Here is a 56,918-nt window from a genome sequence, read left to right as displayed (position 1 = left end):
CCTTCTCCTCAGCAAAAATTGCGTCACCGGCAGTCGTCTTAATCCGCACACGCTTCGTTAACTTCTGCATCAGATCAGACCGGACTTTTTCCTCGGTATCAGCTTTTGAGTTCACCGGATTCATCACATCAGCATCAGCCGGAACGACTCCAGCGATTGGCACCACATCGCCGAAGTCAGACTCAATACCATTGATCGCATTGACCCATCCTGACCCTTCGGCATCAAAACTCACCATCTTACCCTTGTAGCTTGCTTCACCCGAACTCACATACTGATAGTACCAATACGGGATCATGCGAAGCACCGTTGGTCCTTCCTGATGAGCAATACGAACTGCGTCGCGGTCCGTGATCCGGATCGGCAGCAGCTGATCACCGCTTGCACCAGGGATCGAACCGATCGGCGAACGACCGAATGTGCTGGGTGCAGACACCGCTGACGCAACCTGATCCAGATCAAAATGCTCTGAATAAATGCGTGCCATAGCAGACGCAGCAATATACTGTTCCAGCTGCTCACGGGACCACATCTCCGCCTCTTTCGGACGGAAGTAGGCATTGCCGGTAAAAATCAGTTTATCGCACCGAACCTTGGTCTCACTGAGCATAATCGTGTACGGTGTCATATCGAACCGCTGAAGGAGATTGAGATCATCGGAACACAGGACAATCAGGCAGTCCCTGCCTCTCACTGCCGAGAGATTGAACGCTCCGGTCTCCTCTTCGGTATCATATCCTGCGGTTTCGAGAATGCGACGGATCTCAATAACTGCATTTGCGTGTACAAGTTCAACCATACTATAGTAGTACTATGGCTTTGGATACCAAAAATACTTTGCAAAACACTGGATTGATCTCCAAGCAAGTATTTATGCACTTATACTCATAAATTAGTTAGAATAACCAATTTAGGTGTTTTCTTTGAAACTTCGGAATTCAGCCCTGATAATTGCAGCATGTCTCATGCTCGTGCTCATTGCAGCACCGGTGTCCGCGGCTCAGGTTTCCTACTCAACTGCGGGAATTGAATTTTTCGCATCCGCAGATGGTGGAAATGAACTGGTCCCAGGAACCGAAACAGACTTTACGATCAAACTCACGAATAATGCCCAGTACCAGGTAGTCGCACTTGAAGGCGGCATGCAGCGCCAGTACGATGTTGCTACGCCCTATCAGCTCCGTGTCTATCTTGAGGACTCTGATGGAGTTACCGTAAAGACCGGCATGCAGACCGTTTCCCAGATCAGCCCGGGACAGAGTGCAACTCTGACCTACCGCGTGTCTGTTGATCAGTATGCAACCCCCGGACCGCGTACCATGACGGTGCATGTCATCTATAATGAACTGTACTCTGTCGAAAACTACGGCGATGCCCTTGGCTACTACTGGGTCAATGACCGGGTAAAAGATGTCCCGCTCGGAGTCTCGGTCAGATCCCAGGTGTCTCCAGAAGTTCTGTCGATTTCAGGCGATGATATCAGCGTCGGAACGTCAGGATTTTTGACCCTTGAGATCATGAATGCCGGCGGTATGGATGCAAAGAATGCCTATGGACGGCTGATCACCTCCACCGGATCAACGACCTCGGTCATTGTTCCGGTTGAGAACAGTGTGTTCATCGGCGATTTCCCGGCAGGGTCAACCCAGTCGGTTACGTTCAAGATCTCTGTTGCAAGCAATGCAGAAGTGAAGGAGTACCCGATCGGTCTGCAGATTGTGTATCAGGACAACTATGGTGTTGATCAGACTTCTTCCCCGGTTATCGTGGGAGTGCCGGTCGGCGGAAAGGTTGAGTTCAAAGTAACGAGTGTGGAGGCAGCTCTCGCACCCGGAGATAAGGGACAGGTCAAGGTCACTTACAAAAACACCGGAAACACCAAAGTTTACAGTGCAACAGCACGTCTGAGTGCAGTTGATCCGTTCTCCTCCAATGATGACTCGGCATATCTCGGTGATATGGCACCAGGAGATTCAGTCGTCGGCGTTTACGAAGTGAGTGTGGATGGTGCGGCAACTGAGAAGAGTTACGGTCTTGATACTGAGATTCGCTACCGCGATGCAAACGATAACAGTATTCTTTCCAAGTCGATGAAGGCTGTTGTTGATATTAAAGATCAGTCCGGACCGCTGTCCTTCTTCACGAGTCCGCTCTTCATTATCATTGTGCTGGCAGTCATTTTAATCGGCGGCTACTATGTGTTCATGAAGCGTAAGGGTAAGGTTTAATCCTCCCTTTTTCTTTGCTTTTTTTTATTTTCTTTCTGTTAGGAATTACGCGGTGCGATGCTGCGACATGTGGTTATTTCAAGTGAAACCAAAAACAAAAAAAAAGTTACAGCAGGCATTCAGCCTGAGTTCGTTTATGGGAACTTTTTCTGACAAGGGCAAGCACGGTCTCTTCGAGCGGAGTTTCCGGGACAAAGTCATGAGCCTCAAGGCTGATGAGAGCTGCATCAAGTTCGTTGTAGGTTATGCCAAGCTCATGCTCATCGCTCTGCCCAGGCCAGAATCCGGCGCTCGGTACTTTTTTTATGATTGATGCGGGAATTTCAAGCTCTTCAGCGACCGCGTAGACATCCTTCTTCCATAAATGCAGGAGCGGCTGGACGTCTGCTGCTGAGTCACCCCATTTGGTGGTGTAGCCGATCATGTACTCGGTTTTGTTGGAGGTTCCGCAGACGAGGGCACAACGCGATGCGGCGATGTTGTAGAGGGTTGCCATACGCAGTCGTGCGGCAAAGTTTCCGCGGAGAAGGGGGGTGTCTGTCATTCCGGGATTTTCAAATGCTGCGTCAACGAGGTCTCCAAGCGGGACGATGATCATTTCAATGCCGAATTTTTCGCAGAGCTCGGCAGTGTCGGCCTGATCCTCAAGAGAGCTTGAGGACACCGGCATGTGGACAGCGAATACATGTTCGGGCCCAAGCGCTTTTGCGGCAACCGCTGCTGCGACCGCTGAGTCGATGCCGCCTGAGACGCCGACGACGATGCCTTTTGCGCCCGACGCCCAGAGGGTCTGACGAATAAGGTCTTTCATTCGGGTAACGGCACACCCGATATCTTTACACTGCATGATTGTGTCTCTCCAAATAAAGTTCCGGCAGCTGATCAGCGATCCGTTTGAGGGCATAGGCGGCTGAAGGATGGCCAACAGAAAATGTTTTGAGAAATGCGGCGATGTCTGAAGAAAACGTGCTGGTTTTTCCAGCAGAAGAGCCGCCCACCCATCCGTGATGGCTGGCATAGAAGTAAACCTCGGTTCGCGGGATTGTTGAGAGCGGGCGGATAGTTTTTTTCTCCGGAGTCTCCAGAAGGTCAGTGGTGTTTCCAAGACACACTAAACTAAGAAGGTGTTCAGCAATATCGTCAAGGGTGTCTGCGGTCACGACTGCGGTTGCGAACGCGGTGTCTGTGACAAACGTAACGTCGCGTCGTCCTGCAAGGATTACGGATAGGAGATTTGAGAGGGCATGCGACTCGGCGCTGCCTCCCTCACCAACAAACAGTTTTTCGCCTGAGGAAATTCCGCCGCATTTTCGCACTTCGCGTTTTGCTTTTGCTTCAATGTCGGCTGCGGCGTGGCGGGGACAGAGGGCAACGCCTGCATACTCCTGCACAATGACCGCATCATTTCCGCACCGCGAGCATTTCATAGTACATCAATAGTTGGCGTTCGTCTGATATGTAGGTTGCACTGGTTTGTGTTGAGTAGGTAGGATGAGATTTTGAAACGCGAATCACATGCCTTCGGCCTGCTCACCACTGATCATCATGATACTTTTATCCCTGCAAAGTCAATCAATATCTAATGCCTTTGTCAGCCGATGACATCAAAAATCTTCACAAATACGAAATCCGCATTCTCAACGCCTTAGAGCGAATGATGCGCCGCTACCGCTGGGTCCCTGAGGACGACCTCAGAACAGCCGTTCACCTCTCCGCAAACGAAACAAAATACCGTGTCGGCAACCTCATTCACCTTGACATGGTCAGATCAGACTCAGTCCCCTACAAAGGATACTCACTCGTCTTCAAAGGCTACGACGCGCTCGCCCTCTCAGGCCTCACCGCAAAAAAATCCATATCAGCACTCGGCTCCATGATCGGCGTCGGCAAGGAATCGGAAATATACGAAGCGCTCGGCTTTGGCGTCGTCGTACTCAAACTCCACAAAATCGGCCAGCGCTCATTTCAGACCGTTCGCACCAACCGCGACTACATGCCTGAAGAAGGACACTGTCCCTGGATATTTGCCTCCGCAAAATCCGCAGCCCGCGAGTACGAAGCGCTCACCGCACTCAACGGAAAAGTCAACGTCCCGGTCCCGATCGACATCAACCGTCACGTCATCGTCATGTCCTTCATCCAAGGAGTGAACCTCAACCGCTGCCAGCTCGAAAACCCGGACGCCGTCTGGCAGGAAATACTCGAACAGGTAAAAATCGCATACAGCGAAGGCTACATCCACGGCGACCTCTCCGAGTACAACATCATGTACGACGGAGCGGTTGTCTGGATCATCGACTGGCCGCAGTGGATTACTCCGGCTCACCAGAATGCGGACGCAGCACTTCGCCATGACCTCGAAACCGTCGGCGCATTCTTCACCAAAAAGTACCAGAAAACCTACGACATCGATGAAGCACTCAGATTCGTAACCGCAGTCAGGAAGGAGGAATGAACAGACTCATCTTCGGTATCGACATCATTCGGGGTTCGGTCAGATCAGGAACCATGCGTCCCCATTATGCACTCGTTCGCGTAGCGGACGGAGTGGTCGTTTCCGAAGAAAAAAATGTCACCCAGTATCGGCTGATCCGCTATCTCAGAGCCGAACGGCCGGAGATACTCGCAGTCGACAGCATTCAGGAGATTGCGAGTGACAATGCCGCACTCTATGCGTTTCTTGCAGAAATTCCAAACGACACAAAACTTGTACAGGTAACCGGCGACTGCGTTCACATGGAAAGTCTCCCGCGGGTTGCCGCACGATACAATCTCACGTTCGATAAACAGAATCCGATTGAGGAGGCAAAAGCCTCGGCACTCCTTGCATCCTTCGGCGCAGGATACGAGGTTCTCGCCTACGAAGGCGTCACTGACATCATTGTCTCGCGATGCCGGTCGCCCGGACGCGGCGGATGGAGTCAGAATCGCTATGTCCGCAAAATGCATGGAGCAGTTCGCAGCCATGCCCGCGAGATCGAGATGAAGCTGGTTGCAGCCAACCTTGAGTACACGGTTTTGGTTCGCCGTGCGTTCGGAGGCGAAAGCCGCGTGATGTTCACGGTGTATGCACCCCGTCCCGAGATTCAGGTCTCGCCTTCCAAAGGCGGCGACACTCAGATACGCGTGAACGGTCGGCGGCGGGAGAAGCTTGAGTTCCGGCAGCTGACCCGCAAGTCAAAACATCTGATTGTGGGAATCGACCCCGGCACGACGATCGGGGTTGCAGCGCTTGATCTCGATGGAAATCTCGTCTACCTCGCAAGTACCCGTTTGTTTTCTGCTGCCGACCTCGTTGCCGAAATTGCGGGCCTTGGAAAGCCGCTGGTGATTGCGTCCGACAAGGCGGAAATGCCGTTCGGCGTGGAAAAAATCCGACGTGCATTCTCTGCGGTGGCGTGGAGTCCGAAGAAGGATATTCTGGTGAAGGAGAAGTATGCGCTTGCGAGCGGTTATGATTTCAAAAATGATCATGAACGTGACGCGCTGTCTGCGGCGATGTACGCCTACCGGACCTACAAAAATAAGTTCGACAGTATTCTCAGGCGTGCTCCGTCAGGGTTTGATATCGATGAACTGCGGGCGCAGGTAGTCCGCGGTTACTCACTCGAACAGACGCTTGCAAAGCTGTCAGGCGAAGAACCTGCTTCGCAGACGTTGCCTCAACTCTCAGAGGCTGAGGTTGAAGCTGAAGCTGTCATCTTTGATGAGCGTGATGAAAAGATCACGCGACAGGAAGAGACAATTCGCCGGATGCGGACTCTTGTTGCGACGCTGTCGCGCGAGTCAGAGGGAAAGGACAAAACGATCTCTGCTCTTCACAAGCGGCTGAATGCTGAACGGGAGGGACAGCATCAAAGAATGCTTGCATCGGTTGAAATAGCTGACCGTGACAGTGAGATTGTCTCAGTAAAAAAGCAGCTGCGAAAGGAGGAGAGACGATGTAAGAATCTTCGAACACGGCTCGACCGAATGAAGCTGTATATTTCCCTGCAGGCAGGGGAAGGCTGTTCGGCGCTGAAGATTCTGCCGCTGCTTGCCCGCGAGGCGGTTCGCGATCTTGATGAGGAGATGGGGTTGTTTGCCGAGGATCTTTTGTATGTTCTGCAGATTGACGGATGGGGGAAGTCGGTAATCCGCGATATTGCGGATGCGAAGGTGAAGGCGGTGATTCTGCCGAGGCATGTGTTTACACGTGCCCGCGAACAGCATCTGATCGAGGAGTTTCGGGAGATTGATCTGCCGATTCTCTCAGGAGCCGATCTGTCGCCGCGGGTGAAGGGAAAGATCGGTGTTGTGGATACCGCAGCTCTTGATGCGGCACTCGAGGCATGGACGGCGACGCAGACGGTCTACCGAACGCAGAAACAGAGCGAGGCGCTGGACTCGATGATGAAGGAGTATCAGGTGGAGCGAGTACGTGAGGTACGGGAGCAGGGAATTGATCCTGCGACAATTTTGCCGGAGAAGTATCTGCGAGCCGCACCTGGACAGAAGCCAAAGCCAGTGGTGAAAAAATCTGTGCCGGTCCCGCCGGTTGCGCCGACACCAGCGCCGCAGAGCGAGCCGCAAGTTTTGGCGTCTGAGCCAAAACCTGCGGAGGTACCGGAGGCGGAACCCAAAGGGGACGTTCTTTCCTCGGTGTTGACGGCGTATCGTGAGCAGAGAAAGAAGGAGATTACAGGTGATGAGTGATGGATGACCGGGAGCTTTTGGAAACGATCCGTGATCTAATCGGGCGCGATGAGACGGCAGACGACTGTGCGGCGAGTGAGTTTGAGGAAGGTAAACTCATTCAGGTTGCGACAACTGATATGCTGCATGAGACGACCGATTTTCCGAAAGGGATGACTAAGTGGGAGATGGGCTGGATGAGTGTCGCGGTGAGTCTTTCAGATGTTGCGAGCTGCGGAGCACAGCCGACGCAGGTGCTGGTGGCGGTCGGGCTTGACCGGCCTGAACGGCTGAGGCCGATCATGGAGGGAGCGGTTGCCTGTGCAAAACGGTATGGGGCAAAAATTGTCGGCGGAGATATTGACAGCCATACGGAGCTGACGATTGTAACAACCGCGCTCGGTCTTGTTCCGCGGGAGTTTTACCGCAGGCGCTCCGGAGCAAAAGTGGGGGACAGAGTCTGCTGCACCGGAGCACCGGGCGCTGCACAGGCAGGACTTGACGGGTTTACCGAGTACCGGAAAAATCTGGTGACGCCGGAGCCGCAGGTTTTCGAGGGACAAAAAATTGCGAGAGCCGGGGCAACGGCGATGATGGATGTCTCAGACGGCATTGCGGTCTCGCTGTATGACATGGGAGAAGCGTCAGGGGTCGGGTTTGTGCTGTATGATGAGCTGCCGACGCTGGCGATCTCTGATGCGGAGAAATATTTCCTCTATGGCGGGGGAGATTTCGGTCTGCTGTTTACGATTTCCCGGGAGAATTTGGCGCGACTTGATGTGCCAGCGTCGGTCATCGGCGAGGTTGTTGAAGGAAGCGGTGTTGTGCGTGGTGGGAGGACGGTTGAAAACCGCGGCTATGCACATGTTTGGGAGTGAAACACGAATCGTATGCCTTCGGCCAAACGCGAATGGCGCGAATAAAAAATCGCCAATGGCGATTTTTCAAAAAAAGAAATTATCTGCATTTTTCTGAACGAGCAAATCTATTTTAAAAATAAATAAAATCTTAAAAATCGCCATTGACGATTTTTTATTCGCGTCATTCGCGTTTCAAAATAATAATTCAAAAAAAATTATTTCCGATGCAGAAACAGTTTCGGAAACTTCATCGCAATCCAGGGATTATTCTTCAACATCGCCGCAAGCACCGACGGCACCGTCACCTCATTCAGCTGAAGATCCGGAACCGACTCGATGACCTCGGCAAGCATCGCATCATCCATCCGGAAAAACACATCACGGATCAGATACGACCGCGACAAAAATTTTCCCATCCGGCTCGACCGCCATGCCGCATCATACACCATCAGCGCCTTCTTCGAACAATCGTTCCGAACAACAGCATCAGCCGCCGTCCTGCCCGCAAGCTGTCCGGAAAAAAGCGCCTGATAAATTCCGCCGCCCGTGAACGGATCCGACATACGTGCCGCATCGCCGCAGATGATCAAAGAGTCCGCAGCCGTACAGGAAAGTGGTCTGCATGTTGAAACACCGCCGACAATCAGCTCCGTAACCTTGCCGTTCGGAAAATTTTTCTCCATATATCGGTCAAGATAATCCTTCGCCCGATGACCGTCGCCTGACTTTGTCCCGGGAATCCCGATACCAATGTTCGCCGTCCTCGGGCCTTTCGGAAAAATCCAGATATAGCCATGCGGGCACTCAGCATTGCTCCAGAAAAAGACATTCATCTCAGGATCAATATCGATATCAGTCACCAGATACTGCACACAGGAATCCAGATCAGCAAGCGGCACCGTTGTATCAATCCCTGCAACTTTTGCAAACTTCGACTCAACACCGTCAGCTGCGATCACCACTTTCGCACGGACCGTGTGAGAAACTCCATGCTGATGAATCACGGCCCCTGCAATGCGGTTGTCTTCAACAAACGGCACCGCACGTGCATGAACCGCAACTTCGACTCCAGCATCTGCAGCACGCATCACCAGCTCGCGGTCAAATATCTTCCGATCCAGCGTGTAGCCAAGCACCTCATCATCGGATTTGCCGGAAATAAGAAAATTTGCGCCGCCCGGACCCATAAATCTCGCCCGTCTGATAACTGCCGAAATCCATTTTGGATCAGGAGTCGTAAACTCCAAAAGATCCCTTGTCACAATCCCTTCCGCACACCGGACCGGAGCACCGACCGCCGGACGTTTCTCCACAAGAAGAACAGACGCGCCGCATACCGCCGCCTCTCTCGCAGCCATCGCACCCGCAGGCCCTGCGCCGACTACCACAACATCATACGCGTCTTTCATCGTACCTGAAAAAAATAATTTTGGTTAGAGTGCTTTCAGCAGATGCGGCAACTCAAGAGCCAGCCACGGATTTGCCTTGAAGATAGCAAGCACCAGCTTTCTCACGCTCAGATCATCGATCTGCATATCGCTCATCGAGTGAACAATCGAGTTCAGCTTTTTGTCATCCATCTTAATAAACGACTCCTTCACCGCATAATTGCGGGCAAGCGTCGTGCCGACCGGACCGTCACGCCAGGTCTTATCATAGATCATCAGCGCCTTCTTGGAGCTGTCGCCGTTCTTAATTGCCGTTGCCGCAATGTTTCCGGCGAGATTTCCGGTGTACATCGCATTGTAGATACCGCCGCCCGTGATCGGATCAGACAGACGTGCAGCGTCCCCGACAACAATCAAATTGTCAGCAACCGTGCACTCAAGCGGCTTGCAGACCGACACACCGCCAACGATCAGCTCGGTGACTTTACCGTTCGGGAACTCTTTTGCAAGATACTTGTCAAGGTAGTCCTTTGCACGGTGGCCTTCGCCGGACTTTGTACCGGCAATACCGATACCGATGTTCGCACATCTGGGGCCTTTCGGGAAAATCCAGATGTATCCCCAGGGACATGCTTCGTTGGAGACATGGAACACATTTGCCTTGTTATCGAAGTCAATATCATTGACAATATACTGGGCACAGGTTTCCAGCTCCCAGAGTGGCACGGTCGTATCAATACCGGCCCACTTCGCAAACTTCGACTCAACACCGTCAGCTGCGATCACGACTTTTGCACGAACCTCATAGGTTTTGCCGTGCTGGTGAATGACTGCACCGGCAAGTTTACCTTCGATAATAATCGGGGCTGATGCACGTGCATGCACCTGAATTTCTGCACCTGCCTCTGCCGCACGCCAGATAAGCTCGCGGTCGAAGATTTTGCGGTCCAGCACATATCCGACTTTACCGCCGGCAGCCTCGCCGCCGATCGTGAACTTCGTTCCGTCCGGACCAACAAGCACTGCACGTTCAATGTCTGCTGAGATCCATTTCGGATCAGCAGCGATAAACTCAGCGAGAGCTTCTTTACCAATGCCTTCCGCACAGCGGACCGGTGCACCAATAGCAGGACGCTTCTCCACAAGGAGAACCGACAGACCTGACTCTGCCGCAGCCTTTGCGGCAAGAGCTCCTCCCGGACCTCCGCCAACAACTAAAACGTCGTATGTTTCCTTCATTTCTCCACCCATTCAATAGCACCAAGAGGACAGACGGTCGAGCAGATCTTGCATTTGTCTTTACAGGTATCGGCATCAACAGTCAGGTACGCGTCAATGAGTTCAAGCGAACCCTGCGGACACACGGACACACATGCTCCGCAGTAGCCGCAAACGTCTCTACGAATATTGATCATTGCTTTATTATTTGGGAGGCGCAACGCATAAACTCTCTGGATGAGAAAAAGGTAAGGAGTATGGAAGAGGATACGCCAAAACCCGGACTTATGTACATCGTGCTGATGATTGTTGCAGTTGCCTGCGTCATCTATGGTATATCACTGATGCTTTAAAATCCGAAGATTGCCTGAGCCACAACATAACATATTCCAGAAACCGCTGCCGCCGCAGGAATGGTCAGAACCCATGCCGTTATCATCTGACGGACCGCTCCCCATTTTACCGCGCCGGTTCCGCGGGTCACGCCGGTTCCCATGATGGTTCCTGTCGCAACATGCGTGGTTGAGACCGGAACACCGAACATGGTCATAAATGACAGCACAAGACCGCCGGACATTGATGCCGAAAATCCCTGATAGGGCTGAATTTTGGTGATACCGGTACCCATTTTTTTGATAACCTTCCATCCGCCGGAGAGAATACCAAGAGAGATTGCAACAGCCGAGAGTATAATAACCCATAACGGCAGCTCGCCGTCCGCGGCAATGATGCCTGCCGCGATCAGAATTGCCATGATGATACCCATGGCATTCTGGGCATCGTTGCCCCCAAGACTCATTGCCTGAAATCCTGCACCGACAATCTGAGCACGTTGGAACCATTTGTTCATCTTGGAAGGATGACGGGTGTTTGCCATGACTTTGGTGACGAGGGTCGTGAAAAAGTAGGACACGATCAGACCGAGCGCCGGAGAGACACAGATGAAGAGAAGGATTGCAAGCAGACCTTTGATCACGAACAAGTCAAGGATCATAAGCAGCGGTATTGCAATAATCGCGCCAGCGCATGCACCGAGGATGACAAAAGTTTTGATCTTATCATGGGCGAGGAAGGCGACGAGCGCCATGATAAGTCCGCCGACCAGAGCGCCTGCGGCAATGTAGATGATCGTCCATGTGGTCATGGTCGGGTCAGGCCAGAACACTGCAGACACTCCGCCTGCGGCGAGACCTACACCGATCAGTCCGCCGACGAGCGCATGGGATGAAGAGACAGGAATGCCGTACTGCGAGCAGGAGTTAACCCAGAGCACTGCTCCGATAAGTCCGATGAAAAGTAAAACAGGTGTGAAAATTCCCGGGTCAATAATTCCCTTGCCGATAGTTTTTGCAACAGCGGTTGAGAAAATAAAAGGACCCGCAAGACAACAAATTGACGCGATAATAATCGCGGTTCGTGGAACAAGTGCACGGGTTGCGATGACGGTGGCTATCGTGTTTGACGCGTCGTTTCTTCCATTGGAAAAGTTGAACGCGAGTGCAATTATGATGCCGAGAATGATGATGATGGTGTTTGCATCCATTGAACTCACGTGTGACGGATTAGGATCGAGGCAAAGACATCGGCGACATCCTCACATTTGTCGGTTGCAATCTCAAAGTGTTCGTAGATGTCCTTGAGTTTGATGATGATGACCGGGTCTTTGGTCTTGAACAGATTCTGCAAGGCTTTTGACAGAATTTCGTCGGCCTGGTTTTCCAGTCGGTTGATCTCAATGCAGCAGCCTTTGATGGTTTCCGGATCGTTTAAGGTGCGAAGCCCGGCAACACCGGTCCGGATTTCTTCAGCTGCCTGACGGATGACCGAGGCAAATCCGATCATGAACTCATCAGGCTGTTCGATCTCATAGATCAACAGCATGTTGGTTCCTGAGTCGATGAAGTCGATCACGTCATCGAGGGCAGTGGTAAGGCGGGAGATCTCTTCTGGTTCTATTGGGGTGATGAAGGTGCGGTTCAGTTCCTCATACGCCCGGTGCGCCATTGCGTCGCCGCGGTGTTCGAGGTCCTTCATCTGTCGGTATTTTTCTGGAATGTCGGTGTAGTCGGTGAAAATATTCTGTAAAAGATCGGCTGCTTCACAGACGATCTCCGCCTGTTCTTCGAAGAGCTCAAAAAAGATTTTATCCTGCGGGACAACCCAGCTTTTCAACCCCATGAACACGTAACCTCTATACAAGATACATGGTAGGGTATCTGACATGAACCTTTGCCTTTGCCGACTACGTCGTTTTCTTCGTTAATCAACAATAATAGCTCGTCATTTGTCGTATATTTCTTTCGCGAAAAATGCCTGAGAAAGTGATGCAGGGAGAAAAATTTCGTCAGATTTTGAAAAAAATCATGATGAAATATTTTTCAAATAAAAGTCGAGTTGTGTAATTTTGATACAGGGACTTTACTTGGAACAACCCCTGCCGAATACTACTTATCAGAGGTGAACATATGTGGATGAAGAGATAGCCATGCAGTATTTTTCGTACGGAGAAAAAGAGATTGCCAGACTTGCAGCAGAGGATCCGGTTCTCGGAGCTGCAATGGACCGACTTGGGCGCCCTGACCGCGTAATATTCCCTGATCTCTTCTCTGCACTGATCAGAAGTGTGGTTGGCCAGCAGATATCAACCAAAGCCGCAGATACCGTGTGGAACAGAATGCAGGACGCTTTGGGAAACGACATCACGCCTGATGTGATAGCTTTGGCAGGAGCTGACGAGATACAGCAGTGTGGGATGTCAAAGAGAAAGGCAGGCTACATATGCGGCATTGCTGACGCCGTTGCCGCAAAAAAAGTTGACATCTCCACATTCAGGAAAAAAAGCGATGAAGAGATCATCAAAGAGCTGACGGTGCTGCCCGGTGTCGGTGTGTGGACAGCAGAGATGATGCTCCTTCTCTCGATGGAGCGGCCTGATGTGCTGAGCTGGAATGATCTCGGCATTCGGCGAGGCATCATGCGGCTGTATGATATGCCGTCGCTGTCGAAATCAGAGTTTGAAATTCTGCGAAACCGCTACTCGCCGCACGGAAGTGTTGCTTCGATCTATTTGTGGGAAATAGCCCATACTGATTGTTGGTAATTTTATCAAACAATGATTTTTTTACAATATCTATTCTCTTTAATAGTATTCTGCCGTAATTAGTATGTATGAGACCCATGCGGCGTAAAGCCTCACAGCTTTCAGACTCTGATGCAAGAGATATTCTGCAGAACGGAGTCTGGGGAACGCTTGCCACCGTGGACGCCGACGGCCAGCCGTATGCAATTCCGCTGAACTATGTTCTGGTAAACAATGTCATCTACATCCACTCGGCTCACGAAGGACATAAAATCGATAATCTGAAAGAAAATCCGAAGGTGTCGTTCGCGGTTGTCGGATTTGAAGAGATGATGGCTGATAAATTTGATACACGATACCGCTCAGCAGTTCTCTTCGGCACCGCACGAGTGGTAGAAAATCCTCAGGAGAAACAGGCAGCCCTTGAGGCACTGATGAATAAGTACTCCGCTGCCTTTCATGACGAAGCGATTGAGTACATCCGCAAGAACAGCGACAAAACAACGGTTGCGGCTATTGAAATAGTTCACGTCACCGGCAAGGAAGGAAAGTAAGATTGTATGATGTGATCATCTCCGGAGCAGGGGCGGCAGGCTGCGTTGCGGCAAAATTACTTGCTGATGCCGGCTACTCGGTGTTGGTCGCCGAAAAAATGTCTCTGCTGCGGGAAAAGTCCTGCAACGGAATACTGATCAGAAAGTCAATAGCTATTACTGAACATGTGTTCGGCCAGATTCCGCAGGCCGTGCGCTGCAATCCTCAGATCAATAAGGGTTTTACCCTGTTGAACGAACAGCGGGTGAAGTCCACGGTTGAGGGACATGGGATGAATGTCTGGCGCAATCTGTTTAATTACTGGATGGCTGTAGAGACCGAAGACGCGGGAGCCAGGGTTTTGGAGAAGACGGAGGTGATCGATTTTCGAATCGAAGAAGATCATGTCGCGGTAAGTCTGCTTGGTAAGAAAACCAGGACGGAAAAGGGACGGGTTCTTCTTGGATGCGACGGAGTGACGGGTGCTGTTCGAAAGACGCTGCGAAACCGTCCGGGGGATAGTATTGCAACATACCAGACTTTTTCTCCGGGATCAGTTGATCTTGACCCGGACTACTTTCATGCCTATCTTCAGCCTGAGTACTCCGGGCATGCGGCATGGTGCTGCATCAAGGATGAGTTCGTGGTGATCACAGTGAGTGGGCGCGACCCCTCAATGCTGCCGGAATATTATCAGAAGTTCACCGAGTATCTCGTCAAAGAGTTTGATGCAGAGCTTGGTGATGTGCAGTGGGAGGAGTATGGTCTGCTTCCTGATGTTGCGCCAACGAATCCGGTTGATATTGGGGAAGGCAGGATTTTTTTTGCAGGGGACGCAGCAAATTTTTTAACTCCGGTGTGTGAAGGAATTTCTCCAGCGTTTATGAGCGCTTATGCGTTCGCAGAGGCATACAAGAGAATCTGCAAACCGGGCGAGGATCCCAATCCAGAGAAGCTGCGGGATGAGTATGAGAGAAATCTTGCGTCAAGCAGGGAACACATGTACCAGCAGTGGAAGATGCTCGGGTATGCGTCACCGAGGTTTGCGTATCTCACGAATGTCTGAATTCTGCCTTGTGTAGAATAAACGCGAATGGTGCGAATGAAAAATCGCCAATGGCGATTTTTACGATGAAAATAATGTGGTTCGATTTTTTTAGCGGACCAAGCCCAAAGCCACAAAGGGATGAGAGCGACCCTGTTTGCAGGGGAGCGGCCGCATGCCTTCGGCCTGCTTCATTCCCCACTGCATGGGTCATCAGTTTAATCCTGTGGGGTGCGGGCTAAAGGCCCGCACCCTCACATTAAAATTGAAGCGGGGCGGCTGTCTTTATAGGGTTACAAAACCAAAGCTATTGCAGAGATTTTTCTATGTTTTTGATTGGCGAAGCACTCGTTGGCGATGGAGCGGAACTCGCTCACATCGACCTCATGATCGGCGACAAAATGGGCCCGGTCGGAACCGCATTTGCAAACGGCCTGACCCAGCTTTCCGCAGGTCACACCCCGCTTCTCGGCGTTATCCGCCCGAACCTCCTCCCAAAACCGGCAGTCCTGATTGTGCCGAAAGTTACCCTCAAGCACACTGAGCAGGTTACCCAGATCTTTGGCCCCGCACAGGCAGCTGTTTCCAAAGCAGTCGCCGACGCACTTGAAGACGGCGTCTTCACCGGCATGGATGTGGATGAGGTTGTTATTGTTGCAAGTGTTTTCATCTCTCCTGATGCAAAAGACTTCAACAAACTCTACCGCTTCAACTATGGTGCAACCCGCCTCGCACTTTCCCGCGCACTCGACAAGTTCCCGGACACCGCAACTGTCCTGAAGGAAAAAGACCGTGCAGCCCACGGTGTTATGGGATTCAAAGTTCAGCGGCTCTGGAACCCGCCCTACCTCCAGGTCGCTATGGACCTTGTCGATATGAGACAGGTGGAGCGTGTACTGCGTGAGGTTCCGCAGAACGATCACGTCATTTTTGAAGCAGGAACTCCGCTCATCAAACAGTTCGGCTTAAACGTCATCGGTGAAATCCGCAAAATCCGCCCGAACTGTTTCATCGTTGCAGACTTAAAGACCCTTGACACTGGCAACCTTGAAGCACGCATGGTGTCCAACGCAGGCGGCGACGCAGCAGTGGTATCAGGTCTTGCTCCGGTTGAGACGATTGCCGCATTCATTAAGGAAGCAAAGAAGTGCGGTATCTATGCAATCATCGACATGCTGAATGTTGACGAGCCGGCAAAGCTGATCGAAAGCCTTGCAAAGATGGGCGGCGCAGCACTTCTCCCGCAGTATGTTGAGATGCACCGTGCAATCGACAAGGAAGCAAGCGGCGACTACAGCTGGGGCGACATCAAAAAGATCAAGGCAGTCGCAGCAAAGTATAATGCGAAAATTCTTGTCGCAACCGCAGGCGGTATCCGCGTGCCGGTCGTGAAGAAGGCACTCGCAGCAGGCGCAGACGTTGTTGTCGTCGGCCGTGCAATCACCGCAAGCAAAGACATTAAGAACGCGGCCGAGTCCTTCCTTGCAGAGCTTGACTCTGAAGAGATCGATCAGTTCCGTGTGATGACCGATTTCTAAATCGAAATTCATTTTACTTTTTCTTTTTTTATCTGAAACGCGAATAGCGCAAATAGCATAAATAAAAAATCGCCAATGACGATTTTTCAAAAAAAAATGTCTGCAGCAAAACCGTAGCCAAAAACATATACTTTAAACACTGTCCAACCCAATATAATCACAGTGTGAACGCCCCGAGAATAAAAAAATGAATTCAAAAATTACCAATACACCACATATCGGAGGAGGGCCGTGACAGGCGGATCAGTGGGTGATGTCGTAACCCGGTACCATACCCTGCAGACGCCGCTCCATCTGGAATCAGGAGCGGTACTCAATGACATCGTCATCGCCTACGAACAGTACGGCTGTTCGCCAGCACACGGAAACACCATCCTTGTCTGTCATGCACTCTCCGGCGATGCGCACGCAGCTGGCATGCACAAAGGAGACAAACATCCGGGTTGGTGGGACGGCGTCATTGGGCCAGGAAAAGCGCTTGACACCGACCGGTACTGCATCATTGCAACCAATGTGATTGGCGGCTGCAAAGGATCAACAGGCCCTGCCGCAATCAATCCTGATACAAAACTTCCTTACGGCCCGGACTTTCCGGTGATCACCATCCGCGACATGGTTGCAGCCCAGCACACATTTCTCATCGAACAGGAGATCCACGACCTTTATGCAGTTGTCGGCGGGTCAATGGGCGGCATGCAGTCCTTGCAGTGGAGTGTTGAGTACCCGGGATTTGCCCGTCGCATCGTTGTGATTGCTGCTGCCGGCTACTCAACACCGATGCATATAGCCTTCGGTGCTGTGGGGAGAGCTGCCATCATGACCGATCCCGCATGGAAGGGCGGCCGCTATTCCGCGGACGAAAAACCTGACCGCGGTCTCTCCCTCGCCCGTATGATGGCACACATTACTTATCTCTCGGATCAGTCGATGCACAAAAAATTCGGACGAAGGCTTCAGGAAAAAACCGAGTACGGTTACGGCTTTGAGACCGAGTTCAGTGTCGAGAGTTATCTGAAGCATCAGGGCAGAAGTTTTGTGCAGCGGTTTGATCCAAACTCCTACCTCTACATCACCAAAGCCATCGACTACTATGATCTGACAAAGAACGGATCCCTTTCAGAAGGGTTGAAGGAAACGGATGCCAAATTCTTAATTCTCTCGGTCTCGACCGACTGGCTGTATCCGCCGTATTTGTCTGAAGAGATCGTGATGGCTTTGAACAGCATTGGAAAGGATGTGCAGTACACCGAAGTGATGTCAGGGTTCGGCCACGACGGATTCCTGCTCGAAGACGATCAGATGAACTATCTGATTGGCAGGTTCCTTACTCCGTTAACGGTCGCAGACATCATGATCCGTGATCCCCCAACCATCCGCGGATGTGCAACTATTCGTGCCGCTGCCGCGACAATGATAGAGCGTGAGGTCAACCATCTGCCCGTGTTGCACGCAGACGGAACGCTGTGCGGCATTGTGACGTCATGGGATATTGCAAAGGCGGTTGCCGGTGAACACACGATGCTTGATGAGATCATGACAAAAAATGTTCTGAGTGTGTCTGCAGACGCAACGCTCCGCGACGCGGCAAAGATTCTGGACAAGTATCACATATCAGCCCTGCCGGTGGTAGGGCAGGGAAAAGTTGTTGGTATGCTGACCAGTGAACAGCTATCACATATTGCAGAGAGGAGATAATATGAAAATACTTGGTATTCATGCGGACCGTGTCTGGTATAAGGTGACGAAGAAAACGAAAATTGCAGAGCCGGAACCGATCCCTGAAGACGAGATGCTGGACTGCGTTCTGCTGTTCTGCTGTGTGGAAAAGTCTGATGAGGTGAATCCTGAGGTGACGGTGTCTGCAACAGTTGAGAGTATTTGTGTGCGGCTCGGGCGGCTGAAGGCAAAGCGGGTGATGCTGTTTCCCTATGCACATCTCGCGTCTGATCTCGGATGCCCGGGAATTTCGCAGTGGATTTTAAAGACGATTCAGGCGAGGCTGAGTGAGGAAGGGGTGGAGACCAAACGTGCGGCGTTCGGTTGGTACAAGGAGTTTGAGATCAAGAGTAAGGGCCACCCGATGGCTGATTTTTCGATGTCGGTCTGTCCTTTCATCGGTGGGGCATGCGAGGGAGAGTGCTGCCCGAAAAAGCAGGAGCATCTGGAGATCATTGGTCAGTCATAATTTTTTTTCTGTTGTGGACGTACGCATCAGCCCACGGAAAAACGGAACGCATGCCTTCGGCCTGCTTACTGCTTCGCAGGAATACACGGAATTTCACAGAAAAAAAAACATCACGGAGCAGACGTGAATACCACGGAAATATTTTTCTAAATTGAAATTTCATTAGCGTGCTCTTGGAAAATTTTCAAAAAAATAATTGCAGAAAATATTTTTCGGGGCCTCACATGAAAATATTTCATCACGAGATTTCAGAAAAAAAAATCGTTGGCATGCTCTTGGAAAATTTTCAAAAAAATAATTACAGAAAATATTTTTCGGGGTCCCACATGAAAATATTTCATCACAAGATTTCAGAAAAAAAATCGTTGGTTTGCTCTTGGAGAATTTTCAAAAAAATAATTACAGAAAATATTTTTCGAACCCTCACATGAAAATGTATCATCACAAGATTTCAGAAAAAAAAACGTTGGCGTGCTCTTGGAAAATTTTCAAAAAAATAATTGCAGAAAATATTTTTCGGGGCCTCACATGAAAATATTTCATCACGAGATTTCAGAAAAAAAAGACATCACGAAAATATTGTTCAAATTTATACTTCCGTGGTGTTCACGTCTGCTCCGTGATGTTTTTCGGTGATATTTCAGTGTTTTCCGTTTTTCCGTGGGCGGTAAAAAAATCACACAACAACCTTCGCCGTGCTGCCGTCAGGATTTTTCGCAACAATGATCTTCTTCTCAATCCGCTGACGCAGATCCTCGACATGCGAAATGATTCCTATCAGCCTGCTGCCGGTCCGCGGCGCCGCAAGCGTTGCCAGAGTCTCAATCGCCTGATCCAGCGACACCGAATCAAGAGACCCGAATCCTTCATCGATGAAGAGAGCGTCCAGCTCAATCCCGCCCGAGGTCTCCATAATCACATCAGACAGCCCGAGGGCGAGGGAAAGCGCTGCCTTAAACGACTCGCCGCCGGAGAGGGTCGAGGTCGGCCGCTGCTTTCCGGTGTAGAAGTCGATCACATCCATCTCAAGCCCCTCCTTTCTTCGCTGATCCGTTGCCGCACTCCGCTGCACAACACGGAACCGGCCGTCGGTCATCGCATGCAGACGAATATTCGCCTTCTCAAGAATGCGTCCGAGATATGCGGACTGCACATACTCTTCAAACTTCATCCGAACCCCTAACCCTGCCGCATCACCGTTCGCCGCACGGGAGAGATCAGAAAGTTCAGTGTGTCTCGCAGAAACTGCTGCATACTTTTCCAGAAAACCTGATATCTCAGACAGAGCGGCAGAGTTTTGCATAATCCGGTACCCGAGATCTTTTTCCTCCTCCTGAAGAGCTGCGTAGCGGCGTTCCTCATCAGCGAGACCTGCGGCAAGAGCAGGGATGTCGATTGTGGTATACCCTTCGGTCTTTTTCTTCAAAAGCACAATCTGTCCATCGGTCGAGGAGCGGAGCTCGCGGTACTGCTTCAGCTTCTCCTGCGCAGCAAGAACCTCTGCATCACTCATCAGCGCGTTGTGATATCCGTCGCGGGTGAAGCCACGCATCAGAAGTGCATTGTTGAACGCCTCCCCGCTCTCGCGGGAGGCGCGCTCAGCATCAGAAAATATTTCCTCAGCAGCCGTGCATGCCGAAGCTGCATCATATCTCGCAGACTTTGCCAGATCAGATCTTTCCAGCAGCTTGGCCTCACGCGTCCGGCGGTCTGATATCGCAGACTCCCGTTTTTTGATCTCCTCAGTCAGTTCAGCAACCGAGGAGTACTCAGGCGGGAGCTGACCTTTCAATGCCTCGGCCCGTGCCTTCGCATACCCGGCACGCTGCCTGATGTCGGCAGCATTTTCTGAAAGCTCGGCAAGCTCTTCCTCGCGTTGCGGGGAGGAGTCATGCATCTGTTTGAGCTCAGCTTCAAGAGCAGACTTTTCCGTGAGCAAAGTTTGAAGCTCTGCAATCTCAGCACGAATTGTTTTCAGCTGGCCTTCGGAAGAATTCGTCTCCTCACGAATCAGTCCGTCAAGAATTCTTGCCCAGTCAGAACGCTTCGGAAGCGTGAACAACAACTCAGCCGCAGAAAGAAGATGCTGCTCTCCGGCACGAAGCGTGCTTCGCGCTCCTGAACATTCGGATGCAGCACGGCTTCGGGCATTTTCTTTTGTGGAAAGTTCAGCCTTGGAAGCATTCAGTTCCGCCTCGGTCGGGATACCGGCAGGCAGGGATGCCGGACGCGGATGAAGGGATGAGCCGCAGACCGGACATGGAGAGCCTGCACGCAGATCCTTTGCCATGATGCCTGCCTGTCCGTCGAAGAAGGCACGTTCCTTGCGGGTGAAGACATCCCTGGTCTCTTCATACGCGTCAGCGGCCTTGGTGTAGGCGATCTCTTTGAGGGAACACTCCTTTACTGTTTTCTGATACACCAGAAGCTCTTTGGTAAGAGCGTCAAGGGATGTGAGCCGCACGGCAATCTGATCCTCGCGATGTTTTGCGACTGAAAGTTTTTCGGGAACAGGAGCCAGCTCAGAAAGTCTGAGCATCAGTCGGTCGCGCTGGACATTCATCCGCTTTTGATCAGCCTTTCGTCCCTCAAGCTCTTTTTCGATCCTCTCAAGCTCACTGCCGCCCCGCACATGCTGGCCCCTCACCGTCTCGTACTCGGCAAACTGGGGAACAAAACCTTTGAGTTTGCCGATCTCCTCCTGCATCAGCGGAAGGGAAAGATTCTCCCGCTGGGCTTTCGAAAGTTCCGCAGCCGCGGCTTCCGCTTTTTCCTGTGCAGCAGTAAGTCTGGCTTTTGCTGCGCCGCATCCGTTTCGTGCAGCAGTCAGCCGCTCGCAGGCTGCGTCCGCCCGTTCTCCGTACGGCACTACCTCACGAACCTTCTGCGACATCTCCAGCCGCTCGCCAAGTTTTGCCATTTCGCTTTCCTGTTCACGAAGTTTTTGCGCGACTGCTGTTGTCTCCAAAAGTCGGTCGAGGTCAGCATTAATCTGTTTTGCAGCTTCAATTGATGCATTGATTTCTGCGGTGCGGTTTCTCGCTGACTGGCACTCGCCTTTGAGAACAGCTGCATGCGTTTTGTCATCCCTGAACTGGGTTCCCGCCGCCGCGGAGAGATCGTTCAGACGGAAAAATCCGTCCGGAGAGCCTCGCACCTCATCCAAAAGAGCGGCGAACGCGGTCTCTGGGGCCGCGATAAATCTGCCGGCACGCTCCACACATGACTGCTGGATTTTTTCAGTCTCCTGCTTTGCGGCACGCGCTTGTGCAGCAATTCTGTTCTGGAACTCCTCGAACCGTTCGGTTGCGAACAGTTTTCTGAGAATGTCGGCACGCTCTTTACTGGTGCTGAACAGAAATTTCTGAAAATCATTCTGAGCCAGCATCGCAACCTGACGAAACTGCTGACTGTCCAGACCAAGAAGGAGGAGGACTTCCTCTCCAACATGTTTCGCGCCGGAGATCTCGGTGCCGGTCGGCATCACAAGACTCGCGGTTGCTTTCTTCTCAGTGCCGGCAATGATGTAGGCAGGAGTGCGCCGGATTGTGTAGGTTTCATTGCGGTGAAGAAACACCAGCTCGACAAAAGGGACCGCGTCCGGTCCGGCAAAGTCACTTGCGAGAGTTTTCGCCTCGCGAATGCTGCCGCTTGCAACACCGTAGAGGGCGTAAGTTATCGCGTCAAAAATGGTGGTCTTTCCTGAACCGGTGTCGCCGGTTATGAGAAAAATTCCTGACCCGTCAAATACCGAGAAGTCGATCACCGTTTCTTTGGCATACGGGCCGAACGATGACATCGTCAGACGAATTGGTTTCATCGCTCCCCTCCCATCTCCTGCAAAATTTCCAGAACAACCGCTTCCTGAAGAGTGGTCAACGGCCGCCCTGAGACTTCAGCAAAAAAACCTGCAAAAAGATCGCGGTCCGATTTTTGCAGATCCTCCATTCGTGCGCCGGCAGCTGTTGCTGCAGGAGTGGCGTCACACACCCGCTCAACACCAATGACCGCAGGATACTTTGCACGCAGCCGAGCCATTGTGTCTGCGGGGGGCATCGGGTCAGTCAGCTGCACGAAAAAGAAGTCATCGTGGGGCGTTGGAACCGCGCCCGCAGCAGTGAGGTCATCAACCGTTCCGCAGATGATACGCAAATCGCGTAACGGTTTGAGTGGAATCTGGCGGATCGTTACATTACCTTTCTCAAAAAATTCCACGACCGTGACCGACTTTGCCGGCCCGCACTCAGACGGCGAGTACTTTAAGGGAGAGCCTGCGTAGCGGATGGTGGCGAGGCCCACCTTCTGCGGTTTGTGGAGATGACCGAGCGCCGCGTACTCAAACTCGGCAAAATGTTTTGCATCCACCTGTTCAATGCCGCCGACCGTGATCCGTTCAGACTCGGATGATGCAGGCATCGTGCCAAATCCTGCAACGAACTGGTGCGCGATCACAGCGTACCGCTCGCCTGACTTGATCGGAATTGAGGCGAGAACGGCAGCAACCGCCTCATCAAATGTTGTAACCGTGATGTCGCCGAACTTTCCCGAGCTTCTCACTATCGCAGGATCGATGTAAGGCAGCAGGCAGAGATGCAGAGGACCGAACTCGTCAGAGAGATCGATGACTCGGACGTCACGCTCGCTGTCATAGACGCCGTTGATGTAGATGCTGCAGGAGTCCATGATGCCACTGCCGTAATGAATTCGTTCCGGCGAGTCATGATTGCCGCTGATCATAAAGACAGCGATGTCTGATTTCTGAAGGTACGTGAGAAATGTGTTCAAAAGATCAACCGCAGCACGACCGGCAACCGGCGTATCAAAAATATCTCCGGCAAGTATGATGCCGTCAGCGTTTTCCGAGACGGCAAGCTGGGCTATCCGGCGGAGAATGAATGCCTGATCCGCGAGAATATTGTATCCGTAAAACTGTTTTCCGAGATGAAGGTCGGCGGTGTGGATGAATTTCATGGAGTTGTATGCCGGATTTTCGTAATTATACTTCGGTGTGTGAGTGATTAAAGATTTACCAGAGAGACGTTCGTGCTAATGTGCCACATGATAACATACCGCACTAATTTATATCTCAGAAACGGCAACATGGTAGTAGATTCAGATGAACGAAAGCCACACCCATTCTTACAGCGGTTACAAGGCTTTGTTCCTCGTCTTTTTCTTCTTTAGCTTTAACTAAAGAACCGTCACGTTTTCGTATGACGTTTTTTGTAATGCTGTTCTACGAACTTGAGTGACGTCCAAAAGACGCGAATCTTTCGACAAAGGTGGATGCTACAACATGTTTGGAATTAGTGACCCAGGGATATGGATAACCTACGTAATCTGTATCGCCTCCTTGATTGGCTGCTTTATTTACGGATACCTTTACTGGAACAAGGATAGTGACGACGATGGCAGTAAGTACTGAGTTGACAATTCTCATCGTGCTCTTCTATCTGGTAATGATCCTTGGTCTTGGATACTACGGATACAAGAAGACAAAGAAAGTTGAAGACTACATGGTCGCGGGTCGCAACACGCATCCGATAATTATTGCCCTCTCCTATGGTGCGACGTTCATCAGTACGTCAGCAATCGTAGGGTTCGGCGGAATTTCCGCACAGTATGGTATGAGTCTGATGTGGCTGACCGTGCTCTGCGTTATTGTCGGTGTGATCATTGCCTTCCTGTTCATGGGAAAACGCATCAGACGTGTGGGAAAAGAGCTTGGTGCCCTGACATATCCTGAACTATTTGGAAAAATGTTCGGGTCCAAGTTTTTGATCTATGCATCAGGTCTGATCTTTGTCGCTGCGATGCCGCTCTATACGGCAGCGGTTCTCATTGGCGGAGCACGGTTTATTGAGACGACGCTTGGGATTCCGTACATGACGGCACTGTTCGGGTTTGCCGTGATTGTTGCGCTTTACGTTGTTATCGGCGGACTGATTGCTGTCATGTACACCGATGCGGTGCAGGGAGCGATCATGCTTCTCGGTATGGGACTGCTGCTCGTGCTGACCTACATCTATCTCGGTGGCGTTGTTGTTGCCAACAGTGCGCTGGAAGCAATGACACCGCTGGTTCCGGAAAATCTTGTGGAAGCTGGAATGACCGGCTGGACCTCAATGCCTGAGTTCGGCTCGCCCGTATGGATGACAGTGATTACAACGCTGGTGCTTGGTGTGGGTATCGGTGTTCTTGCCCAGCCACAGCTTGCTGTTCGGTTCATGACGGCAAAGGACGGCAAGTCACTGAACCGTGCGGTTCCGATGGGGGCACTCTTCATCGTGATGATGACCGGAGTTGCGTTCACGGTCGGCCCATTGACCAACGTCTACTTCATGGAAACAACCGGCCAGCTTGCTCTTGCAGCAGCCGGAGGAAATGTTGACTCGGTGATTCCGCTCTACATCAACTCGGCAATGCCTGAGTTGTTCGTGATAATTTTCATGCTGACTCTGCTTTCTGCGGCGATGTCGACACTTTCGTCACTCCTGCATACGATGGGAACAACGCTTGGCGGCGATATGTTTGCACGGTTGAAAGGAAAGCGATACTCGGTCCGGGCAAATCAGATCGGTATTGTGGTCATGCTGATTGTAAGTCTTGCGATCGCAGTTGTCATGCCTGACAGCATCATTGCCCGTGCCACGGCAATGTTTATGGGTCTGTGTACAGCAGCACTTCTACCGGCGTTCATTCACGGTCTTGTGTCCAAACGTCCTTCGTTTCTTGCGGCAAAGTGGAGTATGATCGCGGGAGCCGCAGGCTGGCTTGTCTGGACGGTGTTTGCCCATACGGCAGAGTCCAAGGCGCTCGGCATCTGTAATGCAATCTTTGGGGTTGACTCGCTGGTTGCAAGTCCCTGGAACTATCTTGATCCATTAGTTGTCGGAACGATTCTTTCGATCGTGGTGCTGATAGTTCTGATCCCTCTGGACAAAAAACGTGTCACCCGCGAACAGCAGCATAGTTTTGTGTGAAAATATTTCATATCTTTTTTTGAACAGATTTTTCCTGACACATTTCGAGAGGTTTTCGGAAATGGATTCCCGTTGTGTCCTATTCAACACAGAAAATCGACGTCTGAAAAATATTATTAAAAAATGAAGATATATTTGGGACAAAGGGAAATTATTAAAAATCAAAATCCAGAAAAATATCAGAACATTACACCGGTTTATGATGATAAAGATGCAAATATGCAGTATTTCAGGAGTACTTTCAAACAAATCTGCCCATAGACACTCAGAAATATTTATTAACAAACGTACCCAATTACATTATACAGATAGGATGTAAACCCTGTTTGCACAATTACGATTGTCCCGAACAGATCATTCGTCCCGGCGACATTCGGACTCCATGCGGCATTCTGAATCTACGGAAAACCACCGCGTAGTTTCAGATTACGGGAGTCATCGCATAACTACACTCTCATAAATATATCTGCATGGACCCGGTCGATACCGTAAATTTTTTTAAGATAACGTTATGAAAATATTTCTTTGGTTTTTTTCAGATAGAGGTTACGCGATACGTTTTTTGAAAATATTTGCTGCCCGTAAATTTTTTTCCCAAAAAAAAAATAAAAAAATAAAAAAAATATTTTTGAAAAAAAATGTCACGCGGATTTGGTATCCGCGGTCCAGGAAAGGATCATGCCGACAATCAGAACAATGATCGCCGCAAGAACCGTTGCATGCATCATGACAAGGAACACATCCAGATAATCCACACTCATCTTTGTGCCGGCACCAAGAACAAGATTTGTCAGAACCGTCATCATGCCGATTGATATAGCCATGCCAAGCATCCGTGTTGTCGAAAGCGTTCCTGACGCCATGCCGTACTCCTGCTCGGTAACCGAGTTCATGATAGCCGTGCTGTTCGGCGTTACAAAAATTGCAATGCCCACACCGAAGAGTGCCTGAACCGCAATCATCGTCCAAATCGCCTGCTCGGATCCGCAGGTCAGCAGCAAAACCATGCCGAGTGCAATGATCACAAGGCCCGTCGTTGTCGCATACTTTGGCGGAGCGTTTGCAACAAATCTGTCGATGATCGCAAGAACAATCGAACCGCATCCAAATGCCGCAACACTTGCCGCAATCACTGCCATCGCAAGCCAGGAGGGATCAGCTGACGGAGCACCAAGCAGGAATGCCGCAGCACCGCCAACCACGGCAAGGACAATGCCTGGGAACAACAGCCACTTCGGCAGAAGATGATCGTAGAATTTTCCTGCAACAATCGTAAACAGCACAAGAACCAGCCCCTGCGTGGTGACCACAAGCGCACGATCGAGTGCGGAAAATCCCCATGCATGAGTCATGTACATCGACACAAGCGAACCCATCGCATAAATTGCCACATAATACAACAGGTTCGCCGAGTTGTTGAAGGTGAATCCCTTATTCTCCAGAAGCAGCCGCACCGGAATGAGAGGGTTCGCCGCACTTTTCTCGTACCGGAAGAACAGAACAAGAAGGATGAGTCCGAGAACCAAAAGCCCGAGAGCAAGCGGGTCTGGCATTTTGGAAAAACCGTAGAGGCCAAGCGTCATGCCGACTATGAAGAGAACAGCTCCCGTCCAGTCATAGGGTTTGGTGTCTGTGGGCTTGTCCCGCGGGATGAACGGCACGGCAAGGATGAATGAAAGGAGAGAGATCGGCACGAGAATCAGATACACCATCTGCCATCCCCAGACATCAGTTAAGGCACCCGCGAGCAGCGGGCCTGCAAGCTGACCGAGGAACACACCGGTCATGGCAATTCCGATCGCAGTTCCGCGAAGCTCAACCTTTACGGCTGAGGTCACCAGAGCGATCGCGGTTCCAAACATCAGCGCATTGCCGACCCCTTCAATCGCCCGCATCACGAGAACCATCTCACCAGTCGTGGAAAGACCGATGCCAAGCGAACCGATGCCAAGCAGCAGAACACCAATCGTGAAAAATAATTTTTTGCTGATTTTATCCGCATACCGTGCGGCGGGAATCAGAAATATCGTTGACGTCAACAGATAGATCGTCAGTATCCAGCCGAACATGCCCATCGGCAGCTGGAGATCGGCGATCAATGACGGTAGTGCAATGTTTGTTGCCTCACCAATAAACGGCGGCAGAAAGCATGCGATTGCAACAGTTATCGCCACCAGATACTGCTGACGGCTCATGCGCAGGGATTCCATACTATTCCATTGGCAGGAGCTATGGTATTAAGATAGCGAAATGATTAGCAACTCAATTGTGAGTAAAAAAAGATTAGGAGTTTCTTCTGCCATCCTCGATCACGTTATCGGCACGATCCGAGTCAAGGTGCGGGCAGAGTGTGAACCACTCGGTTTTGATCTCGCGCTCGTCGGCTGGGTCGCGGAACTTTACCAGAGTGGTGACAGCACGGTAACAGGTGCGGCAGAGTGGAACTGGATGTTCACTGCCGAACGTAGGAAGATCAGTTGGGGACGAGGCACCGCAGAGGTAACAGGTGTGAAGTGATGATATCTGCTGACGCCTAGCGGCGGGAGCCGTGGACGTCGGTGGCGGCGGCGGGGCAACGGTTTTTACCGGAACCGGCTCTGCCACTGAAACGGACACTGGTCGCGACACTGGCTTTCGCACTGATTGCCTTGGAACATCTTCTTCTTCAAAGAGATCCTCCTCTTCTTCTCTCTCCGGTGCGGCGGGGCTGCGGCGCGGCTCATCATACTCGATGTACTGCTCGGCATCCTCGCACTCATAGGCATCGGATCCAAACTCAGGGTCAACCATCCGATCAACGATGCCGGTCTCCATAACTCCGTCGCGGATGCTGAGTTCAGGATCGCGGACATGCTTGGGCACATAGGACTGGGGAATTTCCTCGGTCTCGGGCGAAACGGTTTTCTTTGCCGGCTGTTTTTTGCTTCCGCCAAAGAGGGAGGAGAAAAATCCCTTCTTTTTTGGTTTGGATTTTGAGGAGGAGGAGCCTGTTTCCATCAGAAAATCAGTTGAATCGCCAAACGATGCGTCGGAGTAGGTATCAAACGACTCCTTTTCCACCGCATGTTCTCCGCCGAATCCTCCGCCAAGGACGTCAAAGGATTTTCCTTTGGACTTTTTCTTTCTCGACCCGCTGCCGCCTATCGACCCTCCAAGCGGGTCAAACTCCTCTTTTTTCCGTGCCATACTTCATCCTTCGCCGTATTTCTACTTTCATATGCAACGCCCACCTATTAATACCTCTGGAGTGATCTCTTTAGTATAGATGAGTGGCAGTGCTGAGATGAATGATGACGCCTACTGGTTTTCCCGCGGCGAAATGGAGCGGGACACGGGAAATCTCCGGCAGGCACGCCTCTGCTTTGAGCGGGCGGCTGAACTGAACAAAACCGTTCCAAAGTACTGGGCCGAACTCGGTCTCGTGCTGAGCGATGACGGCGAGGATGAGGAGGCAGTCAGATGTCTGCGGCGGGCAACGGATCTCGATCCGAAGTGTGCGGAGAGCTGGTGTGCCCGCGGCGTTGTCTGCTGCCGGGCAGGCGATGTGGATGCAGCTTTGTTTGCATTTGATCGTGCGGTTCGGCTGAACCCTGAGGTCTCGGATTACTGGTTGAACCTCGGCCTGATGTTTGCCGAGCAAAGTGAGTACATCAAAGCAGTGACCGCGTTTGAGTGCGGCCTTGAGATCAATCTCTATGACGAAGAGTTGTGGAAACAGAAGGCAAAATGTCTGATGAAACTTGGTGAGGATGTTCGGGCCCGCCACTGCTTTGAGCGGGCAGGAGAAATTGAGATGGAGAGGGCGACCCGGCCCTATTGAATTATGAAGAAAATCATTTACGTCTACCTCCCGGACACCATGGCTGAATGGGAGCTTGGAAATGTTCTGCAGGCATTTGCTATGGAACCCATGCTTTGTTCAGGAAAAAAACACTTCACGGTAAAAACCGTCGGCCTCACCCGCGAAGCAGTGAAGACGCTGGGCGGTCTTACGGTTATTCCTGACTGCGTGATTGCAGAGATGAACGACAGCGATGCAGCAGCCCTGCTGTTTCCGGGTGCGGAAACCTGGAAGGATGAAATTCACCAACCAATTCTCGAAAAAGCTGTCGCATATTTTGAAAAAGGAGTACTGGTCGCTGCTGCCTGCGGGGCAACGGTTGCACTCGCTGACCTCGGACTGCTGAACGAGAGACGTCACACCAGCAACGCACTTGAGTATCTCAAAGCCTGTTCACCAAACTATCAGGGAGAGGCACTCTACCAAAACGCACCGGCAGCGGCTGACGGAAATATCATAACCGCGAGCGTGGCAGGAGCTCTCTTGTGGGCAAAAAAGATCATCGAACATCTGGAGCTTTATCCGCAGCCCGTGATCGAAGCATGGTACCGCTACTTTCAAACCGGCGATCCGAACTGTTATCTGGAGCTCATCGCGGCAACAGAAGAACAGTAATAACATAACGATAAAAAAAACGAGTGGACCCGCAGGGATTCGAACCCCGGACCTCCAGCATGTAAGGCTGGCGTCATGACCAGCTAGACCACGAGTCCAATAATGCCTAAATCTATTCTCGCTGCAGAGTAATTAACTCTGCGAAACAACCCCAAAAGGATTGGGGGAGAAATCCCCCCATTTGGTAATTTATGCAAGACCGAAGGACTTGAGAGTCACTTCGGTGTTGACTTTTCCGACCTGGTAAACTTTGCCAGAAGAAATCTCATTGATGATGACTTCTGCTGGAGAGAACAGGCTCTTGTCGATCTTGTAAAAGTCGTAGCCTGCTTCCTTGAAGATGTCGTTGAACGGCTTGCCGTATCCGTTGGATGAACAGCTCGGGATCTTTTCCAGATAGTCAACGATCTCAGGAGCATTCATCGTCAGATTGATCTGTCCGTGGTAGATCGTTGCATCGTTGGTGACTCCCATGGCAAGTTTTGCGCCGCGAACCGGCGGAACTGGCGCGGTACCTGCTGCTGCAAGGATTTTGCGGGTGTCAAAGCCAAGCTCATTTAACTTGTAGACAGCGGTCTCAACACAACGTCCGGCAACCTGAATGGAACCGACGATAGAGGAGGTCGGTGCGACAAGTGCACAGACATTAGCGACGTCAACCTTACACTTTTCTGCAATTTTCTCCATGACAGCGCCGTTTGGCAGGTGGTCTGCCTCAAGACAGATGACTGCTGCGTCGCACTCATCCTCGTAGCCGATGACTTCATAGGTGTGTTTCGGCTGCAGGGACAGAGCACGTGCGGGGCCTGATCCCATTGCAAAGAAGTTCTCGTGCTTCACGGTCCAGCCGGCTTTCTGTGCACCAAGGCAGGAGATTGCCGGGAAGTCGGTGTTCACATCAATGAAGGTCATCGGGAATTTGCCGACCATTCCCTGACGGAATGCGATGTCGCCAAGACCGCCCATACAGATGCGGGTGAAGTAGTCGCCAGCGCCGAAGCCTCCGGGAACTGCCACACCACAGTCTACAATACGGGAGCCGTTGTCAAGCTCATGATATGCTACATTGAATAAATCTGCATTCTCTACGAGTTCTTCGAAGAGATCGAGTCCGAGTTCATTTACACTAACCAAGATTATCCCCCTTAGGATTTATGATTCAGATATGGGTGAGGAAAATAGATAATTGTTATGTGTTTGGCTTGCAGCCTGCCTGAATTTTTCTGAAGGCTAAAACACGTTTTGGGTCGTATCTGAGACTGATGATACGCTGACGGCCTTTTCCGGCGTTCTGATAGGTGAGGGTGACGAGCCTGAGATGATCAAGTTTTTCAATAATTTGTACAAACGTTGTGTAACCTGTTGCTTTCTCGCCAAGAGCGGTGTGGACTTCTTTGGTGGTGATGATGTCTGCATCATTGGTCATCTCGGCAAGTTTGAACAAAACAGCTGCCTCTTCATCAGAAAGTACCCGCACTACATCCGCAAGCCGAAGGTCGCGGGAGATGGAGAATGCTGCGGTGACGTCGTCGTCGGTGACGTTCATTCGTGCGGACTTTTCTGCGTTCATGACAGAACGTTTGATCAGATCAAGACCGATGCGGATGTCGCCGCACTTCATGGTGCGGTCCACGATGCGGTCAAAGAGTTCGTTTGCGAGAACATTCGGATAGAGTCCCTGAGTTACACGCTGGAAGAGAATGCCAGCAATCTCTGACGCGGTGTAGGGTGCGAAGTGAATGATCTGCGGCCGGAAGACCGATGCAACGCGGGCGTCAAGCGAGGACTCGAGATCGACGTCAGGGTCGCTGATGATCACAATCACACCGATTCTGACATTTTCATAGGCTTCATGGGATCTGAGGAGTGCGTAGAGAACTTTGTTCAGTTCTTTTTCATAGACAAGGTAGTTGGCATCGTCAAGGCAGACGATCGGAACGACCGATTCGTTCTCGATGTACTTGGCGATCATGTCAAAGAGCATTTTAAAGGAGGTGCCGGTTGGCGGCTGGCGGTTTTTGGTGAGCTTGGTATAGATGCGGGAAAAGATCGCATACTCTGAGCCGTCAATCTGGCAGTTGATATGGATAGGAACGATCTTTTTGGTTGTTCCTTCGATCTCTTCAAAGAGTTTTTTTACGGAAGTGGTCTTGCCGGTGCCGGGTACCCCTCGGCAGACTGTGTTTAAAATGCGGCCGCCTGCAAGGGCCGGGCGGACTGCGTAGGCGAGCTCCTGAATCTGTTCATCGCGGTACTCAAACTGTTCAGGAACATAATCGATGTCAAAGACTTCGATGTCTTTGAAGAGGGTCTGATCCCACATGAGCAGATTTTTTTTCATGTTCTCTCCTTATTTCATGCAGGCCTTGCAGAGCGTTTTGCCCATGAAGAGGTTGGACACGTCGCGCTGGACTTTGGAAACAGTTGCTCCGCATTTTTCGCAGGTGTAGACGACGGGGTCGTCAATGGTTTTTTCTGCGGTAGAAACCGGTACTTCCGGCTCCGGTTCTGTGAGGACTGGTTCGATTTTTATCGGCTCAGGCTTCGGCACAAAAATTGGTTCCGGCATCGGAGGTACTTCGGGAACTTCAATGATGAACTCCTCTGCGACTGCGAAGACTTCGGTGACGGATGCTTCATCTGCGACCATGTCGTCACATGTGGGGGCAGGACCGAAGAGTTCGTCAAACGGATCCGCTGCGGGCGAAGTTGCCTCTGCAGCAGGATATTTTTCCAGAACCCGCGTGCGGTATTTGTCGATGGATGCACGGGTCGTGGCATCGTTCTGGCCGTAGCCGTCCAGTACCTTATTCAGGTATGCGGCGAGTTCGGCAGCGTCTGACTCGCTCTGCACCTCATCGCTCACTTCCAGGCGAAGACTTTCGTAATTACCCAGATTGATTGCCACACCGATTGTCAGTGTCCTCTTCTCTGACATAGTTACTATACTATTTGGCGCTTTGCGGAATTAATGATGCGTGTCCCTGCGGCACTACTAATTCCCCATAGCTCCGCCCACAGAAAATCGGAACACACTGAATACCACGGAAATTTCACAGAAAAATATCACGGAGCAAACATGAACACCACGGAAGTGAATTACTGTACTTTCACAAAAAATGAATTACTTTCGAATTCCGTGATGTTCTCGTTTGCTCCGTGATATTTTTCTGTGAAATTTCCGTGTGTTCCGTTTTTCCGTGGGCGGCTCGTGAATGATGAAATATAATCCACCGGAACGAAAGACTCATACTCTGATTCTGCAATAGATACTATCACACAAAATCGGCAGATGATGAAAGTTACCCCCGCTGAGCCGCAAGGTAATGATGACGCAGGGGTCTGATGCCGACTAAAAAAAAAGTTTTAAAAATTATTCGTCGTTTTTCTCGACTTCTGCGATCAGGTTTTCCATAACCTTGTCGACCGCGTCCCTTGTAGGATTCTTTTCGCTCGTTCTCTTGACGATGAACGGTCTGCCTTCGTCACCTGCTTTGCGCATCTCGATGTCGATTGGGATAGAGCCAAGGAAGGGAACATTGTACTGGGCTGCAACTTTTTCTCCGCCGCCTTTGCCGAAGAGATCAACGACCTCGCCGCAGTGCGGACAGACCATGCCTGACATGTTCTCAATGATGCCAAGCACTGGGAGATCCATCATCTCAACGAACTTGATTGCCTTCGTGGAGTCAAGCACCGCAACATCCTGCGGGGTCGTAACGATCACGGCACCCTCAACGTTTGGTGCAAACTGTACGATGTTGAGCGCCTCGTCACCCGTTCCCGGCGGGAGGTCAACGACGAGATAGTCAAGGTCTCCCCAGTCGACATCGCCGAGGAACTGTTTGATTGCTGCTGCCTTCATCGGGCCGCGCCATACGATCGGGCTGTCGGTGGTGTTGAGAAGAAGGGCCATTGAAACGACCTTCAGTGAGCCGGTCACTTTTACCGGCATCATCTTGTTGCCGAGCGCCTGCAGTTTCAGATTCTCAATGCCGAGCATCTTGGCAATGCTCGGGCCGTGAATGTCAAGGTCAAGCAGACCGGTCTGGTATCCGTGGCTGGCAAGTGCATAGGAAAGGTTTACCGAGACCGTACTTTTGCCGACGCCTCCCTTGCCGGAGAGGACAAGAATCACATGCTTTACACTGATGTCAGCTTTCGGTGGCTGCTGGCAGGTATCGGTCTTCTGCGAGCATCCGTCGCAGTGTCCGTCACATCCTTCTGGTTTATCTGACATGTTTTCATTTCACCTGTAATGTAAGTCTATATAATGTATTGCCTATTCTGTTGCACGGTAGAGAGTATAGTCTTTGCGGATTAGGCGGTGTTGAACGTAAAGGAAGGGCTTTGCTTCTAACGTCCAATAGGCTGAAAATTTTCAGTCATAGTACTTGGCAATCATGAATTCTCTGATTTCTTTTCCGAATGAAATTCATAACTTCTTTTTTATATAACAGATATTCGTCTGTGCCGGAAAACTTTGGAGGAGTTTTGAACTCGTCAAACGGCAAATAAAATTTAATTTCCTGATTTTCGTCAATCAGATCCTCCAGTAAAAAGAAATTGACGTAGCCGATGAAATCATCAAACAAATCGAAAAAATTCTTGTATCTCAATAAGGTATCATAAAGAGGACTGTCTTGATCTAAATAAAAACGGCGGATACATTCGAGTGTCAAGTCAAACCGGTCGTCAATGAAATAGTTAATTCCGCGTGCCTGATTGATTGTGTGGTTGCCGTTAATTCTGTTATTGGGAAAAATAATATAGGCCCCAATAGTGGAACCCGCATCAAAGAGTCCATTTACTTCACCGGGAATTTGTTCTACAAGCCATTGCTTTCGTTTCTGATTTTTGTATGAATGGGTAATAGCATCGCTCCCAAAACAGAACTCCCCTAATTCTGATTTATGGTGTAAATAAATTCCATTTTTGTTGTCAGATAATTCGAAATGTTTGCCATTGGGTAGTGGTTTACTCCATAATATCTTATGGTATTTTCGAAGAGTTTGGCTGGTAGAATCGGGATCTCCACCCCTTGCATCAGTGTAAAAATTGTAATTTGTATCGATTTTCATATGTTTGGTTCTCTACTTAGATGTAATCCCAATTAACTCGTTGGGAATCACCCAGCATCACTCGTTTTCCGGGGAATCTATCCCTGCATAGTAGGGTTTTATGTCAAGTACCGGTGTGTTGTCAAGGGCTTCGAGTCCCCGGACGGTCAACATGGTTCCTTCTATTGATTCGATGGTCACAAGAGTCAGCGAGATGGGATTCGGGCGGACTGGCGCACGGGTTGCAAAAACGCCGGTGAGTTGTTTTCTGCCGTGCGGAACAACCTGCAGGATATCGCGTTCGGAACGATCAAACCAGCAGAGAATGAAGACGGCATCATCTGGAGACAAACCAACGAGGCCGTCGCGGTACTCGGGAAAAATTTCGATGTGACTTATCTCACGAGTATTTCTCCCCTGGTTCGGTGCATCCTTTCGGTCCTTGAAGGGAGAGTGAACAATGCCAATGGGCCGGCACTCAACAGGTTCCCTTCCCTTCCGAAGGTCATCAATCATATCAGCTGCTGACATTTTGTCAAGAGCATTGTTGCACAACCAGTCGCAGGACCCGATGTACGAATTTTCCCGCGGAACATGATGATAGCTGACGCTCGCAAATGCTGCGGCACTCTCCTCTGCCTCCTGATGAAGCGGCTGAAGAGATGCGGAGCGCACTTTGTAGGTTCCGTTCATCTGCGATATCATCAGCTCGCTGTCTGAGTAGATGTTCAGCTCGGTTGTTTTGGGTTCTGCATATTTTTTCGCCGAGCGGATGGCATGGATGAGTGCAGTGTACTCGGCAACATTGTTCGTCTGTTTTCCAAGAACCAGTACGTCAGACTCAAGAACTTCAGTTCCCCGAAGAATCAGCCATGCGGCAGCGGCGTTCCCTGGGTTCCCGCGGCTCGCGCCGTCCGTATATATTGTCAGGCAGTCCATGTGAGTTCTGTTACCTCTCACCCTATTTATGAATAAGGTTTGGACTGGTTGAAACATTATCCTCAATCTATACATCTATAATGATTCAGAGGAGAGGGTATGTACTATGGAAAAGATTACCATCCATCTCGGAAAAAATGGTATTACCCCGTCGAGCACACTTTCCGGCGGGAACATCTCGCCGAAAATTGATCTCTCCGGTATGCCGCCTGAGGTAAAGTACATCGCAGTCATTGTGCAGAACAAATCCGGCAACGGAAAGACAGAGTGTATTTGGACGATCTGGAATATTCCATCGGTCGGACATGTCCCGCCAGGATATGAGGAGGGGCCGGTGCCAAACTTTCCGTTCCCGGCAATTCAGGGTCTCAATGATTTCGGCGGACATGGTTGGCACGGACCCGAGCCGAAACTCGGAAGTGATGAGAGGATGCTCTTTCAGGTGTTCGGCAGGGCTGACCGCATTGTGATCTCTCCGGACGCGAAAATGGATGAGGTAATTGCAGAACTCCGTGACGGCAAGACGATTGCTTTCGGCAGTCTTGAGTCGATGCTTCACTACTGAAGCACTCAATTTTTTTGCGGCGTCTCTTCATCCAAGAGGGGAAATCTCATGCAAAATGCCGCGTTTTTGAGAGGCTTTGCGCGTGAGAAAATCCGAGGCGTTTTGAGTCAACATTTATCGCCGTATTCTGAGTTATTTTCCAATTGACGTGATATGAGCCGCTTTTTTTCTGTCATGACAAACAGGTTTATACACCAGAAAATCAGATGTAGAATTATGTCACACAAAGAGGCAAAAAAAGCAGAAGCCCCAAAGGCAGCACCGAAAGCAGCAGCAAAAGTTGAAGCACCAAAGGTTGCACCCAAGAGCGGAAAGAAGAACTAAGGTTCTCCCCCTCATTGCATAGAACACAAGATACCGATTGTTGAACGTGTGACACCCTTGACCGGAATTATTCGGTCATCCGCCTGCCACAGATATCATGCGTTGGCCGGAGATGCCCTCCGGCATTCGCATGTTTTGGCTGTTTTTTTACAAGTAATTTTGTTGTTGGGGAACTCCGCAAAGTAGACATAACAGTAAGCCTAAGTTATTTCTATGGCACTAATTACCAGTGAGATAAAAGAACAGATTGCAAAAGTAGGTGTCTGCCATCTGATCACCGCGTCCAAAGCCGGTGTTCCGAATGCAGCGCCGATGGGCGGTCTGTGGGTGATGGACAACGACACCATCTGGATCTCCAACAACTTCATGAACAAGACCGCAGAAAATGTTCATGAAAACTCCCAGGCAGCACTGCTTGTCTGGAGCAGAGAGCTTGGCAACTGCATTCAGCTGAAGGGAACGGCAACTCTTGAGTCCGACACAGACGACTACAAAAAGATGCGGGAGTTAATGGAAGCAAAAAAGCCGGGACTCCCAAAAAAAGAACTGCTGAAACTTGTGGTAAAAGAGATCTATACCTGCATGCCGGGACCTGCAGCAGGAGAAAAGATCGCATAATTTTTTTTATTTTGAAAACTGTTTTTTCAGCTGATACTCAACGGCAAGAATCGGAAACGCCATGAGGATGAGTTCAACAGCTACAATCAGCAATACGGTGGATGGATCAACTGCGGTTCCAATGCAGAGAAGCAGAACTGGAACAGCTATCAGAAGAAAAACTCCATAGCCGACAGAATATGTTCCAAACATTTTCTGCGCCGCATCCCATGACTCCTGCGACTGTCTGGATCGCGGTGTCCGTTAACCGATAATTCTGGAAATTTTTTTCGGCGGATACTTCAAAAGCCCTGCAGCTCCGGCAATGAGAACCATAGGTACCACGAGAGAGATGAACAGGATGAATACCGGATCAAGACTCATTGCTGTTCAGCCTTAATCCCCCGAAGCTTGCGGATCGCGTGTGATGATCGCGCAAAGAATGCGGAGAGGAAGAACGAGAACTCAACCGACCAGACATCAACACCCTCGAGAACCTCATAGCCGTCTTCTTCCATCACCTGTCTCACATGCCGGCCAAGAGAACCGGAGAGAACTTTTTGTTTGTCAGAAAGCAGGGACTCAGCGCTCGTGTAGTTGCGGCGGACTTCGGTGTAGTACCGGTCCTCATCAATCCAGGGACCGGCAAACTCCTCCTGCATCAGATACTTTTCCACAAACCGGTCAGCATTTTCATGGTTCCAGACCGGCGGGCCGCTTCGCAGAACAATTGCCGGCAGTCGTGCAATGATAAGCTCGAAGAGAATTAAGCAAGTCTCCGCGCCCATGGAAACCTCAGCACGGTGAACCTGAAAGTCCTCGGCAATAAGCATGGCCTTCATGGACTCCATGGTTTTCCGGAGCTGGGGAACAACTGTGTCCGCAACGTAAGCAGGGGTCTTCATCCGCACGGCAAGCATCGAGGTTCCGCGCATCTGAAGAACAGCCGCGAACTCGGTTTTTCCCATCTGGGTCGGCGGGTCTGCAACAAAGTAAAGCGGACTCGGAGAAGCACAGTAGTCGCGGGCAAGCTCCATGAACTCGGCGAACCGTGTAGGTGTGAGCGCGGCTGCAACATTTCGATCTTTGTCGGTCGGGTCGATAACAATGAGCGGCTCGGAAAATTTTTTTCTGGTCTCCTTCGTATCGGCATAATATTTTTCGATGTCAACGACCTCACCGTACCGGAACTCAGATGCTGCCTGCATAAACTGGGAAAATTCGCCGTAGGCTAAGATGAGAAGCTCGCACAGATATCCTGAGAAGCCGCCGGTCATATGGTCTGAGCCGTAGACTCCTCCGCCTTTGGCAAACTGTTTGAGAAGCAGAACATCCTCGCGAAGACTGCCGATTTTTGGGAGAAGGTAGCGTGTGTGAAACGGTGTCCTATCCACTGCGCACTTCATCTCAGCGGTGGAGCCGACATGATAGCAGGGAACAAGGTCCACGTCGAACCCTTCAATCACCGCATTGAGATACGGATGCTCTGCATATTTTTCCTCAGACGTGCCAGAGAATTTTTCGACCACCGCATAGGCTGCGGCAAGTCCTTTCTCCTGCAACTCCTCGCGGGAAATCTCCGGCGGGAAGAGCATGAAGATATCAATGTCCTTGTCGCCGCGAACCCAGGTACCTCTGGCGACCGAGCCGGTCATCATCGCAGGGACGCCTGCCACTTCGTTGACTGCGGCGATGAGTTTGTTTCCCATCTCCTGTGCTGCAGAACGTTCCGCGTCGGTTGGGAGCACGCGGCCTAAAACTTCCTGTTCTATACTACTTCTCGTCACAGTTTCACCTCAGCAATTGTTTCATATATTGGACCGGATGGGGTTAAGGTACTCTTTTTGAGTGCTACCTTGTCAATCGTGCAGCTGCCAAAATCTGCATCTTTGACTGCGGCAACTTTTGGCAGAATGTCAGGCGAGTACTCCTTTACGCGGGCAAGCGTGAGATGAGGGGAGAAGGGTTGTGTTTCCTTGGGGATGCCGATCGAAGAGAGGAGTGAATCGAGTTTGCTCGCAAGCTCTTTTGAAGCTCCGTTATCTTTGACTTCAGCTTTAATCACGCGCGTCGGCCTGCCGAAGACACCGACACCGGACGCTGAAAGCTGATACGGTTCTCCATGAAGTTCGGAGAATGTGGTGATGATTTTCGGTATCTTTGAGTCCGGCACCTCGCCAAGGAACTTCAGGGTGATATGCATCTGGGATGCTCCCACAACACTCAGTCGCGCAGACGTCCCCAGAAGCGACTGCGCCGCAGCCGCGAGATTATTTCGGATCTCCGAAGAGGGTTCCACAGCAATAAACAGCCTCGCCATTTCTGATGAGTATGTAGGAGGTCTGGAAAAATAGATTTTTTCTGGAGGCACTGCCTCTTTATGTATGAGCCACCTACGGAAAAGCGGAACACACAGAGTTTCACAGAAAAAAAACATCACGGAGCAGACGTGAACAACACGGAAATATAACTTGAGATGTGATTTGGTATGAAAATCAAATGTCAATCCCTTTTTTCGTCGGAGAAGTTAATACGAGGTATCGGGAGTATTTTCGTGATGTTCATATCTGAAAAAAAATCGTTGGCTTGCTCTTGGAAATTTTTCAAAAAATAATCGAAGAAAATATTTTTCATGATCTCGCATGAAAATATTTCATCACGAGATTTTAGAAGAAAAAAAATCGTTGGTCTGTTCTTGAAAATTTTTCAAAAAAATAATCGCGAAAATATTTTTCGTGATCTCGCATGAAAATATTTCATCACGAGATTTTAGAAGAAAAAAATCGTTGGCCTGTTCTTGAAAATTTTCAAAAAAATAATCGCAAAAAATATTTTTCATGATCTCGCATGAAAATACTTCATCACGAAATCTCAGAAAAAAACATCACGGAAATATCATTCCCAAGAGAAATTCCGTGGTGTTCACGTCTGCTCCGTGGTGTTTTTTTCCGTGATATTCAGTGTGTTCCGATTTTCCGTGGGCTGAAATGCAAGCGGTGACGAACAGTATTTGTTAACGAACAAAGGTACAAACAACACAAAAAATCATCGTGCGATCTGGCGGATGTGTTCATCCGAAAGTTCCACCAGCTCTTTTTGTTCCGCAAGCTCCGCAACACTGCGGATAGCCTCCAGCAGATGAACAGAGTCCTCAAGGAAGCTTAAGATATCTGCCGGAAAAAGATCCACACCGTACTCCTCAATCAGATGATAGTGAATCTCGCGATGACTGAGCCCCATCTCGCGAAGCTCCAGAATCGCAATAACAAACTTCCGCTCAGGACACCCGCAGAGCGGCGAGTCGCGGCAGCTGCACTCAAGAAAATCCTTGTAAAACCGCATCACCTGATCCCGTGTTTCGGGATCAAGGCTGTCAATATTCATCGAGCCGGTAATCGCCTCAAGATTTGCCGGATGGAAAGCTCCGTCCGGCAGCCGATATCCTGCTGCACGCTGCAGTTTTTTGATATAGCGAAATCTTGCGCGACCTGCAATCACTGGGCTTCTCCGGCTTCCTCATCAAAGTTCTTCAAGGACTTCAGAGCATCCGCAATACGCTCGACCTCAACCAGCCACTCATCAAAGAGCGTCGGCTCGTCCGTGTCCTTGACATACTTGCCGCAGCAGCTTGCGCCGTTAATCACCGCAGCACCAATCGAAGATGCCATATCAAGAGCCTTCTCCGGATCCTTGTCAAAGGCTTTGCGACCGTCCTTCACAAGATTCTTGACTTCCTCTGCCGGAGGATAGCTCTCCTCCAGATATTTTTGTCCTGCTGCAAAGAGCACCAGCATTGAGACCTGCATGGATCCGATAATCTCGGCAACATCAACATTTTGCACCTCGCCCATGACGATCTCTTCCACGCCGCGGAGTTTGGTTCTCGCGTCTTCTAAGGAAATTCTTTTGTTCTGGAAGAGTTTGATGATCTTTATTGTGGCAAGAGTAATGTCATCGGAAAAACCGTCAAGAATACGGTAGCCTTCCGGCATCTCATCGCTGTCATCATCGCCGGAAAAGTCAGCTTCCGCGAGCGTGTTCAGCCAGTTATCCCAACGCTCCTGGTTATAGAAAATATAGAAGAGCTTTGCTGATGCTTCCGGTTCTTCAGTTTTTTTGGAGGATTTCTTCGCAGCCATTTCTCACTGTAATAAGTTCAGTCCTGATTGTTATAGATGTTGTGATATAACGATCCTTGAGATGCCCAATGCCCCAAACCTTCAGTAAAGCCGCCGCATATTTATCAGGTTACAACATATACTGATAAAGAAACCCAAATTCACACAGTGAATATTATCATGAAAACAGTTCTCTCAAAGCTTTCGGTGATTCTGAAAAAACACTCCCCGATGATGATTGCCTTGTCCGGAGGTCAGGACAGTCTCACCCTTCTTGCCGCAGCAAAAGCTGCCGGCATTCCGGTAGTTGTGGCAACCGTCATCTCAGAGTTCGAGGTCCCGGGTGAGGCTGAGCGTGCGAAAGAGTTCTGCAGAATACTTCAGGTGCAATGGTATCCGGTTCATGTCAGAATTCTTGAGGATGCTGCAATCGCTGCAAATCCGATTGACCGCTGTTACCTGTGCAAGAAAAAGATCATGGGCCCGCTTGTCGAAGTTGCAAAAGTACACGGTTACAACGTCTGTGACGGCACGCATGCAGATGATGTCCCTGAAGAGCGGCCTGGGAGTGCAGCTCTTCAGGAGCTTGAGATCAGGAGCCCCTTTGTAGAGGCAGGTATCGGCAAGGAACAAATTATGTCTCTTGCAAAGGAACTCAGTGTTCCAGTAATTCCTCCCTCTTCGTGCCTCGCGACACGGATTCCCTTTGGAACCGTGATCACTGAGGAAAATCTCCGCCGTGTTGCAGCAGCAGAGACCTTTCTTCATGAACAGGGCGTTACAGGGATACTTCGCGTGCGAATGATTGGTGATGAGGCGGTCGTGGAGGTTGAGGCAGGAGAGATGCAGCTTGCGTCGAAGCATGCGGTTAATCTTGAACAATTTGGTTTCTCCCGGGTAAGGGTTGCAGGCTATATTTCGGGAGGGGTAACTCGATGGAAACAAACACAGCAGTAATGGTGAGAATCGGTGAGCTCTGGCTGAAGAGTGAACCGGTAAAAAAACAGTTCATGACAGCCCTGATGCGAAACATTCGTGCGGCACTGGATGCTAAGGATCTCGCATACCAGACCGAGGAGTATCGCGGGCGGGTTCTGATCTATGGTGATGCGGAAAAAATCGCTCCCGAGGTTGCAAGAATTTTCGGTATTGTGGATGTGAGTATCTGTACTACCTGCGGCAACAGTCCTGAAGAAATCTCTTCAGCAGCGGTTACGCTTGCAGAGAAAAAACTGAAAGCCGGCATGCGGTTTGCGGTGCGGGCCAGACGTCAGCAGGTGAAAGGGATCACCAGTCAGGAACTTGCACGAATAGTTGCAGACGCTGTCTGGGAAAAAATCCCAGACTTTGTGGTTGACCTTGACAATCCTGAGTATGAGCTGTTTGTTGAGGCACGCGAGTACGGAGGAATTGTGTATGATGACCGCATCCCAGGTCAGGGCGGTCTGCCGCTTGGAACAGCAGGCAAGGCAATGCTCCTCCTTTCAGCAGGCATCGACTCGCCGGTTGCGGCATGGCTTCTGATGCGGCGCGGTGTTGTGCTCTCCGGTATGTTCATGGACGGCGGACGATGGGCGGGCCCTGCAACGAAGAATCTCGCGCTCGACAATGCAAGAATTCTTTCGACCTGGTCACCAGGCAGAAATTTTCCGGTATGGGTTGTGAACATGGAACCGTTTTTTGATGCGATGTCAGCTGCCTGTGAGACTCACTACACCTGTATCTACTGCAAGCGGTTTATGATGCGGGTTGCAGACCGGCTGGCACTCAAAGGAAAGTACGATGCTCTTGCGTCAGGAGAAAATCTCGGTCAGGTTGCTTCTCAGACAATTCAAAATATGGGAGTGATCACGGCATCAGTGAAGACACCAATTCTCCGGCCGATCCTCACTTATGACAAGGAGGATACGGTTGCAATCGCCCGAAGAATCGGAACGTTTCATGAGTGTCCGGGAGATACCGGCTGCCGTGCTGTGCCGAAAAAACCTGCCACCAGATCTGACATTGATCTGATTGAGACGCAGGAGGCAAAACTGAATCTCTCTGATTTAATCGAAAATGCGGCAACAACTGCCGAGCTCTGGATTGCAAGAGATGGAAATATTTCCCAAAAGATAGTTGATGCATAAAAAAATATAATTTCCTGTTTTTTTTTACAGCTGTCAAGTACATTGACGCTTCTAAAGTATTTATATAGGTGGCTACCCTACAATATATCAGGGTTATACCCTGGTACTTGTTCGCGCCAAGCGAAACCAGTGTCAAATAGAACCTATACGTCAGAGCTGGGGAGTTCTGTTGGCGTAGGTGGATTCTGGTGATAGTTCTGACAGTTGCAGTTTGTTTCTAAAACTGTCAGAAGTGCGTACCTACCATAGAAGGCATGACAGCTCCCCTGAAAAAAATGTGCCGGCGAAATAGGAGGATTGTTTCCTTTTGGTACTGGCTTTGGATTTGGTCCAAGAAACTTGGAACTGCAAATAAAATCCATTCCCAAGAGAAACCAATCAAACTTTTTTGCGTTTTTACGAACGGATACCACAAATCGATGTAGTTCCTTTTTTCTGCAAAATGTTCGTGATGAGTCGGCATGATGAGATTTTTAAAACGCGAATAAAAATCGCCAATGGCGATTTTTGAGATTTTATTAAATATTTATTTGGGACAGACCAAATTTTTCAAAAAAAACACTGAGAATTTTTTTTGAGATTTTATTAAATATTTATTTGGGACGAACCAATTCTTTTAGAAAAAAACGCTGACAATTTTTTTTGAGATTTTATTAAATATTTATTTGGGACAGACCAAATCTTTCAGAAAAAAAAACGCTGAGAATTTTTTTTGAAAAATCGCCATTGGCGATTTTTTATTCGCGTTATTCGCGTTTATTTTTCAGAAAAAATCAGTGGTTCAACCGTACCGCTTGCGATACGTATCAATCAGCCGGAAGTAGATCTCTTCAGCAGAACGCAGCTGATCAATTCTCACCCGCTCGTTCAGCCCGTGCAGGAGCGACAACTCGCCCGGTCCGTACTCAATTGCCCGAAAGCCTGCCTTTCGCAGTGCCCGGGCATCAGACGCTGCCCACTGCACCATGGGATGTGAGGGAACATTATACACACTGCTGACAGCGTCGCACGTACTTTGCACAAGGAATGATTCAGGGTCGGTGAGTGAAGCGTTTGCTCGCGTAAGCGGCGTTACCTTCGCAGACTCCGGCACATGAGAACATATCTCGCCAAGTACCGCATCACAGTCGCATCCCCACGGCAGCCGCATGTCCATAGTGAGGAGACATTTTTGCGCAACAATATTCACCCGCTCGCCGCCTGAGATCAGACCGGGGTTGTACATAATCTGTCGAAAGATCGGTGAAAGATCTTGAACTTCCGCCACATCACTGATACAGATCGAGTGGTTAATCAGCCGCTCAAGCTCGTCTGACTGCGGATACACACGGGTGTGCAGCTCAGCCATCCATTCCATAAACGAAAACGCCTGCATGATTGCACTGTCCCCGACAAGCGGAAACAGCGAGGAGTGCCCGGGCGTCCCCGTGAACTCCACCTCGAACCGACAGATACCTTTCTGTCCGACAGATGGAGCAAACGCAGGAGTCGGCTCTGCGATCAGCACATCGCACGGATGAATCAGCTGCTTCTCGATCAGATATCGTGTCCCGGACCGACCGCCGCCCTCTTCATCGCACACAAATGCAAGAGAGACAGGCACACCGCCGTACTCGTTGACCGCACGTTCAACCGCAGTAAGGACTGCTGCGCATCCGCCCTTCATATCGGTGCTGCCGCGACCGTGCACATAGGTGTCATCGATGACGCCGGCATAGGGAGGAATGTCCCAGCCTTCCTCCATTGCAGGCACCACATCGATGTGGCCGGACAGCATCAAAGCAGAACTCTGATCCCGTGAGATAACATTGCAGTGCCCGGGCGTTCCTTCTGTAATATCAGAGCGGATTCCCATTGAGTCAAGGATCAGAGCAATGTACTCTGCGGCCTCTCTGGTATCGCCGGGAGGATTTTCACTCCGGATCTTTATCAGTTCCGAACAGATGCGTACAACATCCATCGCTTATCTCGTGCAGCGTTTTTCTTTGAACGCGGCGAAAAGTTTTCCAAGAGCTCCCGCAGGATACAAACTCCGCAGAAGCGGCATGGCAAACAGATCATCTGCCATGTCACGGAAGAATGTCGGCGGCAGCGGAAGTCTCGACGCAGGATCCAGCACAATTCTGAATCCTGCATATCGTGCCGGGTCGTCCGGGTCGTAGACCAGCTGCCAGAGAATTGGCGTGCTCTCAAACATCTCCTGATTGGTGTCGCGCAGCCAGATCATAAAGTCAGGGAACAGCGCATTGTCCCCTTCTTTGGCGAGGTCCACCCGATGCCTGAGATATTCAGCCGTCATCGTGCAGCGGACCGAGTCAATATTGTAGGCGAGCGCACTGAGGGTGTAGTCGAGGTGGGCGATCGTATCAATGAAGTAAAAATATAACACCGGGTCCATCTCGGATGGATTTTCGAGAATAAACGACTTGTGATAGAGATAGTCTATCTCATTGGAGTACTCGTTTCTCTGCGGTAACATAGTAGTAGTTTGACGCAAATAGACAAAAAGTCTTGGTATCGCGAACGCAAAAGAACCGGATCAAGTTTTAAAAAAAAGAAAAGAAAACGAATTTACAGATTTTATTCCATGTGAATCGCGCTTTCCGGGCACTCATCCACACAGGTCTCACAGTCAACGCATCCGCTTGCGTCCACAACTGCAATATCGTTCACCAGTTCAATAGCTGCTGCCGGGCAGATATCCACACATGTTGCACAGCCGGTACATTTTTCTTTCTTAACTACTGCTACCATTTAAAATACCTCAAATACTTCTTACCTTATTTCGGTCGAAACCAAAAATAGGTTTCGACCTGAACATCAAATTATAAATGAAGGACTTCCTTCATTGTGTAGACGGCGGGTGCTTTTTCCGGCACCCATGCCGCTGCACGAACCGCGCCGCGGGCAAACACCGCACGGTCATATGCCCGGTGGGTCAGCTCAATGGTTTCGTAGTTCTGGTGGAACTGCACGGTGTGATCACCGACAACATCGCCGCCGCGAATTACGTGGACACCGATCTCGTTCTTGCGTTCGGTCATACCGCAGCGGCCGTACATCTCATCACGCACGCCGACTTCTTCTTCGATCACTTTCAGAATGGTCTTTGCCGTGCCGCTTGGTGCATCCTTCTTGTGGCGGTGGTGGGCCTCGATCACTTCGATGTCATAGTCGCCGAGACGTTTTGCTGCTTCGCGGACCAGCTCCCAGAAGATGTTAACGCCGACACTGAAGTTGGTTGTTTTCACCACTGGCACATTTTTGATCGCATGCAAAAGTTCTGCATCCTCTGCAGGAGTGAAGCCGGTAGTGCCGATCACCAGTGCAACACCTTTGGATGCCGCGATTTTTGCGTTCACCATTGTTGCCGCAGCGACGGTGAAGTCGATCATGACGTCAGGCTTGTGTTCATCGATGAAACCTGCAAGGTTTGCCGAGTCAACAACCGGTTTTCCGAGAATGGTTCCGGGCCGGACGTCCACGCCGCCGACGAGTTCTAGCTCAGGGTTTTCGACAACCATACCTGCGATGGTCGTACCCATACGACCCATCGCTCCGCAAATCATAACTTTAGTCATAGTGTGACAACACTTCCCGTAATTTGGCAGTCATTTCAGTTGAGAGTGAGTCCAGCGGCAGCCGGACATTTCCGGATTTGATGTGTCCTCGGATTTCTGCGGCACGTTTTACCGGCACCGGATTTACATCCACGAACAGGGACTTGGAGAGCTCCATGAGTTCATAATGAATTTTTCGTGCGCCGTTCATATCGCCTTTTACAAATGAATCGTACATGGCAACCATTCGTTTCGGTTCAATGTTTGCCGTGACCGAGATGCATCCCTTTCCGCCGATGGAAAGTACAGGAAGCATCAGAGAATCGTCACCGGATGTCAGCACAAACGGAGTCTCGCGGTCCACGCCTTCGAGTCCGTGAATGATTGCCATCATCTGATCGATGTTGCCGCTTGCCTCTTTGACCGCGACAATGTTCGGGATGGTCTTGGCCATCTCGATGATCAGATCAGCTGGCAGGTTCTGACCGGTCCTGCCTGGGATGTTGTAGACCACGACCGGAAGGCCGATGTCGGCGACTTTTTTGTAGTGCTTCAAGAGACCGCTGCGATTTGGTTTGTTGTAGTACGGACTGATGAGAAGTGCACCGTCAGCACCGGTAGCTTTTGCGGCACGGGTCATGAAGAGTGCTTCTTCGGTGTTGTTGGAGCCGGTTCCGGCAATTACCGGGATGCGGTTGTTTGCAGCTGAGACGGCTTCTTCAATGACACTGATATGCTCAGCATGCGTCATGGTTGCAGACTCACCCGTAGAGCCGCAGGGAAGAAGACCATGCACTCCTCCGCGGATAACATGCTCGATACAGGTTCGAAGACCCTCGATATCAAGCGAATAGGATGCATCATCACGGAACGGAGTGATGAGTGCGGGTATCACACCTTCGAACATAGTACTTATACGTAAGTGTGCCTGATACATGTACCTTCGCTTAGGTTTTACACTATAGGAGTTACGCGGTGATGAGGTTCATTGTTTGGGATTTTTCTGTAGATGGTCTCGCTTGGAGTAACCACGGAACACACGGAGAACCACGGAGAACCACGGAAAAAACCAAGCGCAGAGGATTTCTTTTCCTTATGCTATTTCATACCGCATAAGTCCTAACACTATTATTTTCGACTCGGACGCGACAAACAGCCGCAGCTAAAAACAAAAAAGAATGCAACGCTCAACAATGAAAAAAGTATTTACCCATACAACCCCGGCCCTTGGAACCGGAGCTCTTGGGATTTTACCTGCGGCGGTTGTGGGTATTGACCTTGCGAGTGATGAATCCGGCAACGCGATTGCGGATGCTCTTGCTCTCGATGGTGGTGATCTCGGAGACAACCTTCTTGTTGTCATCGAAGCTGTTGTTGAAGCTCTTTCCGTGCTGTTCCATAAGGGCGACGCCCATTGACTTGATATAGCTTGGCTTAATTCCCATGAGATATTCCTCAGATGTCTGTATATGTAAGTCGTTCTGATATGATAAGCATTCTGTTTGCCACTTTCTCAGGATTTGCACCAAGGAAGCGGATCATCGGCTCAGTATTTTTCGATTCAGTGCTGATAATTGCCAGAGGAACACCGTCCTTGCAGCAGGAGGCAATACCCCAGTCCATGCTGATGATACCTGAGGGAAACTTTCCCGGATCATACTCGGCAACATCCCGTATGGTTTCCCTGACAACCTGAGCGATCTCTTCGGTGTAGCGGATGGTGCCAACCGCACGGCAGTCAGGATCAAACCGCGTCACCGTCAGAAGTACGCGGACAAGCGGATCATCGGTACCGAATCCAATTCCCGTCCCACGGATCACTGCCACATCTTTGATGTCGCGGGGATTTTTGATTGCATATGCAAGGGAGACGCCGCCCGAGGGCTGGAGGTAACGGGAAAGGTTCATGACTTTTCCGTGTGCCTGCTGGAGTGCTTTCAGGACCTGAGACTGTTCTGCTGCCGACATGGTTACACAAGCCCCAGCTGATCCTTTACGAGGGATATCTCGCGAATGGCAATCTCATACATCCGGTCGCGGGGAACAAGCTCGTCGCCAAGCGCAATACGGGCACGGTCACAACCTGCGGCAAAGGACGCGGTCTTGTATTTTTTTGTGACGGTCTTTGTTGAGACCTCGGTGATGTTTCCGCCTTTCACATACGCGCAGGCGATCACGAGGCCTGATACACTGTCAGCAACCTGCAAGGATATCTCGACCGGGGACGTGTAGCCGTCTCCAAACAGCATATGATTGTGGCGGCGGATGGGACCAGCTATCTCGTCACCGACCCCAGCATTTTTGAGAATATCATATCCTGCAAGACCGTGACGCGTCATGTCCTCATCTATCTCCTCAAAATCAATATCATGCAGAATGCCGATCGCCTCCCAGAGTCCGGCGTCTTCACCGAGCTCTTCGGCAAGTCCTTTCATTACGGCAGCTGTTGCAATGCAGTGGCCGCGAAGAGAGTCCGACTTCACGTGCGACTGCATGAGTGCAAGAGCCTCATCTTTTTCCATGCATATACTTGCGTTATCAAAACTCATAAAAGCACACACGCCAATTCATATAATCATGAAAGTCTGGCTTCTGGATATCATTGTCGGGGTATCAGCCCTGATAGTGTTCGGCATTCTGCTGTTCGTTCTGCCGATGGTGATGCCTGCGGCATACGGATATATCGGCGCACTGCTCCTCTTTATTGCATACCTTGCGGTCGCGGGTCTCACGGTTATCAAAAACTCAATCACCTGAAATTTTTTCAGAAAAAAAATAATTTTTTTTGAAGCGTCCTTATCGGGACGTGTTCTTCTTGAGCTCCAGTTCTTCTAAAGCTCGGTAGTCGGTTTTTTCCATTTTGGTTCTCGGGAGTGCGGCAACTACTTCGACAACAGCCGGAACGCTCCACCGGTTGAGTCTGGCAACTGCGTACTCGATGAGTTTCCGCTCAGCATCTGCCGGATCCATCTTATGTTTCATCGTCACATACAGCTTGACCCTGGTGTCACGCTTCCAGGGAATACCGATCGCACAAACCTCCTTGACATCAGGATGCGTCTGCATCACCTCTTCGATCATCATGGGGTAGACATTGTAGCCGTTGACTTTTATCATCCGCTTGTGTCGCGACCGGAAGCAGATGTTGCCGGTCGGAGGATCGATTTTGACGATGTCACCGGTGTGCAGCCAGATGCGGCCGTCATCATGAAGCTTCAGTACTGCATCGGTTGCCTCTTTGTTGCGATAGTAGCCGGTCATGTTCGCGTCGCTGAAGAGACAGAGTTCTCCTTCCACGCCGTCCGGGACGACGGTGGTCGTTCCCGGCTCAACCGTACAGATGCGGTTGCCCTGCAGGGGAACACCGACACAGCCGGTAGGAATAGTCTGATACTCTGCACCGGTCAGGGCGCACACACTGCATGCCTCGGTCAGGCCGTAGCCGGGCCTGAACTTTGCGGTGCAGTTTCCCTGTCGCAGAAGCTGGTTGTACCGGTTGATCAGACTGCCGCCTACACTGTCACCGCCGGCAACGATCAGCTTGATGAACGAGAGATCTTTTCCATCAAACTCGGTGTACATCCGCTCATACATCGCAGGAACGCCGGCGATGAACGCAGTCTTTTCTTTCAGAATAGTGTGGGCACATTCTTTTGCATCAAACCGCGGCAGAAGGACAACCTTGAGTCCGGCAGAGAGCGGAGTGTGTGCGGTGACCGCAAGACCGAACGCGTGAAACATCGGAAGGATGGCAAGAAATGCGTCGCCGACTTTGATCAGTTCGCCGCCGACACCGACAACCAGCTGCACGGCAACGGTGTTGACCGCGAAGTTGGAGAGCATGACACCTTTGGAGGTACCGGTCGTTCCGCCGGTGTACATAATAACAGCGGTGTCCTCAGGCTCTCCGGCGTGAGCCGGAAGTCCGTCGCTTGCAAGAGATGCTCGGCCATCGGCCATCAGACTTTCCCACTCGGTTATTTTTCTGACATTTTCTCCGATGAGATATTTTCTGACAGCCCGGCGGTAGACCCAGCCCATCAGATATCCTTTCGGTGACTTGGGGAAGTAGGAAGGGGTCCTGCATCTGATGATCTCAACATCCATTCCTGAACAGAGACCTTCGTTTATCTCGCAGGTGAGAATGTGTTTGCTCTGGGTCAGGTCAACAGCGTATCCTATCTCGCCGGTGGTTGACAGCGGGTGCACCATGTTCGAGACCGCGCCGATCATATTTATCGCATACACCGCAATGACGCACTGGGGAATGTTGGGGAGGAACACGGTTACATGATCTCCCGCACGCACACCATGGGCACGGAGTCCTGCAGCACATGCATGAACATCGTCCATCAGTTCGCCGTAACTGATATAGTGGCCGTAGTAGGCGACAGCCGGACCGTCCCGTCCCGCCCGCTCCGAGCCGTATTTGAGCATTGTATAAAGGGACTTTTTCACGTCCTCTGCATAAGTTACCACTGCCAAGTTATTCCTCCGTACACCACACAATTCACTATAATTAATTCAGGCTGAGTCTATAAATATATACGGAAAATACCCTTAATCGTCCTGTTTTTCCGCGGGGATGCTTTCGCTTGCAACCTTTACAGCAGCTTCCGCACGAAGACGTTTTCTTTCGAGAAGTTTTTTCTTTGCCCGATAATAATTCAGCGGATGAGACACTTTGTCGCACTGTGCGTCACGGTTGACGCAGATGCCGTGAGTGAGCATCGTCTGACAGGCAGGCGTTGTGTACTCATGCGTGGTGATATGATCCACCTGATATATGGTCATGTCAGGATTAAAATCTGGGCTTCGTGCGAAAATTCCTGCAACCTGTGCAGGCGTCATGCCGATGTTGTTCAGAAATGCCGTCATGGCAAATCTTCCTGAGTGGCTGAGGTTCACCCCAGCAGATGCCCCTGCGATCAACGCCTGAATGCAGGGTGGATACGCGGACTCATCGATTGCGCCAAACTCGGCGAGCGTTCTTTCCTGCAAAGACGCTGATATTTTTTCGCACCATGGCACGAACTCATGTTCCATCGACGGCGGGATGGAGAGAGGAAGCTGGGAAGAAAATATTTTTCTGATTCGTTCGCGAAGCAGAATGTCCTGCTCATCATCAGAGATCTTCACCGTTCCTGCTTCCACATCACGATTGATCAGCCGCCACTTGGGTTCGCGGACGGCTGAGGCAAGCTCCACGTACCTGATGACCGGCATTGCGCCGGTACCAAAACTGATGCCGAGCGTTTCGCAGACATGATTTTTCAGTTTGGCATTCTCCTCTTCCTGCAGATAATAGTAGGCACGTTTTGCTTCCATTCGTGCAAGACGGTCAATGAGGTTGCGGTCTTTGACGCAGGAGACTAACACGCGGGCAAGAACATAGGTGGCAATGTCTGCGACAAAGTCCTGTGACTCAGGGTACATCTCTTTGCCGTCGATCGCATACTTTACCCGCTCAACTGCTGAGTCAAGATACTTTCGCCCGAGAGCCGATGAAGCGAGTTCGTTCATCTTGATGCCGCGGGCGGCAAGAAACTCCTGGGACTCTTTCAAAAAAGGATAATGGGTTAAGTCGCGCGGCTCGACGGCGAGACGCATGGTCAGTCTGCCTCGATTCTCGGGGCGAGGAGGTAGCCGATCTTTCCTTTGCCATCTGCATAGACAAAGGAGAACTGTACCGGATGGTCATTGCCGAGACGGATCTGAACTTTGTCAGCTCTGCCAATCGACTTGCCCATGTCTTTTAAGTAGTCAAGGGAGAAGAGGGAACGTGCGGCAGCGCTCGTGATATAGTGGACGTCGTCTCCTGCAAGTTCGCGTTTGATTCTGTCGCTGTCGCCTTCTGCGTTTAAGGTGAAGACCTTCGTATCCGGGTTGACGGAGAGAGAAATCTTGTCAGAGACCATTGCGGCAGCTTTTATCGAGTCATTGAACATTGCGCCGGAGATTTCAAAGGTTGCCGGCAGTTCAAGGTTGGGTGCGTTCGGATCTTTTCTGATGGTTTTGGTGTCCAGCAGCGTTATTGAATATTCGTATCCGCCGAAACTGATCTTCAGTTTTTTGCCTGAGTCGTCAAGTTCGAGTGCGACGATGTCGGATTTGCCGATCATACCCATCATGGCACGAATCTTTTCAATGTCAAGTCCGAGCTCTGCAGGTTCAGCAGCATAGGTGGTAAATGCTCCTGCTTCGAGCTCAAGAGAGACCATGGCAACGTTAGAGGTATCAACCGTGATTGTGCGGATGCCGCTCTCCGCGACGTGAAGTCGGCATTCGTTCACCAGTGCAGAGACTGCGTCAATTGTCTCCCGGAAAATATCTGCTTCGATTGTTGCTTTTAACATCAGTATATACCCCTTGACACACTGGAAGATAAAGTGTGACGGTCCTTAGTGGTAATATTATGTGTTTTATGCACATATATATTGCCGGTATCTCTACAAATAAATCAAGATAACCGCAACACCGCTGTTGCGGGAAAAATAAGAGTTGATGAAATACCCGGATGAATTTTTGTCAGGAAGGGTTCAGAGCATTTTCATGTCTGAGAGATCCTTGTAGATCTTCTGTACCGCACGTTTTGCGTCCTCGGGTTTTTTGCCGCCGGTGATGATCAGTTTGCCTGAGCCGAATAGTAAGACAACAACTTTTGGATCATCGAGCCGGTAGACGAGACCAGGGAACTGTTCAGGTTCATACTCAATCTTGTCGAGGTTGAAACTCATCGCAATTTTGTTGAGATTGATGCGCGAGCCAAGGTCGGCTGACGTAACAATATTCTGGATGCTGTAGGTAGGGTTGTCGACGATTTCAATATTGAGGTCGCGCAGAAGGCCGACCAGATATTCAAGACCTTTGGTAAGACTGTCAATACTTTTTGCACCGGTCAGTACAACTTTTCCTGAGCCAAAAACCAGTGCGGCAATTTTCGGATTCTGCATTCGCAGCACGACTCCCGGAAACCGCTGTTTATTATATTCTGCACCAGGGATCTGTGCCGCGAGCACAAGGAGATCCAGTTTATCATTTACCTTTGTCGATGCGACCACATTTTCGATCTTCAAAGATTCATCGGGCAGACCTGACATATTTATATCTAACACAAGTAACTATTTAAATACTCGGTTGATGAGTACCGAAAAAAGGCACGGAGATACATCTCCGCATATATATTGTATTAATCGTATTCGCGCCAGGTGTGTTTGCATTTGGTGCAGCGGAAGAAACGGACCTCGGATTCATCAGCACTGCGGAGCTGACGAAGCCACCACTCGGCAACGCCATGACCACAGTTCGGACATTTAACTGCACAGGTTGGTTTTGTCTCAATGGACATGTCCTCATCAACAATCAGGATGTCATTCTCCTGCATATAGGCGACTTTTTTCATCTGTTCCTTTTCTGCGGAACTAATCTCTTCCACATATCCGCACTGTGCACAGCTTAGTTTCCCTTCTTTGGTCTTCATTAATTTCCCGCATTTCGGACAGAACATCATAGAGTTAAATTTTGGTGTTGTAACCATATATATCATTGACCTGTTCGGGTACTACCAATAATATTCTGCGAAGATAATTTTTGGCTTGGCCTGCAATGCATTGAGCCAGAGATTAATTCCCGCAACAAAACCATATTTATCCATCAGGGCAAATATGTACCCGGTTCTTATGCTGGAGCAATTGATCGAAGTTGTTGTCATCTTATCCTGTATTGCATTCCTGCTGTTCCTGATCCCCGGGAGACATCAGAACTATGTGGCAATTGTCGGATGGGTGGCAATGGAAGCTGTGCTCCTGCTCATGCTGCCTGAGTTTTATGCGGAAGGCAACTTTGTCTATCCGTTGATTGCAGTGGTAGTGATCCCCTGTATCTATATTACCGTGAAACGGCTCCTCGCAAACGATTACAATGTCCGGAGGCTCACCTATGCAGCTTCCATCGCATATCTGATTTATGCGCCGTTTGCGTTTATTCCGGCTCTGGGGAACTGGCTTATTAGTGTGGTCGTGGCTCTCGTGGCCGATGTTCTGACGGCAATTGGAGTACCGTTTACGATGTACAACTGGAACACGTTCATGGGAGAGGTGATCCCGGGCCTTGACTTCGGGTTCCGCGTTGAAGTGGTTCTCGGCTGTACCGGTATTCAGGCGATCGCCATTCTTCTTGGTGTGGTTGCAATTATTCCGTCGAGCTGGAAGAGAAAGATCGGCCTGTTCTTTTTGGTCACGATCCCTATCTTTGCAGTGAATATCTTCCGAAATGCCTACGTTATCACGGCATACACGCAGCAGTGGTATCCCTGGTTTCAGGAATGGTTCCCTGAGCCTGAGATGTACGGGTATGCAAGTTTCTTCTGGGCACACAATGTGTTCTGTGAACTTCTCGCGCTTGCGGTTCTGGTGGGTGTTGCATTCGCCCTTTTCAAACTCAATCCGATGATGGTAACGACACTTCGCGATATCGGCGAGGTGTATTATGCAGATCTGATCGCTCTCCGAGACAGCATCTTCGGACGGAAAAAATCCGCGTAACTTTTTTTTATGTCTGACTGTCCGTTCTGTGATCCTGATGAGATGGTGATCGAAAATGATCTCGCGTATGCAAAGTTCGATCTCTATCCGGTCTCACTGGGGCACATACTGATCATTTCCAAGCGCCATGTTGCGTCGTGGTTTGATCTGACTCTGGAGGAACAGTCAGCGGTTGTTGCTCTTGCGGATGCTGCAAAGAAAATGCTGGATGAGAAGTATTCACCTGACGGCTACAATGTCGGGATCAACTGCGGGATTGCCGCGGGCCAGACGGTGATGCATGTTCATCTGCATCTGATTCCCCGCTATGCAGGCGACGTGCCAAATCCGCGTGGCGGTATCCGGGCTGTGATCGCGGCGAAGCAGAGTTATTGATATTCATTCTGATGCCGGATTTGAAACGCTAATGGCGCGAATAGCGCGAATAAAAAATCGCCAATGGCGATTTTTCAAAATAAAAAAAAAATGTTTGCGTTTTTTTCTGAACAGAGAGATTCGTCTAAAAATATATTACTCTGATAATTCCATAAAAATCGCCATTGGCGATTTTTTTATTCGCGTTATTAGCGTTTATTTCTCAGAAAAAAAAGTTTAGACCAGCCGGTAGGTCTCAAGATTCTGAGGAGCCACCGTCTGGATATGATATTTCTTGTAGATCGAACTTGCCAGATCGATCGTCTTTGACTCTTCGCCATGGATCGTGAACACACGTTCCGGCTTCGGCTGCAGATACTGGACATAGTTCATCAGCTGACGGCGATCTGCGTGACCGGAGAAACCTTCCACCGTCTGGACCTCCATGTTGATGACAATGCTGCCCTTCTTACCGACCGGAACCTCACGCCAGCCCTTCTGAATCCTGCGGCCATAAGTACCGTCCCCCTGATATCCGACA

The 56,918-nt window shown here is 50.3% G+C and carries 57 protein-coding genes, 1 tRNA gene and 1 pseudogene (2 of these 59 running past the window's edge); 21 read left to right on the top strand and 38 right to left on the bottom strand.

All coding sequences use genetic code 11. From position 1 onward, the window contains the following. Positions 1-799, bottom strand: the 5' portion of a protein-coding gene (locus tag McpCs1_RS00910; RefSeq protein WP_338095378.1) for a hypothetical protein. 155 nt of this gene lie to the left of the window's left edge; 799 of the gene's 954 nt are visible here — the first part of the coding sequence; its start codon is at positions 797-799; the stop codon falls past the left edge of the window. 124 nt (positions 800-923) lie between these two features. Here McpCs1_RS00910 and McpCs1_RS00905 point away from each other — a divergent pair, with 124 nt between their 5' ends. Continuing rightward, on the top strand, positions 924-2,228 hold the full coding sequence (locus McpCs1_RS00905) for a COG1361 S-layer family protein (RefSeq protein WP_338095377.1): 1,305 nt from the start codon (positions 924-926) through the stop codon (positions 2,226-2,228). A gap of 106 nt (positions 2,229-2,334) precedes the next feature. Here McpCs1_RS00905 and nadE read toward each other — a convergent pair whose 3' ends face one another. Both nadE and McpCs1_RS00895 read right to left on the bottom strand, forming a co-directional pair. Then, on the bottom strand, positions 2,335-3,075 hold the full coding sequence (gene nadE, locus McpCs1_RS00900) for an NAD(+) synthase (protein ID WP_338095376.1): 741 nt from the start codon (positions 3,073-3,075) through the stop codon (positions 2,335-2,337). After that, positions 3,065-3,655 (bottom strand): adenine nucleotide alpha hydrolase family protein, encoded by a 591-nt coding sequence (locus tag McpCs1_RS00895; protein ID WP_338095375.1) that lies wholly within the window; start codon positions 3,653-3,655, stop codon positions 3,065-3,067. Before McpCs1_RS00895 ends, nadE begins: the two co-directional genes overlap by 11 nt. A gap of 155 nt (positions 3,656-3,810) precedes the next feature. Here McpCs1_RS00895 and McpCs1_RS00890 point away from each other — a divergent pair, with 155 nt between their 5' ends. The 3 genes from McpCs1_RS00890 to thiL are packed head-to-tail and all read left to right on the top strand — an operon-like array spanning position 3,811 to position 7,780. Next, positions 3,811-4,683 (top strand): RIO1 family regulatory kinase/ATPase domain-containing protein, encoded by an 873-nt coding sequence (locus McpCs1_RS00890; RefSeq protein WP_338095374.1) that lies wholly within the window; start codon positions 3,811-3,813, stop codon positions 4,681-4,683. Next, entirely contained in the window at positions 4,680-6,923 is a 2,244-nt protein-coding gene (locus McpCs1_RS00885) for a DUF460 domain-containing protein (protein WP_338095373.1), read from the top strand. Before McpCs1_RS00890 ends, McpCs1_RS00885 begins: the two co-directional genes overlap by 4 nt. Further along, positions 6,923-7,780: a thiamine-phosphate kinase gene (gene thiL / locus McpCs1_RS00880; RefSeq protein WP_338095372.1), complete on the top strand. Its 858-nt coding sequence runs from the start codon at positions 6,923-6,925 to the stop codon at positions 7,778-7,780. Before McpCs1_RS00885 ends, thiL begins: the two co-directional genes overlap by 1 nt. A 197-nt stretch (positions 7,781-7,977) precedes the next feature. Here thiL and McpCs1_RS00875 read toward each other — a convergent pair whose 3' ends face one another. The 5 genes from McpCs1_RS00875 to McpCs1_RS00855 all read right to left on the bottom strand — a co-directional run bounded on the left by McpCs1_RS00875 (position 7,978) and on the right by McpCs1_RS00855 (position 12,546). Further along, a complete protein-coding gene (locus McpCs1_RS00875) occupies positions 7,978-9,171 on the bottom strand; it encodes an NAD(P)/FAD-dependent oxidoreductase (protein WP_338095371.1) in 1,194 nt (397 codons plus the stop codon). Positions 9,172-9,195: 24 nt separating this feature from the next. Further along, a complete protein-coding gene (locus McpCs1_RS00870; protein WP_338095370.1) occupies positions 9,196-10,389 on the bottom strand; it encodes an NAD(P)/FAD-dependent oxidoreductase in 1,194 nt (397 codons plus the stop codon). After that, entirely contained in the window at positions 10,386-10,565 is a 180-nt protein-coding gene (locus tag McpCs1_RS00865; protein ID WP_338095369.1) for a 4Fe-4S binding protein, read from the bottom strand. The genes McpCs1_RS00870 and McpCs1_RS00865 overlap by 4 nt, the downstream gene beginning before the upstream one ends. Before the next feature lie 152 nt (positions 10,566-10,717). Continuing rightward, entirely contained in the window at positions 10,718-11,911 is a 1,194-nt protein-coding gene (locus tag McpCs1_RS00860; protein WP_338095575.1) for an inorganic phosphate transporter, read from the bottom strand. Positions 11,912-11,916: 5 nt separating this feature from the next. Further along, positions 11,917-12,546: a DUF47 domain-containing protein gene (locus McpCs1_RS00855; RefSeq protein WP_338095368.1), complete on the bottom strand. Its 630-nt coding sequence runs from the start codon at positions 12,544-12,546 to the stop codon at positions 11,917-11,919. A 289-nt stretch (positions 12,547-12,835) separates the two neighbouring features. Here McpCs1_RS00855 and McpCs1_RS00850 point away from each other — a divergent pair, with 289 nt between their 5' ends. From McpCs1_RS00850 to McpCs1_RS00825, 6 genes are all read left to right on the top strand, one after another. Continuing rightward, positions 12,836-13,468, top strand: coding sequence for a DNA-3-methyladenine glycosylase family protein (locus tag McpCs1_RS00850; RefSeq protein ID WP_338095367.1), 633 nt, complete (start codon positions 12,836-12,838; stop codon positions 13,466-13,468). Between the two features lie 77 nt (positions 13,469-13,545). Beyond that, positions 13,546-14,001 carry a pyridoxamine 5'-phosphate oxidase family protein gene (locus tag McpCs1_RS00845; protein WP_338095366.1) on the top strand — a complete coding sequence of 152 codons (456 nt, stop codon included), beginning with the start codon at positions 13,546-13,548 and terminating at the stop codon, positions 13,999-14,001. Positions 14,002-14,012: 11 nt separating this feature from the next. Further along, complete coding sequence (locus McpCs1_RS00840; protein ID WP_338095574.1) at positions 14,013-15,047, top strand: NAD(P)/FAD-dependent oxidoreductase; 1,035 nt, start codon at positions 14,013-14,015, stop codon at positions 15,045-15,047. 305 nt (positions 15,048-15,352) lie between these two features. Continuing rightward, positions 15,353-16,564, top strand: coding sequence for a bifunctional 5,6,7,8-tetrahydromethanopterin hydro-lyase/3-hexulose-6-phosphate synthase (locus McpCs1_RS00835; protein ID WP_338095365.1), 1,212 nt, complete (start codon positions 15,353-15,355; stop codon positions 16,562-16,564). A 231-nt stretch (positions 16,565-16,795) separates the two neighbouring features. Further along, positions 16,796-18,259 (top strand): homoserine O-acetyltransferase MetX, encoded by a 1,464-nt coding sequence (gene metX / locus McpCs1_RS00830; protein WP_338095364.1) that lies wholly within the window; start codon positions 16,796-16,798, stop codon positions 18,257-18,259. Position 18,260: 1 nt separating this feature from the next. Next, positions 18,261-18,749 (top strand): threonyl-tRNA synthetase editing domain-containing protein, encoded by a 489-nt coding sequence (locus McpCs1_RS00825; RefSeq protein WP_338095363.1) that lies wholly within the window; start codon positions 18,261-18,263, stop codon positions 18,747-18,749. Between the two features lie 676 nt (positions 18,750-19,425). Here the strand turns inward: McpCs1_RS00825 and McpCs1_RS00820 are convergent. Together McpCs1_RS00820 and McpCs1_RS00815 are read right to left on the bottom strand one after the other, a co-directional pair. Beyond that, positions 19,426-22,569 (bottom strand): AAA family ATPase, encoded by a 3,144-nt coding sequence (locus McpCs1_RS00820; RefSeq protein ID WP_338095362.1) that lies wholly within the window; start codon positions 22,567-22,569, stop codon positions 19,426-19,428. Beyond that, positions 22,566-23,720 (bottom strand): exonuclease SbcCD subunit D, encoded by a 1,155-nt coding sequence (locus McpCs1_RS00815; RefSeq protein WP_338095361.1) that lies wholly within the window; start codon positions 23,718-23,720, stop codon positions 22,566-22,568. The genes McpCs1_RS00820 and McpCs1_RS00815 overlap by 4 nt, the downstream gene beginning before the upstream one ends. Positions 23,721-24,045: 325 nt before the next feature. Between McpCs1_RS00815 and McpCs1_RS00810 the strand changes: the two genes are divergently transcribed. Next, positions 24,046-24,174, top strand: a complete 129-nt coding sequence (locus McpCs1_RS00810) for a symporter small accessory protein (protein WP_338095573.1) — start codon at positions 24,046-24,048, stop codon at positions 24,172-24,174. Next, positions 24,158-25,732: a sodium:solute symporter family protein gene (locus McpCs1_RS00805; protein WP_338095360.1), complete on the top strand. Its 1,575-nt coding sequence runs from the start codon at positions 24,158-24,160 to the stop codon at positions 25,730-25,732. The genes McpCs1_RS00810 and McpCs1_RS00805 overlap by 17 nt, the downstream gene beginning before the upstream one ends. Before the next feature lie 641 nt (positions 25,733-26,373). Here the strand turns inward: McpCs1_RS00805 and McpCs1_RS00800 are convergent. After that, positions 26,374-27,942 (bottom strand): MFS transporter, encoded by a 1,569-nt coding sequence (locus McpCs1_RS00800; RefSeq protein WP_338095359.1) that lies wholly within the window; start codon positions 27,940-27,942, stop codon positions 26,374-26,376. Between the two features lie 73 nt (positions 27,943-28,015). Then, positions 28,016-28,918 (bottom strand): hypothetical protein, encoded by a 903-nt coding sequence (locus McpCs1_RS00795; protein WP_338095358.1) that lies wholly within the window; start codon positions 28,916-28,918, stop codon positions 28,016-28,018. Positions 28,919-28,997: 79 nt separating this feature from the next. Here McpCs1_RS00795 and McpCs1_RS00790 point away from each other — a divergent pair, with 79 nt between their 5' ends. Beyond that, positions 28,998-29,552, top strand: a complete 555-nt coding sequence (locus McpCs1_RS00790; protein ID WP_338095357.1) for a tetratricopeptide repeat protein — start codon at positions 28,998-29,000, stop codon at positions 29,550-29,552. A gap of 3 nt (positions 29,553-29,555) precedes the next feature. Beyond that, a complete protein-coding gene (locus McpCs1_RS00785; RefSeq protein ID WP_338095356.1) occupies positions 29,556-30,188 on the top strand; it encodes a DJ-1/PfpI family protein in 633 nt (210 codons plus the stop codon). 24 nt (positions 30,189-30,212) lie between these two features. On the opposite strand, the gene McpCs1_RS00780 is transcribed toward McpCs1_RS00785, so the two are convergent. The 7 genes from McpCs1_RS00780 to tsaA form a co-directional block, all read right to left on the bottom strand. Beyond that, positions 30,213-30,286: transfer RNA gene (locus McpCs1_RS00780), tRNA-Val, on the bottom strand. Between the two features lie 91 nt (positions 30,287-30,377). Further along, positions 30,378-31,322, bottom strand: a complete 945-nt coding sequence (gene mch, locus McpCs1_RS00775; RefSeq protein ID WP_338095355.1) for a methenyltetrahydromethanopterin cyclohydrolase — start codon at positions 31,320-31,322, stop codon at positions 30,378-30,380. A gap of 55 nt (positions 31,323-31,377) precedes the next feature. After that, positions 31,378-32,529, bottom strand: a complete 1,152-nt coding sequence (locus McpCs1_RS00770) for an ORC1-type DNA replication protein (RefSeq protein ID WP_338095354.1) — start codon at positions 32,527-32,529, stop codon at positions 31,378-31,380. A gap of 9 nt (positions 32,530-32,538) precedes the next feature. Next, positions 32,539-33,126, bottom strand: coding sequence for a hypothetical protein (locus McpCs1_RS00765; RefSeq protein ID WP_338095353.1), 588 nt, complete (start codon positions 33,124-33,126; stop codon positions 32,539-32,541). A gap of 435 nt (positions 33,127-33,561) precedes the next feature. After that, the gene (locus tag McpCs1_RS00760) at positions 33,562-34,428 is read right to left on the bottom strand and encodes an Mrp/NBP35 family ATP-binding protein (RefSeq protein ID WP_338095352.1); all 867 of its coding nucleotides are present in this window, start codon (positions 34,426-34,428) and stop codon (positions 33,562-33,564) included. Positions 34,429-34,573: 145 nt separating this feature from the next. Further along, positions 34,574-35,269, bottom strand: a complete 696-nt coding sequence (locus McpCs1_RS00755; RefSeq protein WP_338095351.1) for a DUF6994 family protein — start codon at positions 35,267-35,269, stop codon at positions 34,574-34,576. A gap of 57 nt (positions 35,270-35,326) precedes the next feature. Further along, positions 35,327-36,187, bottom strand: coding sequence for a tRNA (N6-threonylcarbamoyladenosine(37)-N6)-methyltransferase TrmO (gene tsaA, locus McpCs1_RS00750; protein WP_338095350.1), 861 nt, complete (start codon positions 36,185-36,187; stop codon positions 35,327-35,329). A 106-nt stretch (positions 36,188-36,293) separates the two neighbouring features. On the opposite strand from tsaA, the gene McpCs1_RS00745 reads away from it, so the two are divergent. Beyond that, on the top strand, positions 36,294-36,752 hold the full coding sequence (locus tag McpCs1_RS00745; RefSeq protein ID WP_338095349.1) for a YbhB/YbcL family Raf kinase inhibitor-like protein: 459 nt from the start codon (positions 36,294-36,296) through the stop codon (positions 36,750-36,752). Positions 36,753-37,289: 537 nt separating this feature from the next. After that, on the top strand, positions 37,290-37,694 hold the full coding sequence (locus McpCs1_RS00740; RefSeq protein ID WP_338095348.1) for a pyridoxamine 5'-phosphate oxidase family protein: 405 nt from the start codon (positions 37,290-37,292) through the stop codon (positions 37,692-37,694). A gap of 6 nt (positions 37,695-37,700) precedes the next feature. On the opposite strand, the pseudogene McpCs1_RS00735 reads toward McpCs1_RS00740, so the two are convergent. The 5 genes and pseudogenes from McpCs1_RS00735 to McpCs1_RS00715 all read right to left on the bottom strand — a co-directional run. Next, positions 37,701-37,925 (bottom strand): annotated as a pseudogene (locus McpCs1_RS00735) (SdpI family protein); the annotation flags it as partial. Positions 37,926-38,053: 128 nt separating this feature from the next. Beyond that, entirely contained in the window at positions 38,054-39,460 is a 1,407-nt protein-coding gene (cca, locus tag McpCs1_RS00730) for a CCA tRNA nucleotidyltransferase (RefSeq protein ID WP_338095347.1), read from the bottom strand. Further along, the gene (thpR, locus tag McpCs1_RS00725; protein ID WP_338095346.1) at positions 39,457-39,993 is read right to left on the bottom strand and encodes an RNA 2',3'-cyclic phosphodiesterase; all 537 of its coding nucleotides are present in this window, start codon (positions 39,991-39,993) and stop codon (positions 39,457-39,459) included. Before thpR ends, cca begins: the two co-directional genes overlap by 4 nt. A gap of 725 nt (positions 39,994-40,718) precedes the next feature. After that, a complete protein-coding gene (locus McpCs1_RS00720; RefSeq protein ID WP_338095345.1) occupies positions 40,719-41,171 on the bottom strand; it encodes a DUF5814 domain-containing protein in 453 nt (150 codons plus the stop codon). Continuing rightward, positions 41,168-41,812 (bottom strand): DUF2150 family protein, encoded by a 645-nt coding sequence (locus McpCs1_RS00715; RefSeq protein ID WP_338095344.1) that lies wholly within the window; start codon positions 41,810-41,812, stop codon positions 41,168-41,170. The genes McpCs1_RS00720 and McpCs1_RS00715 overlap by 4 nt, the downstream gene beginning before the upstream one ends. Positions 41,813-41,971: 159 nt before the next feature. Here McpCs1_RS00715 and larE point away from each other — a divergent pair, with 159 nt between their 5' ends. Both larE and McpCs1_RS00705 read left to right on the top strand, forming a co-directional pair. Continuing rightward, positions 41,972-42,748, top strand: coding sequence for an ATP-dependent sacrificial sulfur transferase LarE (larE, locus tag McpCs1_RS00710; protein WP_338095343.1), 777 nt, complete (start codon positions 41,972-41,974; stop codon positions 42,746-42,748). Beyond that, complete coding sequence (locus McpCs1_RS00705) at positions 42,727-43,920, top strand: tRNA sulfurtransferase (RefSeq protein ID WP_338095342.1); 1,194 nt, start codon at positions 42,727-42,729, stop codon at positions 43,918-43,920. The genes larE and McpCs1_RS00705 overlap by 22 nt, the downstream gene beginning before the upstream one ends. A gap of 781 nt (positions 43,921-44,701) precedes the next feature. Here McpCs1_RS00705 and McpCs1_RS00700 read toward each other — a convergent pair. The 8 genes from McpCs1_RS00700 to McpCs1_RS00665 all read right to left on the bottom strand — a co-directional run bounded on the left by McpCs1_RS00700 (position 44,702) and on the right by McpCs1_RS00665 (position 50,002). Further along, a complete protein-coding gene (locus McpCs1_RS00700; RefSeq protein WP_338095341.1) occupies positions 44,702-45,880 on the bottom strand; it encodes a M20/M25/M40 family metallo-hydrolase in 1,179 nt (392 codons plus the stop codon). A gap of 3 nt (positions 45,881-45,883) precedes the next feature. Next, positions 45,884-46,399: a hypothetical protein gene (locus McpCs1_RS00695; RefSeq protein ID WP_338095340.1), complete on the bottom strand. Its 516-nt coding sequence runs from the start codon at positions 46,397-46,399 to the stop codon at positions 45,884-45,886. Positions 46,400-46,500: 101 nt separating this feature from the next. After that, the gene (locus McpCs1_RS00690; protein ID WP_338095339.1) at positions 46,501-46,674 is read right to left on the bottom strand and encodes a 4Fe-4S binding protein; all 174 of its coding nucleotides are present in this window, start codon (positions 46,672-46,674) and stop codon (positions 46,501-46,503) included. A 71-nt stretch (positions 46,675-46,745) separates the two neighbouring features. After that, entirely contained in the window at positions 46,746-47,501 is a 756-nt protein-coding gene (dapB, locus tag McpCs1_RS00685; protein ID WP_338095338.1) for a 4-hydroxy-tetrahydrodipicolinate reductase, read from the bottom strand. Beyond that, positions 47,494-48,387, bottom strand: coding sequence for a 4-hydroxy-tetrahydrodipicolinate synthase (gene dapA / locus McpCs1_RS00680; RefSeq protein ID WP_338095337.1), 894 nt, complete (start codon positions 48,385-48,387; stop codon positions 47,494-47,496). The genes dapB and dapA overlap by 8 nt, the downstream gene beginning before the upstream one ends. 343 nt (positions 48,388-48,730) lie before the next feature. Beyond that, positions 48,731-48,925 (bottom strand): 30S ribosomal protein S17e, encoded by a 195-nt coding sequence (locus McpCs1_RS00675; protein WP_338095336.1) that lies wholly within the window; start codon positions 48,923-48,925, stop codon positions 48,731-48,733. A 10-nt stretch (positions 48,926-48,935) separates the two neighbouring features. After that, positions 48,936-49,448 carry a thiamine-phosphate synthase family protein gene (locus McpCs1_RS00670; RefSeq protein ID WP_338095335.1) on the bottom strand — a complete coding sequence of 171 codons (513 nt, stop codon included), beginning with the start codon at positions 49,446-49,448 and terminating at the stop codon, positions 48,936-48,938. Positions 49,449-49,450: 2 nt separating this feature from the next. Next, positions 49,451-50,002 carry an HDIG domain-containing metalloprotein gene (locus McpCs1_RS00665; protein WP_338095334.1) on the bottom strand — a complete coding sequence of 184 codons (552 nt, stop codon included), beginning with the start codon at positions 50,000-50,002 and terminating at the stop codon, positions 49,451-49,453. Between the two features lie 55 nt (positions 50,003-50,057). On the opposite strand from McpCs1_RS00665, the gene McpCs1_RS00660 reads away from it, so the two are divergent. Continuing rightward, positions 50,058-50,237, top strand: coding sequence for a hypothetical protein (locus tag McpCs1_RS00660; RefSeq protein WP_338095333.1), 180 nt, complete (start codon positions 50,058-50,060; stop codon positions 50,235-50,237). A gap of 39 nt (positions 50,238-50,276) precedes the next feature. On the opposite strand, the gene McpCs1_RS00655 is transcribed toward McpCs1_RS00660, so the two are convergent. The 5 genes from McpCs1_RS00655 to McpCs1_RS00635 all read right to left on the bottom strand — a co-directional run bounded on the left by McpCs1_RS00655 (position 50,277) and on the right by McpCs1_RS00635 (position 54,990). Then, on the bottom strand, positions 50,277-51,959 hold the full coding sequence (locus tag McpCs1_RS00655) for a class I adenylate-forming enzyme family protein (protein WP_338095572.1): 1,683 nt from the start codon (positions 51,957-51,959) through the stop codon (positions 50,277-50,279). 81 nt (positions 51,960-52,040) lie between these two features. Beyond that, positions 52,041-53,090: a DNA primase large subunit PriL gene (locus McpCs1_RS00650; protein WP_338095332.1), complete on the bottom strand. Its 1,050-nt coding sequence runs from the start codon at positions 53,088-53,090 to the stop codon at positions 52,041-52,043. Between the two features lie 2 nt (positions 53,091-53,092). Further along, complete coding sequence (locus McpCs1_RS00645) at positions 53,093-53,836, bottom strand: DNA polymerase sliding clamp (protein WP_338095331.1); 744 nt, start codon at positions 53,834-53,836, stop codon at positions 53,093-53,095. A gap of 183 nt (positions 53,837-54,019) precedes the next feature. Beyond that, entirely contained in the window at positions 54,020-54,580 is a 561-nt protein-coding gene (locus tag McpCs1_RS00640) for a TATA-box-binding protein (protein WP_338095330.1), read from the bottom strand. Between the two features lie 89 nt (positions 54,581-54,669). Next, positions 54,670-54,990, bottom strand: a complete 321-nt coding sequence (locus tag McpCs1_RS00635; protein ID WP_338095329.1) for a transcription factor S — start codon at positions 54,988-54,990, stop codon at positions 54,670-54,672. Between the two features lie 154 nt (positions 54,991-55,144). On the opposite strand from McpCs1_RS00635, the gene artA reads away from it, so the two are divergent. Both artA and McpCs1_RS00625 read left to right on the top strand, forming a co-directional pair. After that, complete coding sequence (gene artA / locus McpCs1_RS00630) at positions 55,145-56,023, top strand: archaeosortase A (RefSeq protein ID WP_338095328.1); 879 nt, start codon at positions 55,145-55,147, stop codon at positions 56,021-56,023. Positions 56,024-56,032: 9 nt separating this feature from the next. Continuing rightward, entirely contained in the window at positions 56,033-56,398 is a 366-nt protein-coding gene (locus tag McpCs1_RS00625; protein ID WP_338095327.1) for an HIT family protein, read from the top strand. A gap of 216 nt (positions 56,399-56,614) precedes the next feature. Here the strand turns inward: McpCs1_RS00625 and McpCs1_RS00620 are convergent, their stop codons facing one another. After that, positions 56,615-56,918: the 3' end of a beta-CASP ribonuclease aCPSF1 gene (locus McpCs1_RS00620; RefSeq protein ID WP_338095326.1), read on the bottom strand. 1,607 nt of this gene lie beyond the right edge of the window; only the last 304 of its 1,911 coding nucleotides appear in the window; the start codon falls outside the window, past its right edge; it ends in the stop codon at positions 56,615-56,617.

The organism is Methanorbis rubei (assembly GCF_032714495.1).
In the GTDB taxonomy this organism is placed as follows: domain Archaea; phylum Halobacteriota; class Methanomicrobia; order Methanomicrobiales; family Methanocorpusculaceae; genus Methanocorpusculum; species Methanocorpusculum rubei.
Note: the sequence above shows the minus strand (reverse complement) of the source record. Positions and strands in the feature narration are given on the sequence as shown.

Excerpts from the sequence above, each read along its gene's own strand:
- nadE (WP_338095376.1), bottom strand. The coding sequence starts at position 3,075 with ATGCAGTGTAAAGATATCGGGTGTGCCGTTACCCGAATGAAAGACCTT.
- McpCs1_RS00895 (WP_338095375.1), bottom strand. The coding sequence starts at position 3,655 with ATGAAATGCTCGCGGTGCGGAAATGATGCGGTCATTGTGCAGGAGTAT.
- McpCs1_RS00890 (WP_338095374.1), top strand. The coding sequence starts at position 3,811 with ATGCCTTTGTCAGCCGATGACATCAAAAATCTTCACAAATACGAAATC.
- McpCs1_RS00885 (WP_338095373.1), top strand. The coding sequence starts at position 4,680 with ATGAACAGACTCATCTTCGGTATCGACATCATTCGGGGTTCGGTCAGA.
- thiL (WP_338095372.1), top strand. The coding sequence starts at position 6,923 with ATGGATGACCGGGAGCTTTTGGAAACGATCCGTGATCTAATCGGGCGC.
- McpCs1_RS00875 (WP_338095371.1), bottom strand. The coding sequence starts at position 9,171 with ATGAAAGACGCGTATGATGTTGTGGTAGTCGGCGCAGGGCCTGCGGGT.
- McpCs1_RS00870 (WP_338095370.1), bottom strand. The coding sequence starts at position 10,389 with ATGAAGGAAACATACGACGTTTTAGTTGTTGGCGGAGGTCCGGGAGGA.
- McpCs1_RS00865 (WP_338095369.1), bottom strand. The coding sequence starts at position 10,565 with ATGATCAATATTCGTAGAGACGTTTGCGGCTACTGCGGAGCATGTGTG.
- McpCs1_RS00860 (WP_338095575.1), bottom strand. The coding sequence starts at position 11,911 with ATGGATGCAAACACCATCATCATCATTCTCGGCATCATAATTGCACTC.
- McpCs1_RS00855 (WP_338095368.1), bottom strand. The coding sequence starts at position 12,546 with ATGGGGTTGAAAAGCTGGGTTGTCCCGCAGGATAAAATCTTTTTTGAG.
- McpCs1_RS00845 (WP_338095366.1), top strand. The coding sequence starts at position 13,546 with ATGCGGCGTAAAGCCTCACAGCTTTCAGACTCTGATGCAAGAGATATT.
- McpCs1_RS00835 (WP_338095365.1), top strand. The coding sequence starts at position 15,353 with ATGTTTTTGATTGGCGAAGCACTCGTTGGCGATGGAGCGGAACTCGCT.
- McpCs1_RS00825 (WP_338095363.1), top strand. The coding sequence starts at position 18,261 with ATGAAAATACTTGGTATTCATGCGGACCGTGTCTGGTATAAGGTGACG.
- McpCs1_RS00820 (WP_338095362.1), bottom strand. The coding sequence starts at position 22,569 with ATGAAACCAATTCGTCTGACGATGTCATCGTTCGGCCCGTATGCCAAA.
- McpCs1_RS00815 (WP_338095361.1), bottom strand. The coding sequence starts at position 23,720 with ATGAAATTCATCCACACCGCCGACCTTCATCTCGGAAAACAGTTTTAC.
- McpCs1_RS00810 (WP_338095573.1), top strand. The coding sequence starts at position 24,046 with ATGTTTGGAATTAGTGACCCAGGGATATGGATAACCTACGTAATCTGT.
- McpCs1_RS00805 (WP_338095360.1), top strand. The coding sequence starts at position 24,158 with ATGGCAGTAAGTACTGAGTTGACAATTCTCATCGTGCTCTTCTATCTG.
- McpCs1_RS00800 (WP_338095359.1), bottom strand. The coding sequence starts at position 27,942 with ATGGAATCCCTGCGCATGAGCCGTCAGCAGTATCTGGTGGCGATAACT.
- McpCs1_RS00795 (WP_338095358.1), bottom strand. The coding sequence starts at position 28,918 with ATGGCACGGAAAAAAGAGGAGTTTGACCCGCTTGGAGGGTCGATAGGC.
- McpCs1_RS00790 (WP_338095357.1), top strand. The coding sequence starts at position 28,998 with ATGAGTGGCAGTGCTGAGATGAATGATGACGCCTACTGGTTTTCCCGC.
- McpCs1_RS00785 (WP_338095356.1), top strand. The coding sequence starts at position 29,556 with ATGAAGAAAATCATTTACGTCTACCTCCCGGACACCATGGCTGAATGG.
- McpCs1_RS00770 (WP_338095354.1), bottom strand. The coding sequence starts at position 32,529 with ATGAAAAAAAATCTGCTCATGTGGGATCAGACCCTCTTCAAAGACATC.
- McpCs1_RS00765 (WP_338095353.1), bottom strand. The coding sequence starts at position 33,126 with ATGTCAGAGAAGAGGACACTGACAATCGGTGTGGCAATCAATCTGGGT.
- McpCs1_RS00760 (WP_338095352.1), bottom strand. The coding sequence starts at position 34,428 with ATGTCAGATAAACCAGAAGGATGTGACGGACACTGCGACGGATGCTCG.
- McpCs1_RS00755 (WP_338095351.1), bottom strand. The coding sequence starts at position 35,269 with ATGAAAATCGATACAAATTACAATTTTTACACTGATGCAAGGGGTGGA.
- tsaA (WP_338095350.1), bottom strand. The coding sequence starts at position 36,187 with ATGGACTGCCTGACAATATATACGGACGGCGCGAGCCGCGGGAACCCA.
- McpCs1_RS00745 (WP_338095349.1), top strand. The coding sequence starts at position 36,294 with ATGGAAAAGATTACCATCCATCTCGGAAAAAATGGTATTACCCCGTCG.
- McpCs1_RS00740 (WP_338095348.1), top strand. The coding sequence starts at position 37,290 with ATGGCACTAATTACCAGTGAGATAAAAGAACAGATTGCAAAAGTAGGT.
- thpR (WP_338095346.1), bottom strand. The coding sequence starts at position 39,993 with ATGGCGAGGCTGTTTATTGCTGTGGAACCCTCTTCGGAGATCCGAAAT.
- McpCs1_RS00715 (WP_338095344.1), bottom strand. The coding sequence starts at position 41,812 with ATGGCTGCGAAGAAATCCTCCAAAAAAACTGAAGAACCGGAAGCATCA.
- larE (WP_338095343.1), top strand. The coding sequence starts at position 41,972 with ATGAAAACAGTTCTCTCAAAGCTTTCGGTGATTCTGAAAAAACACTCC.
- McpCs1_RS00705 (WP_338095342.1), top strand. The coding sequence starts at position 42,727 with ATGGAAACAAACACAGCAGTAATGGTGAGAATCGGTGAGCTCTGGCTG.
- McpCs1_RS00700 (WP_338095341.1), bottom strand. The coding sequence starts at position 45,880 with ATGGATGTTGTACGCATCTGTTCGGAACTGATAAAGATCCGGAGTGAA.
- McpCs1_RS00695 (WP_338095340.1), bottom strand. The coding sequence starts at position 46,399 with ATGTTACCGCAGAGAAACGAGTACTCCAATGAGATAGACTATCTCTAT.
- McpCs1_RS00690 (WP_338095339.1), bottom strand. The coding sequence starts at position 46,674 with ATGGTAGCAGTAGTTAAGAAAGAAAAATGTACCGGCTGTGCAACATGT.
- dapB (WP_338095338.1), bottom strand. The coding sequence starts at position 47,501 with ATGACTAAAGTTATGATTTGCGGAGCGATGGGTCGTATGGGTACGACC.
- dapA (WP_338095337.1), bottom strand. The coding sequence starts at position 48,387 with ATGTTCGAAGGTGTGATACCCGCACTCATCACTCCGTTCCGTGATGAT.
- McpCs1_RS00675 (WP_338095336.1), bottom strand. The coding sequence starts at position 48,925 with ATGGGAATTAAGCCAAGCTATATCAAGTCAATGGGCGTCGCCCTTATG.
- McpCs1_RS00670 (WP_338095335.1), bottom strand. The coding sequence starts at position 49,448 with ATGTCGGCAGCAGAACAGTCTCAGGTCCTGAAAGCACTCCAGCAGGCA.
- McpCs1_RS00665 (WP_338095334.1), bottom strand. The coding sequence starts at position 50,002 with ATGGAAAAAGATGAGGCTCTTGCACTCATGCAGTCGCACGTGAAGTCG.
- McpCs1_RS00660 (WP_338095333.1), top strand. The coding sequence starts at position 50,058 with ATGAAAGTCTGGCTTCTGGATATCATTGTCGGGGTATCAGCCCTGATA.
- McpCs1_RS00650 (WP_338095332.1), bottom strand. The coding sequence starts at position 53,090 with ATGCGTCTCGCCGTCGAGCCGCGCGACTTAACCCATTATCCTTTTTTG.
- McpCs1_RS00645 (WP_338095331.1), bottom strand. The coding sequence starts at position 53,836 with ATGTTAAAAGCAACAATCGAAGCAGATATTTTCCGGGAGACAATTGAC.
- McpCs1_RS00640 (WP_338095330.1), bottom strand. The coding sequence starts at position 54,580 with ATGTCAGGTCTGCCCGATGAATCTTTGAAGATCGAAAATGTGGTCGCA.
- McpCs1_RS00635 (WP_338095329.1), bottom strand. The coding sequence starts at position 54,990 with ATGATGTTCTGTCCGAAATGCGGGAAATTAATGAAGACCAAAGAAGGG.
- artA (WP_338095328.1), top strand. The coding sequence starts at position 55,145 with ATGTACCCGGTTCTTATGCTGGAGCAATTGATCGAAGTTGTTGTCATC.
- McpCs1_RS00625 (WP_338095327.1), top strand. The coding sequence starts at position 56,033 with ATGTCTGACTGTCCGTTCTGTGATCCTGATGAGATGGTGATCGAAAAT.